Source organism: Flavobacterium sp. HBTb2-11-1 (genome assembly GCF_009826975.1).
Classification (GTDB): domain Bacteria; phylum Bacteroidota; class Bacteroidia; order Flavobacteriales; family Flavobacteriaceae; genus Flavobacterium.
In genome coordinates this window covers 57,672-115,342 of the sequence record NZ_WUMO01000008.1, presented here as the reverse complement: position 1 = coordinate 115,342, position 57,671 = coordinate 57,672, and the positions used below count along the sequence as shown (strand labels likewise).

The 57,671-nt window shown below is 34.7% G+C and carries 54 protein-coding genes (2 of these 54 cut by a window edge); 22 read left to right on the top strand and 32 right to left on the bottom strand.

The features are described 5' to 3' along the window. Positions 1–111, bottom strand: the 5' end (the start) of a protein-coding gene (locus GR162_RS17955; protein WP_160783238.1) for a hypothetical protein. 135 nt of this gene lie to the left of the window's left edge; the window shows 111 of its 246 coding nt (coding positions 1–111); the start codon lies at positions 109–111; its stop codon lies beyond the left edge, outside the window. An 87-nt stretch (positions 112–198) separates the two neighbouring features. On the opposite strand from GR162_RS17955, the gene GR162_RS17950 reads away from it, so the two are divergent. The 9 genes from GR162_RS17950 to GR162_RS17915 all read left to right on the top strand — a co-directional run bounded on the left by GR162_RS17950 (position 199) and on the right by GR162_RS17915 (position 8,631). Continuing rightward, a complete protein-coding gene (locus GR162_RS17950; RefSeq protein WP_160783237.1) occupies positions 199–741 on the top strand; it encodes a hypothetical protein in 543 nt (180 codons plus the stop codon). Next, positions 741–887, top strand: a complete 147-nt coding sequence (locus tag GR162_RS22185; RefSeq protein ID WP_202393965.1) for a hypothetical protein — start codon at positions 741–743, stop codon at positions 885–887. The genes GR162_RS17950 and GR162_RS22185 overlap by 1 nt, the downstream gene beginning before the upstream one ends. A 105-nt stretch (positions 888–992) precedes the next feature. Next, positions 993–1,226: a hypothetical protein gene (locus GR162_RS17945; RefSeq protein WP_008467808.1), complete on the top strand. Its 234-nt coding sequence runs from the start codon at positions 993–995 to the stop codon at positions 1,224–1,226. Beyond that, positions 1,216–1,596: a YchJ family protein gene (locus tag GR162_RS17940; protein ID WP_160783236.1), complete on the top strand. Its 381-nt coding sequence runs from the start codon at positions 1,216–1,218 to the stop codon at positions 1,594–1,596. Before GR162_RS17945 ends, GR162_RS17940 begins: the two co-directional genes overlap by 11 nt. Before the next feature lie 106 nt (positions 1,597–1,702). Next, positions 1,703–2,821: a VWA domain-containing protein gene (locus tag GR162_RS17935; protein ID WP_160783235.1), complete on the top strand. Its 1,119-nt coding sequence runs from the start codon at positions 1,703–1,705 to the stop codon at positions 2,819–2,821. 132 nt (positions 2,822–2,953) lie between these two features. Beyond that, positions 2,954–4,417, top strand: a complete 1,464-nt coding sequence (locus GR162_RS17930; RefSeq protein ID WP_160783234.1) for a magnesium chelatase — start codon at positions 2,954–2,956, stop codon at positions 4,415–4,417. Positions 4,418–4,518: 101 nt separating this feature from the next. Continuing rightward, the gene (locus tag GR162_RS17925; protein WP_160783233.1) at positions 4,519–5,373 is read left to right on the top strand and encodes an EamA family transporter; all 855 of its coding nucleotides are present in this window, start codon (positions 4,519–4,521) and stop codon (positions 5,371–5,373) included. Between the two features lie 450 nt (positions 5,374–5,823). Next, on the top strand, positions 5,824–7,110 hold the full coding sequence (locus tag GR162_RS17920; RefSeq protein WP_170830266.1) for a Glu/Leu/Phe/Val dehydrogenase: 1,287 nt from the start codon (positions 5,824–5,826) through the stop codon (positions 7,108–7,110). Positions 7,111–7,407: 297 nt separating this feature from the next. After that, positions 7,408–8,631 carry a sterol desaturase family protein gene (locus tag GR162_RS17915; RefSeq protein WP_160783232.1) on the top strand — a complete coding sequence of 408 codons (1,224 nt, stop codon included), beginning with the start codon at positions 7,408–7,410 and terminating at the stop codon, positions 8,629–8,631. Positions 8,632–8,756: 125 nt separating this feature from the next. On the opposite strand, the gene GR162_RS17910 is transcribed toward GR162_RS17915, so the two are convergent. Then, the gene (locus tag GR162_RS17910) at positions 8,757–10,355 is read right to left on the bottom strand and encodes a DUF6377 domain-containing protein (protein WP_066034187.1); all 1,599 of its coding nucleotides are present in this window, start codon (positions 10,353–10,355) and stop codon (positions 8,757–8,759) included. A gap of 481 nt (positions 10,356–10,836) precedes the next feature. Here GR162_RS17910 and GR162_RS17905 point away from each other — a divergent pair, with 481 nt between their 5' ends. From GR162_RS17905 to GR162_RS17880, 6 genes are all read left to right on the top strand, one after another. Beyond that, positions 10,837–11,358: a DUF5004 domain-containing protein gene (locus tag GR162_RS17905; RefSeq protein ID WP_008467791.1), complete on the top strand. Its 522-nt coding sequence runs from the start codon at positions 10,837–10,839 to the stop codon at positions 11,356–11,358. A gap of 8 nt (positions 11,359–11,366) precedes the next feature. Further along, complete coding sequence (locus GR162_RS17900; protein WP_008467788.1) at positions 11,367–12,449, top strand: hypothetical protein; 1,083 nt, start codon at positions 11,367–11,369, stop codon at positions 12,447–12,449. Between the two features lie 28 nt (positions 12,450–12,477). Continuing rightward, positions 12,478–15,477: a TonB-dependent receptor gene (locus GR162_RS17895; protein ID WP_236940339.1), complete on the top strand. Its 3,000-nt coding sequence runs from the start codon at positions 12,478–12,480 to the stop codon at positions 15,475–15,477. Between the two features lie 28 nt (positions 15,478–15,505). Then, complete coding sequence (locus GR162_RS17890) at positions 15,506–17,017, top strand: RagB/SusD family nutrient uptake outer membrane protein (RefSeq protein WP_008467783.1); 1,512 nt, start codon at positions 15,506–15,508, stop codon at positions 17,015–17,017. Positions 17,018–17,294: 277 nt separating this feature from the next. Beyond that, positions 17,295–18,539 (top strand): glycoside hydrolase family 71/99-like protein, encoded by a 1,245-nt coding sequence (locus GR162_RS17885; protein WP_160783231.1) that lies wholly within the window; start codon positions 17,295–17,297, stop codon positions 18,537–18,539. Between the two features lie 25 nt (positions 18,540–18,564). Then, positions 18,565–20,583 carry a glycoside hydrolase family 97 protein gene (locus tag GR162_RS17880; protein WP_160783230.1) on the top strand — a complete coding sequence of 673 codons (2,019 nt, stop codon included), beginning with the start codon at positions 18,565–18,567 and terminating at the stop codon, positions 20,581–20,583. Between the two features lie 372 nt (positions 20,584–20,955). On the opposite strand, the gene GR162_RS17875 is transcribed toward GR162_RS17880, so the two are convergent. Then, positions 20,956–21,867 carry a hypothetical protein gene (locus tag GR162_RS17875; protein ID WP_160783229.1) on the bottom strand — a complete coding sequence of 304 codons (912 nt, stop codon included), beginning with the start codon at positions 21,865–21,867 and terminating at the stop codon, positions 20,956–20,958. A 174-nt stretch (positions 21,868–22,041) separates the two neighbouring features. On the opposite strand from GR162_RS17875, the gene GR162_RS17870 reads away from it, so the two are divergent. The 3 genes from GR162_RS17870 to GR162_RS17860 all read left to right on the top strand — a co-directional run bounded on the left by GR162_RS17870 (position 22,042) and on the right by GR162_RS17860 (position 25,592). After that, positions 22,042–22,518: a MarR family winged helix-turn-helix transcriptional regulator gene (locus GR162_RS17870; RefSeq protein WP_160783228.1), complete on the top strand. Its 477-nt coding sequence runs from the start codon at positions 22,042–22,044 to the stop codon at positions 22,516–22,518. Between the two features lie 62 nt (positions 22,519–22,580). Further along, positions 22,581–24,002 carry an MATE family efflux transporter gene (locus tag GR162_RS17865; protein ID WP_160783227.1) on the top strand — a complete coding sequence of 474 codons (1,422 nt, stop codon included), beginning with the start codon at positions 22,581–22,583 and terminating at the stop codon, positions 24,000–24,002. Positions 24,003–24,425: 423 nt separating this feature from the next. After that, complete coding sequence (locus tag GR162_RS17860) at positions 24,426–25,592, top strand: hypothetical protein (RefSeq protein WP_160783226.1); 1,167 nt, start codon at positions 24,426–24,428, stop codon at positions 25,590–25,592. A 102-nt stretch (positions 25,593–25,694) separates the two neighbouring features. Here GR162_RS17860 and GR162_RS17855 read toward each other — a convergent pair whose 3' ends face one another. Beyond that, the gene (locus GR162_RS17855) at positions 25,695–26,129 is read right to left on the bottom strand and encodes a DUF6526 family protein (RefSeq protein ID WP_160783225.1); all 435 of its coding nucleotides are present in this window, start codon (positions 26,127–26,129) and stop codon (positions 25,695–25,697) included. Between the two features lie 299 nt (positions 26,130–26,428). Next, the gene (locus tag GR162_RS17850; protein WP_160783224.1) at positions 26,429–26,914 is read right to left on the bottom strand and encodes a DNA-deoxyinosine glycosylase; all 486 of its coding nucleotides are present in this window, start codon (positions 26,912–26,914) and stop codon (positions 26,429–26,431) included. A gap of 170 nt (positions 26,915–27,084) precedes the next feature. Here GR162_RS17850 and GR162_RS17845 point away from each other — a divergent pair, with 170 nt between their 5' ends. Continuing rightward, positions 27,085–28,110: an AraC family transcriptional regulator gene (locus tag GR162_RS17845; RefSeq protein WP_008467767.1), complete on the top strand. Its 1,026-nt coding sequence runs from the start codon at positions 27,085–27,087 to the stop codon at positions 28,108–28,110. 194 nt (positions 28,111–28,304) lie between these two features. Here GR162_RS17845 and GR162_RS17840 read toward each other — a convergent pair whose 3' ends face one another. The 10 genes from GR162_RS17840 to GR162_RS17795 form a co-directional block, all read right to left on the bottom strand. Further along, positions 28,305–29,504 carry an FAD-binding oxidoreductase gene (locus GR162_RS17840; protein WP_160783223.1) on the bottom strand — a complete coding sequence of 400 codons (1,200 nt, stop codon included), beginning with the start codon at positions 29,502–29,504 and terminating at the stop codon, positions 28,305–28,307. Continuing rightward, positions 29,501–30,016 carry a low affinity iron permease family protein gene (locus GR162_RS17835; protein WP_160783222.1) on the bottom strand — a complete coding sequence of 172 codons (516 nt, stop codon included), beginning with the start codon at positions 30,014–30,016 and terminating at the stop codon, positions 29,501–29,503. The genes GR162_RS17840 and GR162_RS17835 overlap by 4 nt, the downstream gene beginning before the upstream one ends. After that, entirely contained in the window at positions 30,016–32,838 is a 2,823-nt protein-coding gene (locus tag GR162_RS17830; protein WP_160783221.1) for an AsmA family protein, read from the bottom strand. Before GR162_RS17830 ends, GR162_RS17835 begins: the two co-directional genes overlap by 1 nt. 104 nt (positions 32,839–32,942) lie before the next feature. Beyond that, the gene (locus GR162_RS17825; RefSeq protein WP_066034196.1) at positions 32,943–33,773 is read right to left on the bottom strand and encodes an MlaD family protein; all 831 of its coding nucleotides are present in this window, start codon (positions 33,771–33,773) and stop codon (positions 32,943–32,945) included. 22 nt (positions 33,774–33,795) lie between these two features. Then, entirely contained in the window at positions 33,796–34,572 is a 777-nt protein-coding gene (locus GR162_RS17820; RefSeq protein WP_370516257.1) for an ABC transporter ATP-binding protein, read from the bottom strand. Between the two features lie 4 nt (positions 34,573–34,576). Beyond that, on the bottom strand, positions 34,577–35,335 hold the full coding sequence (locus tag GR162_RS17815; protein ID WP_008467754.1) for an ABC transporter permease: 759 nt from the start codon (positions 35,333–35,335) through the stop codon (positions 34,577–34,579). Between the two features lie 250 nt (positions 35,336–35,585). Further along, a complete protein-coding gene (gene fabF / locus GR162_RS17810; protein ID WP_160783220.1) occupies positions 35,586–36,830 on the bottom strand; it encodes a beta-ketoacyl-ACP synthase II in 1,245 nt (414 codons plus the stop codon). After that, entirely contained in the window at positions 36,830–37,387 is a 558-nt protein-coding gene (locus GR162_RS17805; protein WP_008467749.1) for a TetR/AcrR family transcriptional regulator, read from the bottom strand. The genes fabF and GR162_RS17805 overlap by 1 nt, the downstream gene beginning before the upstream one ends. Before the next feature lie 145 nt (positions 37,388–37,532). After that, positions 37,533–39,803: a glycosyltransferase gene (locus GR162_RS17800; RefSeq protein ID WP_160783219.1), complete on the bottom strand. Its 2,271-nt coding sequence runs from the start codon at positions 39,801–39,803 to the stop codon at positions 37,533–37,535. Next, entirely contained in the window at positions 39,784–40,842 is a 1,059-nt protein-coding gene (locus GR162_RS17795) for a pesticidal protein Cry7Aa (protein WP_160783218.1), read from the bottom strand. The genes GR162_RS17800 and GR162_RS17795 overlap by 20 nt, the downstream gene beginning before the upstream one ends. 270 nt (positions 40,843–41,112) lie before the next feature. Between GR162_RS17795 and GR162_RS17790 the strand changes: the two genes are divergently transcribed. After that, the gene (locus GR162_RS17790; protein WP_160783217.1) at positions 41,113–41,274 is read left to right on the top strand and encodes a DUF1328 family protein; all 162 of its coding nucleotides are present in this window, start codon (positions 41,113–41,115) and stop codon (positions 41,272–41,274) included. Between the two features lie 159 nt (positions 41,275–41,433). Here the strand turns inward: GR162_RS17790 and GR162_RS17785 are convergent, their stop codons facing one another. The 13 genes from GR162_RS17785 to GR162_RS17725 all read right to left on the bottom strand — a co-directional run bounded on the left by GR162_RS17785 (position 41,434) and on the right by GR162_RS17725 (position 54,275). After that, entirely contained in the window at positions 41,434–41,901 is a 468-nt protein-coding gene (locus GR162_RS17785) for a hypothetical protein (RefSeq protein WP_008467741.1), read from the bottom strand. 27 nt (positions 41,902–41,928) lie between these two features. Continuing rightward, positions 41,929–42,438, bottom strand: coding sequence for a DinB family protein (locus GR162_RS17780; protein WP_160783216.1), 510 nt, complete (start codon positions 42,436–42,438; stop codon positions 41,929–41,931). Between the two features lie 180 nt (positions 42,439–42,618). Further along, positions 42,619–42,828: a hypothetical protein gene (locus GR162_RS17775; protein ID WP_160783215.1), complete on the bottom strand. Its 210-nt coding sequence runs from the start codon at positions 42,826–42,828 to the stop codon at positions 42,619–42,621. Positions 42,829–42,841: 13 nt separating this feature from the next. After that, entirely contained in the window at positions 42,842–43,222 is a 381-nt protein-coding gene (locus tag GR162_RS17770) for a DoxX family protein (RefSeq protein ID WP_066034202.1), read from the bottom strand. A gap of 333 nt (positions 43,223–43,555) precedes the next feature. Next, complete coding sequence (locus tag GR162_RS17765) at positions 43,556–44,287, bottom strand: GNAT family N-acetyltransferase (RefSeq protein WP_160783214.1); 732 nt, start codon at positions 44,285–44,287, stop codon at positions 43,556–43,558. Positions 44,288–44,359: 72 nt separating this feature from the next. Further along, the gene (locus GR162_RS17760) at positions 44,360–44,965 is read right to left on the bottom strand and encodes a Crp/Fnr family transcriptional regulator (RefSeq protein ID WP_160783213.1); all 606 of its coding nucleotides are present in this window, start codon (positions 44,963–44,965) and stop codon (positions 44,360–44,362) included. Between the two features lie 377 nt (positions 44,966–45,342). After that, positions 45,343–46,761: a TolC family protein gene (locus tag GR162_RS17755; protein ID WP_160783212.1), complete on the bottom strand. Its 1,419-nt coding sequence runs from the start codon at positions 46,759–46,761 to the stop codon at positions 45,343–45,345. Positions 46,762–47,088: 327 nt separating this feature from the next. Beyond that, positions 47,089–50,253, bottom strand: a complete 3,165-nt coding sequence (locus GR162_RS17750; RefSeq protein WP_160783211.1) for an efflux RND transporter permease subunit — start codon at positions 50,251–50,253, stop codon at positions 47,089–47,091. Between the two features lie 12 nt (positions 50,254–50,265). Next, positions 50,266–51,483, bottom strand: coding sequence for an efflux RND transporter periplasmic adaptor subunit (locus GR162_RS17745; RefSeq protein WP_160783210.1), 1,218 nt, complete (start codon positions 51,481–51,483; stop codon positions 50,266–50,268). Positions 51,484–51,731: 248 nt separating this feature from the next. Next, on the bottom strand, positions 51,732–52,325 hold the full coding sequence (locus GR162_RS17740; RefSeq protein ID WP_008467721.1) for a TetR/AcrR family transcriptional regulator: 594 nt from the start codon (positions 52,323–52,325) through the stop codon (positions 51,732–51,734). Between the two features lie 313 nt (positions 52,326–52,638). Next, complete coding sequence (locus tag GR162_RS17735; protein WP_202393964.1) at positions 52,639–53,562, bottom strand: SMP-30/gluconolactonase/LRE family protein; 924 nt, start codon at positions 53,560–53,562, stop codon at positions 52,639–52,641. Between the two features lie 196 nt (positions 53,563–53,758). After that, positions 53,759–54,058, bottom strand: coding sequence for a type II toxin-antitoxin system RelE/ParE family toxin (locus GR162_RS17730; protein ID WP_160783209.1), 300 nt, complete (start codon positions 54,056–54,058; stop codon positions 53,759–53,761). Then, positions 54,048–54,275 carry a DUF2683 family protein gene (locus GR162_RS17725; RefSeq protein ID WP_160783208.1) on the bottom strand — a complete coding sequence of 76 codons (228 nt, stop codon included), beginning with the start codon at positions 54,273–54,275 and terminating at the stop codon, positions 54,048–54,050. The genes GR162_RS17730 and GR162_RS17725 overlap by 11 nt, the downstream gene beginning before the upstream one ends. A 126-nt stretch (positions 54,276–54,401) precedes the next feature. Between GR162_RS17725 and GR162_RS17720 the strand changes: the two genes are divergently transcribed. Beyond that, on the top strand, positions 54,402–54,830 hold the full coding sequence (locus tag GR162_RS17720) for a cupin domain-containing protein (protein WP_160783207.1): 429 nt from the start codon (positions 54,402–54,404) through the stop codon (positions 54,828–54,830). A gap of 165 nt (positions 54,831–54,995) precedes the next feature. On the opposite strand, the gene GR162_RS17715 is transcribed toward GR162_RS17720, so the two are convergent. The 4 genes from GR162_RS17715 to GR162_RS17700 all read right to left on the bottom strand — a co-directional run bounded on the left by GR162_RS17715 (position 54,996) and on the right by GR162_RS17700 (position 57,212). Then, positions 54,996–55,340: a cupin domain-containing protein gene (locus tag GR162_RS17715; protein WP_160783206.1), complete on the bottom strand. Its 345-nt coding sequence runs from the start codon at positions 55,338–55,340 to the stop codon at positions 54,996–54,998. A 20-nt stretch (positions 55,341–55,360) separates the two neighbouring features. Further along, entirely contained in the window at positions 55,361–55,783 is a 423-nt protein-coding gene (locus GR162_RS17710) for a DoxX family protein (RefSeq protein WP_160783205.1), read from the bottom strand. A gap of 202 nt (positions 55,784–55,985) precedes the next feature. Beyond that, a complete protein-coding gene (locus GR162_RS17705) occupies positions 55,986–56,780 on the bottom strand; it encodes an AraC family transcriptional regulator (RefSeq protein WP_160783204.1) in 795 nt (264 codons plus the stop codon). Between the two features lie 96 nt (positions 56,781–56,876). Then, a complete protein-coding gene (locus tag GR162_RS17700) occupies positions 56,877–57,212 on the bottom strand; it encodes a hypothetical protein (RefSeq protein WP_160783203.1) in 336 nt (111 codons plus the stop codon). Positions 57,213–57,571: 359 nt separating this feature from the next. Between GR162_RS17700 and GR162_RS17695 the strand changes: the two genes are divergently transcribed. Then, a protein-coding gene (locus tag GR162_RS17695) for a type 1 glutamine amidotransferase domain-containing protein (protein ID WP_160783202.1) crosses the window boundary here: on the top strand, positions 57,572–57,671 show its start. Its footprint extends 449 nt past the window's final position; only the first 100 of its 549 coding nucleotides appear in the window; the start codon lies at positions 57,572–57,574; its stop codon lies off the right edge, out of view.

Below are 57,671 nucleotides of genomic sequence, written 5' to 3'. Positions count from 1 at the left end.
TTTATAGTCTAAAAGATATTCTCCGCAGAAATAATTATTATTTTCATCTTTTTCGATAATGCCGGTAAAAACTCCTTTTTGAGGCATTTTTTGTTCTAAATCTTTAGACATGATTTTTTTGTTTTGAATTGAAGGAGCAAAGGTAAGCAATTTAGGCTTGGTTTAGGGAGTTCGACGTAATCTGAGTATATTTGCAGCATGCAGAAAAACTTTAAGCCACATCCTAATTCTTTTAAAAATACCTTTTGTACCTTTAACGAAGTACTTCCAGATGCGATTCAAGGTTTGAAAAAACAATTTGAAAGTAAGGCTGGAAGCACGTATTACTATACGGAAGAAGGCATGTACCGCGTTTCGAATCATTGGGGAAGACTGGCAAACAGTAAATGGCGCTTGATTGCGCGGGATCCAGAAACAGAATCGAAGACTAAAATAGGTTTTGCAAAATGGACTGAATTTTATCCCGATAATGCAATTGATAAATTGTATTATATTGAAGCCGATTTCGAAAAGAATCTAGCCAATTATCAGCATAAAAATAATCCCGAATATGACGGAAAAGCAGTTTTAAGAACAAGTGCTGAAACCACAAAAAGATTAAAACAGATTAGAAACCTGCAACAGCTGACCAACTGGGCAAAACATTTTGATTATGATGATATTGATGATTTGCGAAAACAGCTTATCAACGAATTGATTTTTACGGAAAAAACTTTGGAACAAATTAAAAGAGAAGTGTAATGGGACGCAATAACGAAAAAAACATCAAAAAGCACAACGATAAATTGCACAAAGCCCAGGCAAAAGCCAAACAAGCAGAAATTGCCCGAAAAGAAAAATTAAAAGAAATCGTGAAGAAATTCAACCAAAGTAAAAACGAAGAGTAAAATATTTGTTTCAGGTTTAAAGTTTTACGTTGCAAGGTAACGCAATGAACTTGAAACTTGAAACTTGAAACTTGAAACCTGAAACAAAAACAACAAAAAAACAATATGAATAGTAAATTCGAAAACCTAAAAGCAAACGTACAGGAAATCATTGATTTGATTGCTGCGAAAAACGATAGAGAAGCAAACAACAAATTATTGGAAGTAAGTGAAACATTAGACGAAATGATTGATTTTGCTGAGGAGGATGAAGAAGTGAGAGAAATTACCCGTTATCAAGTTTTGCTAAATCAGCTTCATGTTAAAATTAATGGAGAAGAACCCGTAGATGGAGAATAAAGAATGTTTCTGCGATACAGGATTGCTTTTTGAAAACTGCTGTGGATTGTATCTAAATGGCAGTCAAAAAGCGCCTTCAGCATTGTCTCTAATGCGTTCCAGATATTCGGCATATGCAACTCACAATGCCGATTATTTGATGGAAACTACTTATGTTTCGGAAAGAAAGTATTATTCAAAGACTGAAATTTTAAGATGGGCAGTTTCTAATAAATGGCAGAAATTAGAAATTCTGAGCTTTTCAGAAAACACAGTAGAATTCAAAGCTAATTTTTTAGATTCTAATAATAAACCGCAAGTGCATTATGAATTTTCTGCTTTTAAATTCGAAAATGAAGCTTGGTATTATTTGAATGGAAAGTTTGAATAATTATTATATCTAACACTGTTAGTTGAGATTTTTGGTTAGATATTTTAACTAAAAATTAATAAATGTTTCGTTTTTCATAATTCCAAAAAGATGTAATTTTAGATTTATGAAAAAAGAATTTAAAAAAGGCTTTTATTTTAAGACTTACGAAGCTCCTTTTCAGTCTCCGTTTGACAAACTTTTTACGATTTTTAAAGAGCTGATCACCCATACTTCGGGCGATTTTGATGAAGCAATCAGCTGGCTTCGGGAACTGGACAAAGAATATAAACTTACCGACGAAAATTATACTATTGACGATTTTATCGAAGACCTGAAGAAAAAAGGGTACATCAGAGATGAAGTAAAAGGTGATGGAAGTTCTGGTTTTGGCATTACAGCAAAAACGGAAAGAGCGATAAGACAGCAAGCGTTAGATCAGATTTTTGGAAACTTGAAAAAATCTGGAAACGGAAATCATAAAACAAAATATGCTGGAAGCGGCGATGAACACACAGGAGAATTCCGTGAATATAATTTTGGCGATAGCTTAGAAAGGATTTCTTTGACTGAAAGTCTTCGAAACGCTCAAGTCAATAATGGTGTAGAAAGTTTTATGCTTACCGAAAACGATTTGATCGTAGAAGATGCTCAGTACAAAGCTCAAATGAGCACGGTTTTGATGATCGATATTAGCCACAGTATGATTTTATATGGTGAAGACCGAATTACTCCTGCGAAAAAAGTTGCCATGGCGTTGGCTGAGTTAATCACAACAAGATACCCAAAAGATACGTTAGATATTTTGGTTTTTGGCAATGATGCGTGGACAATTCCAATTAAAGATTTACCGTATTTGCAAGTTGGTCCGTATCATACCAATACAGTTGCTGGTTTGCAATTGGCGATGGATATTCTTCGCAGAAAACGTAATACGAACAAGCAAATTTTTATGATTACTGACGGAAAACCAAGTTGCGTTCGTGAGCGAGATGGTTCTTATTATATGAATAGTAACGGTTTGGATGAATACATTGTCGATAAATGTTATACTCAGGCGCAACAGGCAAGAAAACTTCATATTCCGATTACTACTTTTATGATTGCGAGAGATCCGTATTTGCAACGTTTTGTGAATCAGTTTACAGAAGCCAATCAAGGAAAAGCATTTTATACCGGAATTAAAGGTTTGGGTGAAATGATTTTTGAAGATTATGAAGCAAATAGGAAGAAAAGGATTAAATAAGGGACAGAGGTTCTGAGGGACAAAGGTTCAAAGGTTTTTTGTAGAGACGCACTGCAGTGCGTCTACGCAAAGTGAAGACAAAATGCTTTGCCTTTTGAAAAAAAATAAAATAAAAAATTACATTTCAACACAATGGAAATAAATACTGTAAAGACATTAGGTCAATTAAAAGCCGCTGGATATAAAAGTACAAGCATTAAAGACGAATTGAGAAATAATCTTCGCGAGAAAATCAAATCGGGGAAACCTGTTTTTGAAGGTGTTCACGGATTCGAAAATACTGTGATTCCTGAGCTGGAGAGAGCAATTTTATCTCGTCATAATATTAATTTACTGGGACTTCGCGGACAGGCAAAAACGCGTTTGGCTCGTAAAATGGTCGAATTATTAGATGAATACATTCCGTTTGTGGAAGGTTCAGAGATTAATGACGATCCGTTACATCCTATTTCTCGTTTTGCAAAAGATTTAATTGCAGAAAAAGGAGATGAAACACCAATTGCGTGGTTGCACAGAAGTGAGCGTTTCTTCGAAAAACTGGCTACGCCAGACGTTACGGTTGCTGATTTAATCGGAGATGTTGATCCGATAAAAGCAGCCAATCTAAAACTGTCTTATGCAGACGATCGTGTAATTCACTTCGGAATGATTCCGAGAGCGAATCGCTGTATTTTTGTAATTAACGAATTGCCAGATTTGCAAGCAAGAATTCAAGTTGCGTTATTCAATATTCTGCAAGAAGGCGATATTCAGATTAGAGGATTCAAATTAAGAATGCCTTTAGATATGCAGTTTGTTTTCACCGCAAATCCAGAAGATTATACCAATAGAGGAAGTATTGTAACGCCTTTAAAAGATAGAATTGGTTCTCAGATTCTAACGCATTATCCAGAAAGCATTGAAATTGCAAGAACCATCACAGAACAAGAATCTAAATTAGATCAAAACCAAACTGATGTTGTTTACGTTCCAAGTTTGGCTAGAGATATTTTAGAGCAAATCAGTTTTGAAGCGCGTGAAAGCGAATATATCGATAATAAAAGTGGTGTAAGTGCCAGAATGAGCATTACGGCATTCGAGAATTTAATCAGTACAGCAGAGCGCCGAGCTTTGATTTCTGGAGCAGATAAAACCACTTTGCGTTTATCAGATTTTATCGGAATCATTCCAGCTATTACAGGAAAAGTAGAATTGGTTTACGAAGGAGAGCAGGAGGGAGCCAATGTTGTTGCTGAAAGTCTGATTGGGTCTGCGATTCGAGCCTTATTCCCAGAATATTTCCCTAAAATTGAAAAATTAGAAAAACCAGACGAAAAAACGCCATATTCAGATATTGTTGAATGGTTTTTCGCAGAAAGTGGTTTCGAATTATTGGATGATGCTTCAGACAAGGAATACAAAAATATTCTAGATGAAGTAACGCCGTTAGATGAATTATTAAAAAAATACCAGCCACAATTAGCAAAAGAAGATGTTTATTTTATGAAAGAATTCATTCTTTGGGGATTGGTTGAATATAAAAAACTGAGCAAAGATCGTTTTGCAAAAGGAAATCAGTTTAGAGATATTTACGGAAGTTATATCAGTAAATTTTAAAAACATAATATTAAAAATTTAATCTGGTCTAGCTGGTTTTTTTAAACCGGCTGGACTTTTTTATTTTACAATAGCTACTTTTACAATCCAAAAATAAATTTATGTTATTCCTTATATTAAGTATTCTTTGCAGTGTAATTGTTGGTGTTATTTTCAAAATTTCTAGAAAATATAATGCTAATCCGTCACAGATTATTTCGTTCAATTACATCGCCGCGATTACGCTTTGTTACTTTACATTTACGCCAGATCTAAATGCATTAGATCATAATGCACCATTAGAAATTTATACTTCTGTTGGAATTTTACTTCCAATATTATTTCTGTTTCTAGCACTTTCTATAAAATATATGGGAATTGCAAAAACAGATGCTGCACAAAGATTGTCTTTATTTATTCCGATTTTGGCGGCTTGGCTGTTATTTAATGAAGGATTTAATACTTATAAAGTTATTGGAGTTTTAGTTGGCTTTGCGGCACTTTTATTCATCTTAAAAAAGCCATCAGATAACGCAGAAAATAAATGGATTTATCCAGCAACAGTTTTACTTGGTTTTGGAATAATAGACATTCTTTTTAAGAAAATAGCTTTGTATACTGTAGTTCCTTATACAACATCTTTATTTTTTGTTTTCTTAATTGCTTTTGCCATTTCTATTGTAATCGTGCTGTATAAGCTGTTCGTAGCGAAAGAAAATTTTGTTCTAAAAAGCATTCCTTTCGGAATATTGGTTGGAATTTTCAACTTCGGGAATATATTATTCTATTTAAAAGCGCATAAAGCATTTTCAGAAAATCCATCGACAGTTTTTGCCGGAATGAATATGGGGGTAATTATTTTAGGAACTCTAATTGGCGCTTTTTTCTTCAAAGAAAAACTATCTAAAATAAATATTTTGGGACTGTTTTTAGCTCTTATAGCGGTTGTTTTTATATTTTTATCGCAATTGCAGTAATTTTTTTTAGTTTATAATCCTTTAATTTACAGCTGTTTTTGTAAGTAAATTGAAAATGTTTTAAATTAACTCTACTAATTCTATAGAATTTATAAATATAATTTTGTAGCTTTGTCTCAACAATGAAAAACTATAGTCAAAATATAAGAACGTCTTTTCCATGCTGCTTTGCGATGTGCTGCATGATGAATCACGTTTTGAAATGGCGTTAATAGAGAAAGTACTTGTTAGTTATTTTTTTTTTTAGCCTTTCATTGCACCATGAAAGGCTTTTTTTTGAATCGTTAAAAAATCAAGATATGAGAACCAACAGAAATATGAAAATTTTGATGCGCCGCTGCCTCATCAAGATTCCGTGTTACAACTAGGAGACAGTATAAAATAGACACAATCTTCAGAGAGAAGGTTGATAAACATAAAAAAATAACCCAAACCTAAAAACTATATAGTATGAGCTCAGAAATTATAAAACACAATCCGTTTCAATCTATGATTGATCGCTTTAATATCGCTGCAGATATTTTGAATTTAGATGAATCTATTAAACAAAAACTGCAGCGCCCAGAAAAACAAATTACGGTAAACTTTTCTATCACTTTAGATAACGGAAACGTTCAAAATTTTGAAGGATATCGTGTGATTCACAATACCGCTTTAGGACCTTCAAAAGGAGGAATCCGTTATGATACCGGTGTTAATTTGGATGAGGTAAAAGCACTTGCCGCCTGGATGACCTGGAAATCTGCTGTAACTGGAATTCCATTTGGTGGAGCAAAAGGCGGCATTATTTGCGATCCTAGAAACCATTCTAAAACTGAATTAGAAAAAATTACAAGAGCTTACACCAAAGCTTTAGCTGATATTTTCGGACCAGAAAAAGATGTTCCTGCACCAGACATGGGAACAGGTCCAGACGAAATGGGCTGGCTGATGGATGAGTTTTCAATACTGCATGGAAGACCAATTCATGCTGTAGTTACAGGAAAACACCTTCATTCTGGCGGATCTTTAGGTAGAGTAGAAGCAACGGGAAGAGGCGTAAGCATCATTACGATTTTGGCGCTTCAAAAATTAAAAATCAGACCGGCAAGAGCTACAGCAGCAATTCAAGGATTTGGAAATGTTGGATTACACTCTGCTTTATTTCTGCATGAAAAAGGAGTGAAAATTGTAGCAGTAAGCGATGTTTCTGAAGCATTTTATAATCCGAACGGAATTAATATTCCTGAACTGATTTTGTATTACAATCTGAATAACAAAACCATAAAAGGATATCCAAATTCAGTTGCCATAAAACATGAAGATTTATTGCTTTTGGATGTTGATGTTTTAATTCCAGCTGCTAAAGAAGATGTTATTACGCACAAAAATGCAGGCGACATTCAAGCCAGAATTATTGTTGAAGGTGCTAATGGCCCAGTTGCTTCAGATGCAGATCAGATTTTGCATGATAAAAATATATTAGTTGTTCCTGATATCTTAGCCAATGCAGGCGGTGTGACCGTTTCTTATTTCGAATGGCTTCAGAATTCGCTTTTGGAGTCTTGGAGAATCCATCAGATTAATAAACGTCTGGAGGATATATTAGAAAAAGGTTTTGAAACTGTTTTTAGAGTGGCAGTAAAACACAATGTAACGCCTCGTATTGCTGCTTACATTATTGCTTTGAAAAAAGTAGCTGAAACACAATCGGTAAAAGAAGTGGCTTTGGAAGCTCCTTTGTTTAAGCAGAATTAAATCAGGTTTACTTCGTAAAAGATCATTTTCGTTGATTACGTTTTTTGTCTGCTAAAAACGGAATTGATGGAAATGTCTTTTTCGTTTGATTATTAAAAGAAAATTATTAAACACATAGAAGTATAGTTTTTGTTAGTCTATATAAAGGCGTTTCACTAATTTAAATACACATAGCTATATGTTAAAGCTTGCTTTTTTTGTAATCTCAAGAAGAGGAAGAACAATAAAAATCTATGTTCTTATGTGTTAAAATTATATTACCCAACATAATTTTTAGAATCGAAAAGCATCACATAAATGAAAAACATCAATTTTCTAGCATTTGCTATGCCGGCCTTTTTTCTTTTTTTGTTTTTAGAATATAAGCTTGCCCAACGCAGAAAAAGGCCTGAAATTTTTAATTATGAAAGTTCCGTTTCCAATATTTCCATCGGAATTGCAGAACGTTTGATTAACCTATTTGTTGCGGCCAGCTTTTATCAGTTGTATTATTTGATTTATGACGATTATAGAATATTTGAGATTCCGAGCAATGCCTTGGTTTGGTTTGCACTAATTCTAGCTACTGATTTTGTCTGGTATTGGTATCATAGATTAGGCCATGAGGTCAATTTTTTCTGGGCGGCACATATTGTTCATCATCACAGTGAAGAATTTAATTTTACGGCTGCGGCCAGAATTACTACATTTCAAGCTATCATCAGAACGGGATTTTGGTGTGTGCTGCCTTTAATCGGTTTTCATCCAAGTATGGTAATTACCATGCTGATTGTGCATGGCGCTTACTCTTTTTTTACGCATACCCAGCTCATCGGAAAAATAAAATGGTTGGAATATGTTTTTGTAACGCCTTCTGTTCACGGAGTGCATCATGCTTCTGACGAAAAATATCTGGATAAAAACTATGGCGATATGTTCACTTTTTGGGATCGTCTTTTTGGAACTTTCCAGACTGAAGAAGAAAAACCAAAATACGGATTAACGCATCCGCTGAAAAGCTATAGTTTCTTGTGGCAGCATTTTCATTATTACTTCGAAATCTACGAATTATGGAAACGCTCCAGCGGATTTAAAGCCAGATGGAATGCCGTTTTCGGAAGTCCAGCCGATATGGATCAAGATATTCGTCCGATTCTCGAGAAACGTTTTCTGCAAGATAAAGCAGCTCCAAATCAGAGACTTCGATTTAAAAATTACCTTTATATACAGTTAGGAATCTGCACGCTTATTTTAACTGTTTTCACTTATTATTTTGATTATTTGGAATTGTATGATAAAGTTTTTGTGCTTTCACTAGTAATTATAACCTTAATCAATTGCGGAGCTCTATTAGAACAACGAAAATGGATTTATTATCTTGAATATACTAGGTTAGCGATGATTTCGACTTACTTTTTATATGAAGAAGATTTAATCGCATTTTTCTTTGTTCCGATTGCTGCTATGATTTTTGCAGAACAATTGTTTTCACTAAGTACCATTTATCAAAATACCATTTTGCAATTGGAATCAGGGGAATAACTTTTTTTAGCCACGAATTCACGAATTATTTTTTAATATCTATTCGCGTAATTGTTGCTTACAAATTTCACGTATCATTTTCAATAAAAATTCGTGAATTCGTGGCTAAAAAAAAACTTAGCAGCTTAGATTGTCTTAATCTCCATAATCTTCTGCTCAAAAGTATCTTTAAAATCAGATTTGCTTTTAATTCTGGTTTTGTACGTGTAAATGGTAGCTACAGAAAGTTCCAGAAATTCAGCCATTTGACTGCTGTCTTGGATTCCTAACCTGTATAAAGCAAAAATTCGTAATTCGGTATTCAAAAGCTCGCCTTTTTTGACAATGCATTTATGATCGTTCGGGAATAATTTATTGAAATCCGTTACGAATGTAGGGAACAGCTTCAAGAAGATTTCATCGAACTGATGGAACAGGTTTTCTCGTTCTTCTTTTACATTATAGCGTTTCAAACTCGCAATAACTTCATCTGTTTTTTTGGTGATGATTTTATGAAGCGTACTTTTCTGGATATGATCTATTTTATTGATGAAAGCCGAAGTAGCTTTGATAAAATAAGTAATATATTCTTCTTTAATTGCATTGGCTTCGCTCAAACTCACATTCATTTCCTGCAATTGCAAATACGAATCGGCCATGATTTTTCTCGCTTTGTTTTTTTCTTTTAATTGCTTGAAAATAATGCCGAGAAAAACAAAAATAATGACCGTTAAGATTGTCAAAAGAATAATAATTTTTTCCAGCTTATCATTCTTATCCTTTACATTATTTAGCTGTGCTTTTTCGATAATAGGTAAAATGGACGAAATCTCAATTTTTCGATGTCTTGCATTATAAAAAGTGGCATCATCCATTGCGATGTTGATGTATTCGTTTGCTTTATCCAAATAACCCATTTTAAAGAGTTCGTTGGCTAAATTTCGAAGCGCTACGGTTTCTTTCGTAGCATTTTTAACATCGGCAATTGCGGCGAGAGCCAGGTATTGAATGGCTTTTTTGGTATAACCTCTTTCGGAATAAATATAACCAAGGCTCGAAGTTGCGATTCCATAATAGTCTGGAGGCAGATTATAGTTGTTAATCCAATAGCTGAAAGCAAATTCGGCGCCTCTCCAGTCTTGTTGTTTTAAGCGTTTCAAACTTTCTGCCGCCCAATATTCATTGGTATTTGTTCCGATTAATTCTAAAGCTTTTTTAAGAAAATGGTTTCCTTGCTGTATATAATGAATATTAAAACGCTGATCACTGCTATAATCGGCCAAATCATAATAAGCACGCGCTTTGATGCTGTAATATTCAAATTTATTTTTGATCTCTAATTGGCTTTCATCAACCACATTTAAAGTATCAATTGCTTCTTTAAAAAGTCCAGAAGAAAGGAGGACGAAGCCTTCTTTTATTCGGCTTTTGGCTAAATGTTTTGGGTTTTTTAAAACTTTTGCTTTGATTTTTGCCTGATCTAAATAATAATACGCCGAATCATATTTAAAAGATTTGTATTCGTCAAACAATGACATATAGCAATTGTATAGTTCTTCATTATTCTGACTAAGGGTAAACTTTGATATATTTTTCTTTAAAGATTCAATTTTTCGATATTTCTGTTTCAGATAAACCTCTTTTTTCAAGAGCGCTTGATCTAATTCTTCTAAATAAGGATTTGTCTCTTTTGCAGTAAGAGAAAAAATGCCTAGGAAGAAAAACAGCATCCATATTCTTTGCATGATTTGTTTTGGTTTAGGGAAAAAGGTTGGTTGATAGATATAATTAGTTAATAGGTTTTAAAAATAAGAATAAGTTTGAGATTAAGCTAAACCTGTTTTTTTAAGTGTTGTAAAATGTTTAATAACATCGCTTTAAAGGGGATTTTCAAGGTGAAAATAAGCTGTAAATGTTAAAAACAGGTAAATTATTTGCAATTATACAATAAAAAGTGGTTATATATATACATAGTAAAAAAAATATACTTATTATTTTACATATTGTCATTTTTACCATTTAAAAATCGCTACTTTTTATCTTAACACTATCTTGATTTTTTGTTTATGTTTAAAATTTTAAGCTGTTGACTTTTAAGTGCTTAAGTGTTTTGTTGTTTGAATTTTATCTTGATTTTTCTCAGATTTTTTTTTTAGGATTTATTTAAGGTCTAGTTTCGCTGTATCCTTTTGAAGGGGATAACAAACTAACGAAAACCAAAAATTTATGAAATGTAAAAGTCTTTATTGGCTAGCTTTTATGATGTGTTTCTTTGCTATCGGATGCGATAACACAGATGACGGAAGCTACGTAGAACCGATTACTCTTTATGAAAAAGTAAATGGAAATTGGGGATTAACAAATCTGAAAATGGTTGATGAAGTTGCGAAAGCAAATAAGATCGAACCAAACGAAGAAAACTTGAGTACTTATTTTAACTACGAAGATTTTAAAATCAAATTTAACGTAGATGAAAAGAACAATCCAACAAGTTATGAAGTAACAGGAGATGTCCCTCCGTTATTTGCTCCTAAAGGATATTGGGCATTAAGCTCAGATTTTCAGCAGACCAATGGTGTTGGAACAAAAATCTATTTGTACAGCGATGCTCAAAAAACGCAGAAAACAGATGAATTGAGATTAGTTTCAGTTCCAGGTAAAACCAAAGAAATGCAGATTCAATTGACACATGCTTCTGGAGGTGTAGATTTTGTGTCTTATGTGTTTAAATTAAATGCTATTAATTAAAAAGTAACATGAAAAAGTTTATATATACAATTTTACTTGCCTTGTTGATGGCTCCTAATTTTATTCAGGCACAAGAAGCCGCTGGAGCTGTAGGGCCTATATCGTCATTTCCTGTTGTGTACAAATATGATGAACAGGTTACGTGGTATTTTGACATGTCGGCGTCGACATTTGCTGAAACAGAAGATTTATACATCTGGATTTGGTCTCCATCTGAACCAGATGCTGGACACTGGGAAAACTCTTCTGACTTTGCAAAATTAAAGTATGAAGGAAATAAAATCTGGAGTTTTACTTTAACTCCAACAGTTTATTTTTCTAAAACTCCAGAACAAATAGCTAAGAGCGATGGATTTTGGTTTCGTTTGAAAAACAAAAACGGATCTAAACAGAGCGATGTTGCCAATGTGCCATATACTGATTTTTCATCTTTTTATACAGCAAATGAGTTAATCAGATCTTATCCGTCCAAACCTTTGATTGATAAACCGGTAAGTATTTTATTCAATTCAAATTTAAAAGATGGTTTTGCAGGTGTGCCAAGTGTTCACTTTCATAGTGGTCTAAACAACTGGGCTGTTTTGCAAGAATATCAGGCTTGGATTCCAGAAGTTTCTGAAAAGACAAAATTGAAAGATCTTGGAAATGGTTTCTACAGAATGGATTTGATTCCACAGCAATACTACAATACCGAGCCAGGTTTTGTGATGGAAAACATCACTTTCCTTATGGTAGCAAAAGATTGGACCACAAATTCTGGCGATCAGATTATTTATGCCGGAGAATTTATTCCGCCGCCGCCGCCAAGTTTTGCTTTCTTTCCATCACAAATTAGCCAAAAGGATTTTCTTGGAATGTCGCGAAAAAATAACGAGGTAGGGGTAAACAAATTGATCTACACGATTACAGCTGGACCAAAAACGATTTCTGGTGAGTTTACAGGGGGAACTTCAGAAATTAAAGGTTTTGTCAATTTAGTTTCAGAACTAAATGGAGTTCCAAATTTAAGTGAAATCCACGTTTTGGTAAAAGATAATAAAGACAAAACGATTTCGGATACGACGATTCCGCTTAAAACTTTAGATAAATAATCACTATTAAATTAAAACACCAATTCTAATGAATAGTAAAAATAAAAAAAGCGTCCTGCATCAAATGTGGACTGCTAAAGGAGCGGTATTGATGATTTTTATGCTTTTTCTTTCTGCCAGCACTTTCGCGCAGACGAAAAAACAAATCTCAGGAACCGTTTATGACAATACAGGTACGGTATTGCCGGGAGCTTCTATCATTGAAGTAGGAACAAAAAACGGAACTACAACAGATTTTGATGGTAAATTCAGTCTTCAGGTAGCCGTAGGAGGTGCAATTGAAGTTTCGTTTATCGGATCAACAACACAGAAAATCCAAATTACCGGAAGTACTTCTAACGTTGAGGTTCGTCTGCAAAATGACGGCTATACTTTAGCAGAAGTTCAAGTAGTTTCTGTGGGTTATGGAAAGGTGAAAAAATCAGATTTGACAGGAGCAATTTCGACTGTTGGAGCAGATGATTTAGTAAAAGGAAACATTTCTTCTACAGAGCAGGTTTTGCAAGGAAAAGTAGCGGGATTGAATATTATTCGTCCTTCTGGAGATCCTGCGGCGGGTTCTACAATCCGTCTTCGTGGAGGAACTTCTTTAACAGCAAGCAATAGTCCGCTAATCGTTGTGGATGGAATTGCTGGTGTTGACATAAACGTGGTTCAACCTTCAGACATTAAATCGGTGGACGTTCTTAAAGATGCTTCGGCAACTGCAATCTACGGTTCTCGTGGTGCAAACGGAGTAATCATGATTACAACAAAATCTGGAACAAAAGGAGTTTCTGTTGTATACAACGGACAAACTGGGATAGGTTACGTAAATGATAACTTAGATTTATTATCTGCAAATCAATGGAGAGGATATGTTCGTCAGAATCAAATTGCAGACGCGGTTGATTATGGTGCAAATACAAACTGGCAAAAAGCAATTGAGCAGACGGCAATTTCTCAGTCTCATACTTTAAGCATCAATTCTGGAAAAGCAGATAGCGGTTTTAGAACTTCGCTTTCTTACCTAAACAACGAAGGCGTTATTAAAAAGTCAGGTTTAGAAAGATTAAGCGGCAATGTTAGCGCTTACCAATTTTTGGGAGACAACAAGGAAGTAAAATTTGATATGGGTTTATTTGCAAATATTGACAAATGGCATCCAATCGATTACAGAATTTTTGAAAGAGCATACAACTTAAATCCGACAATTCCAGTTTACGATGCCAACGGAAATTTTAGTGTGGTAACAGGAAATATTTACGAAAATCCAGTTGAGATTTTAACTAACAGAACTTTCGATAATGAGAGACACAGACTTTTAGGTTATTTTAAAACAGATGTAAAATTCTTGAATGACTTTACTGCTACAGCGAATATTTCGTTAGAACATAATGCTGTAAAAGGAGGCACTTACAAACCATCTTATGCGGTTATGGAAGGACAGACTGAAGGCGGTTTTGCACAAAGAACGTATGCAGAATATACCAATGCACAAGGTGAACTTTATGTAAACTACAGCAAAGTGATCGACAAACATAACATTAGTGCTTTAGCCGGTTATTCTTACCTTGAAAATATCTACGAAGGTTTTGGAGCGCAAAGAGGCGGATTTGTAACAGATGCTTTCAGCTATAACAATTTAGGAGCTGGTTACAATTACCGTTTGAGTGATGTTTATTCATACAAAGGAAAATCAAATTTAGTTTCTTTCTATGCTCGTGCTAACTACGGTTACGATGGCAAATATTTATTGACAGCAACGGTAAGACGTGATGGATCTAGCCGTTTTGGAGAAAACAATAAATGGGGAACTTTTCCATCTGCTTCTGCTGCGTGGAGAATTTCTAACGAAGAATTTATGGAATCTTCAAAAGGATGGTTGGATAATTTAAAACTTAGAGTAGGATACGGAGTTACAGGAAATCAGGACGGAATTGGTGAGTACAAATCACTTTCTATTTTGGGAGTTGGAAACGACAGTTACTACGATCCAGTTACAAAAACTTGGAGTTTGGCTTATTCTCCAAAACAAAACCCGAATCCTGACTTGAAATGGGAATCTACAGAACAAGTTAATATTGGTTTCGATTTTGGACTTTTCAACAGAATTACAGGATCTTTTGAATGGTATTCTAAAACAACCAAAGATTTATTATATACGTATGAAGTGCCTCAGCCACCATATTTAGTAGGAACAATGCTGGCAAACGTTGGTGAAATGTCAAACAAAGGGGTAGAGTTAACTTTGAATGCTGATATTATTCGAGGAGATAAATTCAATTGGAATGCTAATTTAACTCTTGGACACAACGTTCAGAAAATTGAAAAACTGTCAAACCCAACCTATAAAACAGATGTTATCTATAGCGGATCTCTTCATGGTTTAGCAGGTATGTCTGGACAATATTCTCAAATCATTGCTGAAGGATATCCTGTCGGAACTTTCTGGGGATTCAAAAATGCTGGTTTAGATGCTAACGGAAAAATTCAGTATTACAATGCAGCAGGACAAGTTGTTGAGGAAAGCGCTTTGGTTGATGCAGACAAAACAGATTTGGGAAACATTCAGCCAGATTTGACTTTAGGTATCGGAATGAATTTTACTTACGGAAATTTTGATCTTGGATTTTCTGGATACGGAATGTTTGGCCAGAAAGCTTTAAATGCTACCAACATGATGTTAAACGACCCGAACAGACTGCCTGCTTTTAATGTGCCAGATTCTTTCTTAAGTAGCGGTATTACTTCTGCCCCTAAGTATTCTGATTACTGGATTGAAGATGCTTCTTTCTTTAGACTTCAGACTTTGACTTTTGGTTATACTTTGCCATTGAAATACAAGAAATCTAAATTTAGAATGTATGTAATGGGAGAAAACTTATTTGTAATTACAGGTTACAAAGGTGTAGATCCAGAAATTGGCTTAAATGCTCAAGATGGTACAGATCAAACCGGATTGGCAGCTCCTGGTATTGATAAATACAACAATTATCCTCGACCAACTACAATTTCTGTTGGACTAAATTTTACGCTGAATAACTAAGCGAATTGATAACCATAAAATATTAAAAATGAAAATCAAAATAACAGCAGCCCTACTTTTAAGCATGCTTTTTACGGTATCATGTACTGATTTGGACGAACAGTTGTATAATCAGGTAGAAGACGGAAATTTTGGAAACACAACCAAAGAAATTGATGCGCTGGTAGGTGGAGCTTATTCTTCGTTAAGAGGATTCTCCGATGCAATCTCAAATAATTTTCCAACTTGCGAATATGTTTTCTTTTTGAATGAAGTAGTTTCAGATGAAGCTACAATTCCGACAAGAGGTACAAACTGGTACGATGGAGGACAATATCAAGATGCTCAAAAACATACTTGGAAATCCGATAACAGAATGATTCTTTCGGCTTGGCGATACAATTATACCGGAATCGCTAAAATCAACGCTATTATTTATCAGATCAATAAATCATCTTTGTCAGATAAAGCAAAAGCGCCAATCTTTGCCGAATTAAAAGCGCTTAGAGCCTATTACTACTACAATCTTTTAGATTTGTTCGGAAATGTGCCAATTGTAACCAATTTTGAGGATACAGACCTTCCGTCTAATTCAACAAGGAAACAAGTGTATGATTTTGTCGAAAAAGAGTTAACAGATGCTATTCCGTATTTAAATCCAAATGTGGTGTATTCTAAATTCACTAGAAACGTAGCATATGCTGTTTTAGCTAGACTATATTTAAATTCAGAAGCATTTATAGGTCAGCCGCGTTGGCAGGATTGTTTAGATATGTGCCAGAAAATTACAGGTTACAGCTTAACACCAGATTTCTTCGCCAATTTCGTGACAGAAAACCAAACTTCTCCTGAAATTATTTTTGCAATCCCTTACGATTCAAAAGCAGGAACAGTTGGAAATTACATGAACTCAATGTCTTGCCACTACAACCAAAAATTGGCTATTTCTGCAATACCAAACAATTATCCTTGGAGTGCAAACGGAATGTGCGCGCAGCCGGGCGTTTACTCAGCTTTTGCAGACACAGACAAAAGAAAAAAATGTATGCTAGAAGGCGATCAAATCAATCTTGCAACAGGTTCTGTGATTATGATGGACAACGGAGAACCGTTAACCTATACAGAGAATCTGACAAGTTTAGAAGATGCAAAAGAGAATGAAGGGGTTCGTTTGGCAAAATATGAAATGAAAGCAGGAGAACAATGGGAGCGTGATCATGATTTTGTATTAATCCGTTATGCAGAAATCTTGATGATGCAGGCAGAATGTTACGTTCGTTTAGGTTCGCCAGATTTAGCTAGACCATTTGTACAGCAAGTGGCGTCTCGTGCAGGCGAAGAATTGCCTGCAACAATTGACCTTGCGTTCATAGATCAAGAGTTGTTGAAAGAATTTACATTTGAAGGGAGAAGAAGAACAGATAATATCCGTTTCGGAACGTTCTTCCAACCGTGGTGGTCAAAAGGTACAACGGAGAAATATAGAGCAATTTTCCCAATCCCAAGTACCGTTTTAACTACTAACAAAAACTTAAAACAAAATCCTGGGTATCCAAATTAGGTTACTAGAATGTCAGTCTTCCATGTTGGTTAGTCGTGGAAGGCTGACATGTTTTTAAATGTTGCATTAAATAGATCGACAGTGCTTAAAATATGTTTAACACATAGAAACATAGGTTTTTATGTGTAAAAAAGGAAAAGGAAAGAAACTAGTTTCTCACACATAGTCCCGATAGCTATCGGGATGTATTTATGTAAGTGAAAAGCCTTTTTCTAAGTTTCAAAAAGCTATGTTTCTATGTGTTTAAATTATTAAGTAAATAAAATAGTATCTCAATATGAAAAGATATATCACATCGTTGGTTTTCGGTTTGATGAGCATTGTGATGGCTGCCGGCTGCAGCAGCGATGACAAAGGGCCAGACAAACCAGTAGAACCAGAAAAAACAGTACCTGTTGCGATTGAGAAAACCAACAGCACCAAGATTTATATGCACTATATGCCGTGGTTTGAAACCAACGAAAGTAGTGCCGATAAAAAATGGGGATATCATTGGACAATGGCAAACAAAAATCCGAACAATATAGGAGCAAATGGCCGAAGAGAAATTGCATCGTATTATTATCCGCTGATTGGACCTTATCACTCAGGCGATAAAAATGTGATTGAGAATCATTTGCTGTTGATGAAATATTCAGGAATTGATGGAGTTTTGATCGACTGGTATGGCACTTACGATGTAAATGATTATAGAATGGTTAAAGAAAATACAGATCAGCTTATTGAAATGCTTGACAAAGTAGGTTTGGAATATGCCATTGTATACGAAGATCGATTTTTGACGAATGTTGTCAATGCAGGAAAGGCAATTTCAGTAACTGGTGCAGCAAAAACAGATCTGGCTTATGTAGAAAAGAATTATTTTTCTGATGCTAATTATATTAAGATCAATGGCAAACCGCTTTTAATGAATTTTGGACCAATTGTTCTAAAGACCCCAGCTGAATGGACAAATGTCTTTAATACTTTAACAGCAAAACCAACTTTCTTGACACTTTGGGATCACTCTTCAATGGCAGGAGAAAATGCTTCTGGTGAATATGCTTGGGTATACAAAGACAACAGTTACCTCACAAATTTCTATACCAATACCAAACCAAAATTGAGCGTAGCAATGGGAAGTGCTTATCCAGGTTTTAAAGACTTTTATGCTGAAGGCGGAGGTGGCGCAGCGATAGGTTGGACGATTGATCATAACAATGGAGCAACGCTTGATGAAACTCTTGCTTTAGCAAAAAATGCCAATGTAAATTACCTGCAGCTGATTACGTGGAATGATTTCGGAGAAGGAACCATGATGGAGCCAACAGTGGAGTTTGGCTATTCTTTTATCGAAAAAATAAAAACTTTCTCTGGAGTAAAAAATACAGAAAGCGTATTTCCAGATATCAGCAAATTGTATGATTTACGCGTACAGAAAAAAGGAAATGTCGAAATCCAGAAAAAACTCGACCAAGCGTTTAATTATTTTGTTTCGATGCAGCCAGCAAAAGCAAAACAAGTAATAAACGAAATAAAATAGAGCTGTAATTAATACAATTTAAATAATGAAAAACAGAAAATATAGATACTGTCTTGTGGCATTCGCATCAATGCTGATTATGGCCTGCAGTACTAAAAAAACGTATAAAATCAGTTCTCCTGAAAAAATATCTGAATTAACCTTTGAATTGACACCTTCTGGACAACCGCAATACAGTTTTTCTTCTAATGGAAAATCGGTTATTGAGCCTTCTCTCATGGGATTTGAATTTCAAGGTTTAGCAAAAATGACTGATGGTTTTGAAGTCGTTTCGACAGAAGAAAAATCGGCAGATGAAACTTGGGAACAGCCTTGGGGCGAATTCAAAAAAGTAAGAGATCATCATAACGAACTGATTGTTCACTTAAAAGAAGCAAAAGGTGAGGAGCGTCTAGTTGATATCATTTTCAGGGTTTTTGATGATGGTGTCGGATTTCGTTATGAATTTCCAAAACAGCCTCATTTAGGAAAAGTAAAAATCTCTAATGAAGTAACGCAATTTACATTTAAAGACAACAATGACGTTTGGTGGATTCCAGTTCACCGCGAAAACAGTTATTACGAAAGCGAATACCGTAAAACGTTAATGAGTAAAACAGATACGATCAATACGCCAGCAACTTTTGAAACTAAAGACAAATTATATGTAGCCATTCATGAAGCCAACCTAACAGATTTTGCCTCAATGACGCTTTTGAAAACTACAGACAAACAATACAAAAGTGATTTAGTGCCGTGGGCTGATGGTGTAAAAGTATACGCAGAAACACCTTTTAAAACGCCTTGGAGAACTATTGTTGTGGGTAAAACTCCTGGTGAGGTAGCAACTTCAACCATTATGCTAAACCTGAACGAACCTTCAAAAATTGAAGATTTATCTTGGATCACTCCATCTAAATATATTGGAATTTGGTGGGGAATGCATTTGGAAAAATACACTTGGGGGCAAGGCCCTAAACACGGTGCCACGACCAAAAACACAAAAGAGTACATCGATTTTGCTGCGAAAAACGGTTTTGACGGAGTTTTGGTTGAAGGATGGAATGAAGGTTGGGATGGCGACTGGACCGCTGACGGCAATACATTTAGTTTTGTAAAAGCTTATCCGGATTTTAATTTGGAAGAAATTACAAAATATGCTGCCATGAAAAATGTTCGTTTAATCGGACATCATGAAACAGCTGGAGCAACCAAAAATTATGAAAACCAGTTGGAAGACGCGTTCAAATTGTATCAGAAAATGGGCGTGAATTCTGTTAAAACGGGTTATGTAAACAAATATTTGGACAAAAAAGAATGGCATGATAGCCAATATGGCGCTCGTCATTATAGAAAAGTAATCGAAACGGCGGCTAAATATCACATTATGATTGATAACCACGAACCGATGAAAGGAACGGGTTTACAGCGTACATATCCGAACTTCATGTCGCAAGAAGGCGGAAGAGGACAGGAATATAACGCATGGTCTGTAGACGGAGGAAATACGCCTGAGCATTTAACAACTCTGCCTTTTACAAGAATGCTTTCTGGACCATTTGATTATACACCAGGGAACTTCAATTTTGATTATAAAACGCCATCTGGAGCAAAAGTGCAAACCACTTTAGCAAATCAATTGGCATTGTATGTGATTATTTTCAGTCCGTTGCAAATGGCATCTGATTTACCTGAAAATTATGAAGGCAAACCAGAATTTCAATTCATAAAAGATGTGCCTTGCACTTGGTCTGACACGAAAGTTTTAGATTCTAAAATTGGAGAATACGCTACAATTGCCCGCAAAGATTGGGATGAAAAGAATTGGTATTTAGGCTCGATCACTAATAGAAATGCAAGAGATTTAAAAGTTGCCTTATCTTTTTTAGATAAGGACAAAGAATACGAAGCAGAAATCTACGCAGACGGACCTGGAGCAAATTATAAAACAAACCCATATCCTGTAGCAATCTCTAAACAAAAAGTAAACAGCAAAACTGTTTTAAACATCAAATTGGCAGCTGGCGGCGGAACAGCAGTAAAATTTTCTCCAATCGAAAAATAGTCTTTTAAGATTCTAAGTTTCTAAGAATCTAAGTTTATAAAGTTTTATTTTGAGTTAAGTTAAGTTAAGTTAAGTTAAGTTAAGTAAGTTTAAGTTTGGTAACAAACCCGATAGCTATAAAGTTATTGGGTTTGTTTTTGTATATCTATTTAACCGCAAAGAGCGCAAAGAATTACGCAAAGTTTTATTATTAAGCTTTTGCGAACTTGCTGTTTAAATTGCTCGCAAAGACGCAGAGTCGCAAAGTTTTTTTATATACTTTGCGACTCTGCGTCTTTGCGAGATAAAAAAAATTGCGTGCTTTGCGTAATTCTTTGCGCTCTTTGCGGTAGAAAAAACTTAGAACCTTAGTATCTCAGGATCTTAGAACCTCTATTTAGTTACCTTAACATGTTTTCCAAAAGTGTAAACAGCTGTTAGCGTTGGTCCGTTATAGCCCCATTTTAAGAAGCCGTTTAATCGATCTTGAACAGTATCAATTCTAAAATTCAGACCGGTATAACCCGCAGTAAGGCTGAAGTTTTTAACCACATTATATAATACCGATAAATTGTAGCTTATAATTCGTCCATCGGTTTCATCAATTTTTACGGCAAGATAATTTACGTTGGCATATAAACCCCAACGTTTTCCGAGAACAAATTCTCCCCATATTCCAACATCTGGCAGTGGGGCAGTAAAGTCAAAGCTATCATGATATTCTACACTTTGTGTATTCGCTTCTAATCGTAAGCCCAGATCTGCAAAAAGAACATGCGCCCCAATTAATAGACCGGCTTGGTATTTCGGTTTAGATAAAATAGCATAACCATAGGCAATTCTGGCAATCTGTACATTAAAAGTACCTTGAACCCTACCATCTACAGGATACGTATGATCTCCAAAATTAATATCTCTTTGCAGTGTTTTGGTTGCAGTTCGGTCCAGCACAAAATACTCAAAACCTAATCGTGATCTTTTAGAAATGCGCCAATCAAAAGTTCCCAAAAAAGACGCACTTGATTTAGTAAATCCTAAATCATTTTCCAGGTCAATTTCAGTTCCTATATTTCCGTTATTTCCTTCAACTTTAACCACAGTATTATTTACAGGAAAAAAACCACCGGCAGAAACTTTAAATTTTCTATTGTGCCAGGGCAGATCATCAACGCTATTATCTTGAAAATCGTCAGTTTCAGTTTTAAAAGTTGTTAAGTCTTCGTTTTTAGTGGCTTCAGCAATTGTCTGAGCATTTAGCGGAATCCAAAGGAGCATCATTACCAAAAAAATAAATAATTGTTTCATCAGATTAGTTTTTAAGTTTTTATTAGGTAATATTTAACAATTAAAGTTAGTAAAAATAATCGTTCATTTTTGTTTTTAAAGCCGAATTATTTTTATGAAGCAATTGTGTATCAATAAAATAAGGATTTTTATTAAAAATAGTTGACATGTCACTCTTTTTTGTAATTTTGCATCATGGAAAAAAAACATACCGATAAGGACAATTTTTCAAACTTTTGGAAAGAAGAAATATCAGACAGTTTCTTCTTTCAGATTCACCGTATCAAACGAGCAATTTTCAGACGAACAAATGCGTTAATGAATGAAGCAGGAATCACTTTACAGCTGGAACAATTGCCATTGTTAATGATTCTGCATCATAATAGTCTTTCGCAAAGAGAGCTGTCAGATAAAACAATGCGCGACAAATCTTCTATTTTAAGAAGTATTTCAGCATTAGAAAAAAAGAATTTGGTTGAAGTAGTAAAAGATAAAAAAGATAAGCGAAAAAATATTGTAAGTCTTACAAATGAGGGAATCGCATTGGCAAAAAACATTCGTTCTCTGATGAAAAGAGCAGAAGAGGAAGTAATGTCTGTTTTTTCTCCAAAAGAAAGAATCGAAGCGCTGAATGCTGTGAGATCGTATGCAGATAAGCTTGAAACGCTTTGATTTTTTTTGACTTTTAAAAGTTGACATATCAACTTATTTAGGGATAATTAGTATTTGGATAAATGAAAAAAAACGAATTGTTAGAAGGGCCAATCCTTTCTTCATTATTAAAATTAGCAGTCCCAATTATGATTGCTAATTTATTACAAGCCGCATATCAGTTGGTAGATGCTTTTTGGGTAGGGCGTTTGGGCGGAGATGCCGTTGCTGCGGTTTCTATAAGTACGCCTGTAATATTTTTAACCATCGCTTTAGGAACAGGACTGGCTATTGCGGGTTCTATCTTAATTGCACAGTATTTCGGTGCAGGAAACCAAAAAATGGTCAATCACGTTGCGGCGCAGACTTTGTCGATGGTAATTATAGTTTCTGTTTTCTTGTCGATTGTCGGGTATATTTTGAGTCCATATTTTTTATATCTGCTAAAGGTAGAACCTACAGTTTATGTCGATGCGTTAGGATTTATGCGTGTCGCGTTTGTCGGTTTGGTTTTTAGTTTCGGATTTATGATTTTCCAATCGATCATGCGTGGTGTTGGGCGCGTGACTTTGCCTGTTTATATAGTTTTAGGAACTGTTATTCTGAATTTTGCACTCGATCCGTTGTTTATTTACGGATGGAATTTTATTCCTGCTTTGGGTGTAAAAGGTGCTGCCTTAGCAACTTTATCGACACAGCTTCTGGCAATTATAATCGGATTTGCGATTTTATTTAGAGGAAATCACGGAATTCATCTTCGCATTGCCGATTTTAAACCTGATTGTAAACATATTAAAAGAGCTTTTGAAATTGGTTTTCCGTCTTCAATCGAGCAGTCTATGCGTGCTTTGGGAATGATGGCTATTACGTTTCTGATTGTTCGTTTCGGTACATTGACAGTGGCTTCTTATGGAGCAGGTTCCAATTTGATTCAGCTGATTTTAATTCCAGCTTTAGGTTTGTCTATGGCGATTGCCACTCTTGTAGGACAAAATATTGGAGCAGGGAATGTTACTCGTGCCGCCGAAATATCAAAGTTAGGAGCATATTTAGGTTTCGGATTATTGACTGGTCTAGGAATTATTGCTTTTATTTTTGCTCCGTATTTAATTGCCTTTTTTGTTCCAAACGATCAAGCAGTTATTGAAGGTGGAACAGAATTGCTAAGAATTACGTGTCTTTCTTGGGGATTTCTTGGTTTGCAGCTTTGTCTAACAGGCGTCTTTCGTGCTGTTGGAAATACCAAATTACCAATGATTCTAACTTTAGTTTCACAATGGGTAATTCAATTTCCGTTGGCTTATATTTTGTCTCATAATACTTCTTTGGGCAAAATTGGAATCTGGTGGGCTTTTCCGATTGCTTCTGTTATAACGGCTTTAATTACAGTAGCCATATATGCAAAAGGCGATTGGAAGAAGGAAAGATTGACCGGTAAAACCAATAAATTGATTGATAAGGTGGAAAGCGAAATTGTGAAGGAGGGATTTGATATTTCTAAATAAGGGGCTAAGATTCTGAGATTCTGAGATTCTGAGATGCTAGGGTTCTGAGGTTCTGAATTTTTTTGTAGAGCACTGCAGTGCATCTAACGAAAAATTGGCAGATTGGGGATATCCTAATTTTAGACGCACTGCAGTGCGTCTCTTCGGAAATTCTTTGTCGGTTAGTTTTATTGAATGGCTAAATGTTTTGGAAACTTGTTTTGAAAACGTGATGCGTGAGGGATGGGAATAAGCTGCCGAAGCAGCATGGACAGCCCGACAGCATTATAAAAAAAGGGCGAATATGCGGTTTGCTATGGTTTGCCCTTTTTTTATAATGGTGGCACGCCCAGATTATTATATTTTTATGAAAGAAAAAATAAATTTTAAGTATATTAGAAGCTTAGTATCTTAGCATCTCAGAACCTTAGCACCCTTAAAAAAATGACAAAAAATCTAAAGCGTTATTTCGTAAAATCTGTTATTGTATTAGCCTTAATTCATCTAGCTTACTTTTTATACGGTTATTTTACTTTTGAAGGGCTCAAGAATATTAATATCTATACCGAATTCTACCGATTTAAATTTTATGATGACGTTTCGATTTCTCATTTTTTTGTAAGCGGATTGTTTTTGCTTATTTTCTTGATTTTTCTGATTCGAAATCATTCGAGAGAAAATTATAAAGGTGGTAATCTTTTTAAAGTTGCCATTTGTCTGCTGCTGATTTCATTTTTGACTTTTTCATTTTTTATCAGTTACAGTTTCGGAATGAACGCTAAACTGAAAACAGAATTGTCTGAAAATGATTTTAATAATGACAAAAAACTTTTGAATGTTTTAAATCCGTTTTTGTATGGATATACTTCTTACAGTTCTGAGAAATTATTCAATTACGAGAACATTTTATATCCAAAACCATATCCTGTGATTAAGCAGGAAGATACCATTGTAACGGGCGAATATCCAATTACTGAAACCAGTTATTATAGTATCGATACCATAAAAGCGCTGACAAGCACTTTTGATAAAACAACCCATAAAGCAGATAGTATTTTTGATATTCTTGGTTTTGACAAAGAAGAGTTGTACAAAAGAGTTATCTCAAAAACAGTTATTGGCGATAGTACAGAAATTGTTTTTAAAGGCATTCAGGTTCATCCGGAACATGATAATGATATTTGTATTTTCTTGGAAAACAAATCTTTATTTAGTCCTGTTCATGGAGATTCTATTGGCAAACAAACTTACCAGGCTGCTGTAGATCGTTATAAATTACTGTATAATTCTAAGAAAGATTCGCTTACCTATACTTTTCAGAGATTAGACACGATTTTGAGAAAATACAACATAGAAACGAGTTTAGTTCCTAAGCAATTAACTCAAGATGTATATCATTACAGAGATAACCAAGATGAGCCGCTTAACGGAATTCGAAATACTTTTGATAGAAAAGCTTTAGCAGAAAAATTTAAGACGCTAAATAAGTTGTTTTACGAGCCTAATTACTTGCATCCGAATATTATGGCAATTTATTTTGCTGTAATCGTTTCGGTTTGGATGGCACTCTTTCTGTTTTATCTTATTTTTAATAGAAAGAAAAATCAGTAACAATATCAAAATTCAATGACAATGTCAAAAATCAATAATTAATTTAAAAAATTAAAAATTAAAATTGATATTGTATTTTGTCATTGTATTTGCCCTTGCTATTTAAACTCTGTGATAATCTGCTTTCCAGTGTACGATGGCTTTTTTGATTGCATCACCGGTTAGGTTGTTTTTTAAAACATCTTCTACAAGTGGAATCAATTCGTTGTCTGGCGCAAAACGTAAGGCAAATATCTGATCGTCTGTAAGTTTATATTCAAATTCTTCGAATCTTTTTCCAGTAAGGGTAAAATAGCGGTAACGCATTTCTAAACGTACAATTCTGTTTTGCAGCGTTAGCGCATAGTGCTGGCGAAGCATATAAGCCAATACAAACAGAAATACAAACGCTGCACTGATAAACGCCCATATTAAATGGTCTTCTGTTGTAATACTCAAATAAATGCTGGCAATTAAAAATAATATTAAAACAGGATAATATATAAAATGGTGTGGGGTGTAAAACCGTATATGATTATAATAAGTCTGAATTTTCATGTTTTTATCTTTAAATGGTAGCTTATAAAAACAAAACTACTCTATATTTCTATAGAGTAGCTTTTTCCCAAAAATAAACTAACATAACCAATGTTCTCTTTATAGACTAAACTTTTTACAGTTTGCTTTGTAAATTTTAATAAGAATAAAGCCTTTTCTTTTCGTGAATCAAATCTTCAATATGGCTTATTTTTCTTTGATGTAAAATTAGATTGAGAGCGGCTGTATTTTGTTATATTTTAAACGGAAAAAGTTACATGATTCCAATATTTGCATTGTAATTATATAAAATTATTGTCTTATAATAAGGTTTTAACGATGCTCCATTCGTTGAATTTATCTTGGAAAGCCTTACTAGCATTGGCAGGACTTGTTGATGGAAGTGTAAAAGTTTTATATTCTTTTGTTAAATGAACATATTTTTTAAAAAATGCTGCGGCTTTTTGCCCATTAAAAAGAATGGCTTCTATTTGTGTATGAGTTTCTAAGAAATTTTCAAAATCATTTGCAATTTCATTTTTTATGGCGCTGTCCAAACTTCCAACACGCTCGCAAAATTGTAAGACATCCCAAAGAGCGATATTATTTTTAATTAATAAGCTTTTTCGTATTTCGTAATCCTTCGAAAATTCTTCTCCAAGAATCTGAAACATAAATTTCCAAAAGTTATTCTGGTTATGGCCATAATATTGATTGAGTTCTAAAGATTTAGTTCCAGGCATCGTGCCTAAAATCAGAATTTTAGAAGTGGGAGAACTAATAGGAGCAAACGAAAAACTTTTCATACTTGTAAGTTGAATAAATATTGATTTACGTTAAAATAAACATTTATAAGGAATTATAAAACAAAACCAAAAAATTATATAACATTTTTGGCGGGTCTTTAAACGAACTTTGACTTTCAGATTTCTAGAAATAATCTGTTAGCAAATTATAATTTTAAATCCGGCGAACCATGAAAATTGTTACTATAAATACAGAAAAAACTCAAAATATATTTGATGAGCTTCAGACTAGTTTTGGCGGAAAGGTGGCTTTTGACTCAGACGAATACACATTAGAAGTTGAAAATAGTTTTGCTGAAGGTTCAATAATTGGCGCTTCTTTTAACGATAATATCTCTTACGTTCAATTTGACATGACATTTTCAACAGATATTAGACTAGATATTCTAAACGTAAAATCGTCGCCAATTTATTTTGCTTATTGTTCTAAAGGTAATTTATCGCATAGTTTTGGACTAAATGGTGAGGAGCGAAAACTCAAAACATTTCAGACGGCAATTGTTTCATCAAAACAAAATAAGGATAACGTTTTGTTTTTCGAGAAAGGAAAAAAAACAAAACTGACTTTAATTATTGTTGGAACTCAGATTGACGCTGCAAATCAGGCTCATTCTTTAAATCAGCAGGTAAAAGATACTTTTTTTGAAAATAACCAAACATCAGATTTCTTCTATATAGGATCTTATAATTTACAGATTGCCGAAAAAATCGAACAGCTTAATTCGATCACACAAACTGGAGTTGTTAGAAATTTATTGAAAGAAGGAATTATGAGAATCATTCTTGCGATGGAAATTCAACAACACTCTGATGACTTGCATGCTTTTGCAAACGAGTCAAACGGATTGACATTGAGAGAACTAGAAGAAATAAAAGAACTTTCTGAATTTATAAAATCAAATCCAGAAGAAGCTTTTTCAATTAAATCTTTGAGCAAAAAATCTGGACTTTCTCCAAATAAACTTCAAGAAGGTTTTAAAATGATCCATAATCGCACGGTCAACGATTACATTACGCACATGCGAGTGCTTAAAGCAGAAATTCTTATCAGAACTTCTGATCTAAATATTTCAGAAATAGTGTATTGCATTGGTTTTACCAGCAGAAGCTATTTCTCCAAAATTTTCAAACAAAAATTCAACTGCAGTCCAAAAGAATATAAGTTTAATTTGAATTCTTTGGCTATTACGGCCTAATGGGCGAAGTTGCTAAGGTTCTGAGACGCTAAGATTCTAAGCTTTTTTGCCATCTCAAAAAAATAAAGTCGCTAGCTCTAAAGCAATATATAAAATAAAACCCTCAGATTTTGAGAACTCAAAATCTGAGGGTTTTATCATATACTTAAAATAAAAAACTTAACACCTTGGCGTCTCAGAAGCTTAGCATGTTTCTAACGTCCAAATCGATAATAATCCAAATCTGTATTTTTTTTGTTGTAAAGTGAATCCAGGATAGAATTTGTTCCCAATATGCTGAAGGTGATTCCGTTTCCGCCGAAACCTAGAATATAATGTTCGTTTTTTCTCGGATTTGGCTTTCCGAAATAAGGAAGACCATCTTTAGTTTCTCCGAAAGTTCCTGCCCAGGAATAATCAATTTTAAAATCTAAATCTGGGAATCTTTTAAAAAATTGTTTTAAAAGATATTGTTCTTTTTTAGGCAGCAATTTATCGCGCTTTTTGGTGTCTTTAAAATCTTCGTCTCCGCCACCCATTATAATGCGGTTATCTTCTGTAGTTCTTATGTAATGATAAGGCGAAGCGGTATCCCAAAATATAGTATGTCTGAAATTTTCTGGAAGATCAGACTGACTCTCAGAGGCAATAACATAAGTGCTTTTTAAATCGACCACTTTTTCCTTCAGAGTTTCTGTGCTCTCATAACCTGTGCAATGTATTATGTGATCAGCCGTAATAACATGTTTTGAGTCTGTAGTGGCAATAATTTTACCTTTTTGATGCTGTATGGAAGCAATATTAGTGCGGTCAAAAATCTGCATGCCTTTTTCATGACAATGAAACAGAAGATCACTGGCAAGTTTAAACGGATCCATAACAGCTGCAGTTTTAGATTCAATTCCTGCAATGGCATTCAGCCCCATTTTTTGCAATTCTGATCTGCCCAGCCAGCTGATTTCAAAACCATGTTGCTTTCGGGCTTTAAACTCATTTTTTAAATAAGGCACATCTTTTTTTAAAGTAGTGAAATAAACGCTTTTCTTGAATTCGAAACCACAATCGCAACCTACTTCATCAATGATATTTCGAAGGTCAAAAATTGCTTTTTTTCCATTCTGATAACTGTCTACGGCGCATCTTGTGCCACGAAGTTTAATGAGTTGATGTAGTGGAACATCAATTTCATATTGAAGAAGTGCTGTACTTCCAGAAGTGCTTCCGCCACAGACATCGCGACGGTCTACAAGAACAATTTTTTTTCCTTCGTTAAGTAATTTATAAGCTGTTAAAGCGCCTGTAATGCCACCGCCAATTATTAAAATGTCGGTGGTAATATCGGAATCAATTGAAGGGTAACTTTGTTTTATGGCATTTTTTAACGGCCAATAGGTTTCAGTAGAGCTCAATTTCATTTTTTGGTTATTTTTTTAGAGGTATTTTGGGTAGTTTTTTTGATGTTATCTGGTTTTATATTTTTTTCTTTTTTACGATTATGAAGTTCATTTGCTTCGGCAATTGAATGCGAAGTTCTTATAGTTCGGTCCTTCTTTGCCAATTGGCTCAAATGATGATAATATTTTTGGATAATGATCATCTCTTCTTCAGTCATACTTTCAATGTCGACTAAACTATTGCTGGATAATTCATTTGATGCTACGAGTTCGTTTAGTTTTAACTGAATGGCAAGCGAATCCTTGTTTTGGGCTTTTTGAATTAAGAAAACCATCAAAAAGGTAATAATGGTTGTGCCTGTATTGATGACCAATTGCCAAGTTTCAGAATAATCGAAAATAGGTCCCGAAGCCGCCCAGCCCACAACAAGGGCCAACGCACCAATAAAAGCTGGAGTGCTTCCAGCAGCTTTAGACACTTTTGTAGCAAACTTTTCGAATGCACTGTTTTTATGTTGAGATTTAGAATTCATTATTTCTTTGTTCTGGGGTTGCTCACTTTTTCTTCTCGAATAACTTTATTGTTTTTTTCATCATAAACAGCAGGGTTAATTTCTTGGCCTGTTTTACTGAATATTTTAATTTTTGGAGCTTCATGCGTTCCAGTAATTACGATCGGAAATCCGATGATTCCAAAAAGCGGAAGACCTAAACGCATTCTCAGATCCAAAAGTCCGTCAAAGCTTGTAGTTCCTTTAATGGTTGGCCTAAAACTGGCTACACTAAAAGTAAAAGGCTCTATACTAATAAGATTTTTATCGATTGTCGATTTAATTTCAATTCCTTTCATATCAGGATTATTCAAACCGTTTTGCCCTGTTTTAGAACTAATTCCATCAAAAAGTTTCAATCCTTTAATTTTCACATCACGTAAATTAATCGTTCCTCCACCTTGCATTGATTCATAAATAGGACCCATATTTCCGTTCAAATCTCCTTTTACCTTATAGTCGACAGAAATTATTCCGTGTGCTTTTTCAGCTGCTGTGACCATATCATGAAACATCGGAATTTCTTTGTAAGCTCTCTGTACATCAAAGTCTTTTGCCGTAAAATGAGCATCAAAATGTGCAGAGGTTGGAGACTCATCTTTATAAAAAGCATTAATCCCTAAAACACAGTCAATGATATTAAAGGTAATATTTTCTAAGTAAAATCCTTCTTTTTTTACACCTATTTTTCCATTTAGTTTGTTAAAAACCAATTTATTATATTCAATTTTATCTGCATTTGCATTTAAACTGACATTTAGGTTTTTCGGAATAATGACCACACCGCTCATTTTCGGATGATCTTCTTTGGCATATTCCACTTTAATGTCTCGATCATTATTTTCGCCTTCTTTGAGCGCCATAAATTCATCCACGTTAATCAATTTTGATTTCAGATTGAAATTACCGCTTAAAGTTCCTTTTGATTCTAAGAAGTAATTAATGGTGTTCAACAGATAGCCATTGATATCAAAATCTGATTTTCCATAAGCAGCATTGAATTTTTCAAACCACATTTTTTCGTTCTGAAAACGGAAATTTCCCTGTTTGATATAGAACGCTTTTGGAAACAATTCGGATGTTGCTTTTATATTTTTTAGAAGTAAAGTTCCTTTATTATCTAGTTTGTCATACTGTCCCGTTGTGGCATAACTTTGTTTTCCTTTTAAAGAAAGATCAGCTTTGGCATACCCAGTTAAATCCAAACCTTTTTGTGAGAATACCTGATAGATTCTGCCCACGTTCAACTCGCCTTTAATCTTGGCATTATAAGCCAGATCATTAAAATCGGATAATGTTGCATTGACATACACCGGGTTTCCTTCAAAAACAAAAGAGAAAGGCGCCACAGCAACAATCAAATCTTGATAGGTTCCCACTTTATTTAGCACATTGGCTATAAAAGTGATATTGGTAATTGGATTTGGATAATACTTTGTTTTAAGCCATCCGTTTCGCAAAGAAATACCGCCGATCGTTTTTGGAAATAATTTTTTAGAAGTACTGAAAAGTCCGCGTGCTTGAATATCGGTTTTTAAAATACCTTTTAGATCAATATTTTCCAGACCTAAAGCAGCATCTACAACAGCAAGGTCTAATGCGCCCTTCAAACTCGCATTAATCGACATTTCGCTTAAACCTTTGCTGTGCAGATAAGCATTAAAATAGTCTTTTTCGCCAACTTTAAATTTAAATGTTCTCAAATTAACCAGCAATTGTTCGGTATCCAAAGAAGGAAGCATGGCATTTAAGTCCATTTGAAAATCAGTTAAAGGAACGGGCGCGTTTTGATAATTTACAGCACCGTTATTGATTTTTAAATTGAAAGCCAAGTTTGGTTTTTGCTTTTTTGGAACATTATAATCTCCTTTAAAAGTCAGCAGTAAATCGCTTCTTCCTGAAATTTCTGTTCTTTCAAGCCACGTCAAATATTCGGGAGGCATTACAGAAAATAAATCTTTTACGGTTGTATTCTCAGAAGCTGCTTTTATATTGATTTTGTATCCGTCTCTTAAAATGGTAAATAAACCTGTAAATTTTAGAGGCAGTTTATTGATATGAAGTTCATTTTTTTGAAGAATAAAGGTAAGAGCGTGCGTATTGATGCGGGTAATCAAATCGGCGCTCACTTTTTTTCTTCTCAAATAGCCTGTTCGATCATAAAAGAAATCGAGATTGTCAATTTTGGCATCGGTTGCGAGGTCAAAAATATCTTCACTCAAATTTCCTTTTCCAATATAATTAAAACCTTTTGCATCAATCAAAATCTTAGCGGAACGATCATTATATTTTACATGGCAGTTTTGTAAATCAATCCGTTCTAGTCGAATTGCAGTTCCTTCTTCTGGAGCATTTGGATCTTCTTTTTTATCTCTGTCTTCAGGAGCTACATAAATGTTATAATTGGCCTGACCTTTTTCGTTGACCATTACATTAATCAAAGCATCAGAAACATACAGTTTGTTGATTTTAACTTCGTTATCAAAAAGCAATCTCTTAATGTCAATTCCAAAAGCAACCTGATCTGCTTTTAGCAATGTATCATTGCTGAAAGGCTTAGAACCCGTTAATGACAAATCATCAAGAGCAACAGTTAGTGAAGGGAAATGTGTAAAAAATGACAGCTTAGATTTAGTAAATTCCAATTTGGTATCCAGGCGTTCGTTGGCGATTTTCTTTACTTCTGTGGCAATTTTTCCAGGAAAAAGCAGCGGAATAATAAACAGCAAAAACAGAATCACCGCAATCGTAATTCCAGTAATTTTTAAGACTTTTAAGGCGGTATGTTTTATTGAACTAGGCATATACTTTTTGATTGTGAATTATAAATTGTGAATTATGAATTGTGAAACATACGCTCAGGAAAGCATAAAATGAGAATTGGAATTTTGGAACTTAAAATTTGGAATTATTTTTTGGCATCTTCCTGTTTTTGCTGTTCTTCTTTCTCTTTCTGTTCCTTTTCCTTGGCAGCTTTTTCCTGTTCCTCTTGCTTCTCTTGTCTTGCTTCTTGTTTCTCTTTTTTCGCTTCCTCTTGTTTTTCTTTTCTTTCCTCAGCCTTCTCCTTTTTTTCCTTCTCTTTTTTCTTGAAGTAACCTCTAAAAAGGAAATTACTTTTTGCAGCTTCCATATTTTCGCTGAAACCTTTTGTTCCAGTTTCTAGATTAGAAAGCGTATTCGAAACGCTGTTGGCCATTTTATCGTCTTTCACCAATCTTGCTAAAGCACCGTTCCCATTGTTCATGCTGTGGCTGAAAATGGCAAGTTCCTCAGAAATGATACCGACATTATCTACACTTTTCTTCACGCTTTTCATCAGATCCTGCATTTCAATTCCGTCAACAGAAGCAATCTGTCCGTTGTCTTCGATAACTTTTTTAGATTTGGCGCCGGGTGAAATGGTCAGCACTTTGTCGCCCATTAGACCATCTGAACCAATACTGGCTGTGGCATCGGTTTTAATAAATTTTCGAACTTCTTCTTTCATTACTAAAACCACTACGACTGTTGAGTCATTTTTTAGCTGAATTTGTTCTACGGTTCCCACATTAATTCCAGAGAAACGAACATTGTTTCCGACTTCTAAACCGCTTACCGTTTTAAATTGAGAAGTGATATGAAAGGTAGATCCGAAAAGGTTTTGCTGCTTTCCGATAAAGTATACGGCCATTATAAAAAGCAGTAAACCTATCGTTACAAACATTCCCAATTTCCAAGTATATCCAGATTGCTTTTCCATGATTTCTATTATTTATTTTGCTTTATTCAAAAAATGAGCGTACCCATTCGTCTTCGTCTTTTTCTAATTCTTCGTATGTTCCTTCGGCGTGAATCACCCCCTCTTTTAAAACCACAATTCGGTCGGCGGTCATTTTTGCGCAGGCCATATCGTGGGTGATAATAATCGAAGAGGTTTTTTGTTTGTGTTTAATGTCCAGAATCAATTCACTTATTTCTCTTGATGTTATAGTGTCCAAACCCGTTGTGGGTTCGTCATACAAAATGATTTCTGGTTTTAAGATTAAAGTGCGAGCCAAGCCAATTCTTTTTCTCATACCACCCGAAAGTTCAGACGGCATTTTATCTACGGCATCTGCCAGTCCCACATTTTCTAGCGCTTCCATTACTTCGTTTTCAACTTCTTCAGGGCTTAAATCGCGTTTGTGTTTGGTCAATGTAAAAGCTAGATTTTCTCTAACTGACATCGAATCGTAAAGTGCTCCGCTTTGGAACAAAAATCCGATTCGGACTCTAATTTCATTCAGCTCGCTTTTTGAGATATTAAGAACGTTTTGATCAAAAACTTTAATTTCGCCTTTGTCTGGTTCAATCAATCCCACAATACATTTTATGGTAACCGATTTTCCAGAGCCTGAACGTCCTAAAACCACTAAATCTTCGCCTTTATTCAAAGTGAGATTTACGCCTTTTAAAACGGCATTATCTTTACCAAAAGTTTTATGCAGATCTTTAATCTCGATAATCGGAGTCTGATCTTTTTCTTTTGTTTTAGGTTCTTTATGTAATTTTTCCTTCATCATTTTAAAAGAATAAATCGGTTATTTGTACAGCGACCATATCGATAATAAAAATGCTCAACGATGCTGTCACCACAGCAGAATTGGCAGCTTGTCCCACGCTTTCTGTTCCGTTAGAAGCATTAAAACCTTTGTAACAGCCAATAATTCCGATAAAAAATCCAAAGAAGAAAGTTTTGAGAGTGGCTGGAAGCAGATCTAAGTATTCTAAAGACTGTACAATCTGGGTTAAAAAGCGGTAAAAGTTGACATCGCCATGAATGTTAATGCCTACATAACCGCCAATAATTCCAATGGCATCTGCAAAAAACACCAAAATAGGAACCATCAAAGTACAGGCTAAAACTCTGGTCACTACCAAATAGTTGTACGGATTTACCGCTGACACTTCCATGGCGTCAATCTGTTCTGTAACTTTCATCGATCCTAGTTCGGCACCGATTCCAGAGGAAATTTTTCCTGCACAAATCAAAGCAGTGATTACTGGAGCAATTTCTCTTATTAGAGAAAGCGCCACCATTCCAGGAAGCCAAGATTCGGCACCAAATTTCACCAATGTTGGGCGTGATTGAAGCGTAAGCACCAGCCCCATAATAAAGCCTGTGATAGCAACGAGTGGGAGAGATCTATAGCCAATGACATAACATTGTCTGAGAAACTCTTTGGTCTCATAAGGCGGAATCAAAACTTCCTTAAAGAACCTTTTGGCGAATATAGTTGTCTCTCCAATTTCGGCGAATGTATTTTTAATATTGAGAATCAAAATAGTTTTGTTTTTAGTGTGAATTATGTAATTTGAAAATCAATTATTTAACAGTTTTTTTCAACTCATTAAATTCTATACGAAAGTTAGCCCTATACTTGTTAAAATATATTACACAACTTTTTTGAAGCCTTATATAATTTTCATAAACACGCAATAATTCAAATAAATCGACGTTTTGAGACCAAACAAAAAAATCCCTTTCATTACGAAAGGGATCTAAATTGATTTATACTTTTTTAGCTAAATATTATTCTGTAAATTTTTTAAATATAGAACTGGCTACATGACCACCAAATCCAAAAGTATTACTCATTGCATAATTCACTTCTCTCGATTGTGCTTTTCCAAGAGTTAGATTAAATTTGTCTGCAAAATCTCCTTCTACGTTTTGAGTGTTTATAGTTGGTGGTACAATATTTTCTTGAACAGATTTTATGCAGGCAATTGCTTCAATTGCTCCTGCACCGCCAAGTAAATGCCCAGTCATTGATTTTGTGGCACTTATATTCGCGTTTGGATTTATTCCAAATACTTTTTCAACAGCTTTAAGTTCACTTAAATCGCCAGTTGGAGTAGAAGTTGCATGGGCGTTAATGTAATCAATTTGATTTGGTGTAATTCCAGCTTCCTCTAAAGCAAGTTCCATTCCTAAAACGGCACCTTCACCTTCAGGATGAGTTCCTGTTAAATGGTAGGCATCGGCAGCTAATCCGCCACCAACAATTTCGGCTAGGATTACTGCATTTCGTTTTATAGCATGTTCATAGCTTTCTAAGATAACAACTCCGGCCCCTTCGCCCAAAACAAATCCATCTCTTGTGATATCAAAAGGGCGTGAAGCTTTGGTGTAATCTTCATTTAATGTAGACAATGCTTTTGAAGCATTGAAACCTCCAATTGAAGATTCTGAAACCGAAGCCTCAGAACCGCCGCTAATAATCATATCGGCTTTGCCCCAGCGAATGTAATTAAATGCATCTATGATGGCAGTATTACTCGCAGAACAAGCCGCAGCTGTAGTGTAATTTACTCCTCGAAGACCATATTTAATAGAAATAACTCCCGAAGCTATATTAACAATTCTTTTTGGAATAAAAAAAGGACTAAATCGCGGAGATCCATTTCCTAGTTTATATTCTCCAAATTGTTCTTCAAAAGTTGATATACCTCCGTCACCGCAGCCCCATATTACACCAATTCTGTTTTTATTTAAGTTTTCAAAATTGATATTGGCATTTTTTATGGCTTCGTCTGTAGCATGCAGAGCATACTGTGTAAAAAGATCGTATTTCCTAATCTCATTTTTTTCGAAAATATGCTGTGCATCAAAGTTTTTAACTTCACATGCAAATTTAGTTTTGAAATGTGTTGTATCAAATCTTGTAATTGGAGCGGCACCGCTTACTCCATTTATTAATGAATTCCAATATTCCTGAACACTATTTCCAATCGGAGTTACTGCCCCTAATCCTGTTATGACGACTCTTTTCATTATTTCTTAGGTCTTAATTCTGTTAATATTGTTTCTTTTACCAATTCAAAATCATCGTCGCTTGTTAGTCTTGATAGCTGGACGATCGCGACCATATTGGTAATTATCATTATGGCTTTTGTTCTTGGTAACATCTCATAGGCAAATTGGTTAAGTTCTTTTCCTTCGATTAAAATTTCAGTTAGCCAATTGATTACAATTTGGGCAAATTTCTGAAGTTCTGTTTTTATGGAATTGTCCAGTGTATTTAAGTCTGTAGCTAATGATCCTACTATACAGACCTTGTTTTCCTTTTTAATTTGTGTCTGAACCTCTAAGAAAGCTTGAAGTTTTACTAATGGAGACTCATTGGCAACTTTTTTCTTTAAAGCTTCACATCTTGCAATATGTTCCTTAATGGTCGCTACGCCAAGATCTGATTTTGTTGGGAAATGATAATGAATAGAAGCCGTTTTTATGCCTATATCATTAGATATATCTTTAAAGCTAAACGCATTGTAGCCTTTATCTCGAATAAATTGATCTGCTTTATCTATAATATTTTCTTTTGTAGTCATAGCGATAATTTTTACGACAAAGATACTACCTATTAGTAGATAGGCAAATTTATTTCAGTATATTTTATAAACAAAAAATCCCTTTCATTAAGAAAGGGATTTTCAGGGTTTAAATGAAGTATTTGGTTAGCTTCAATTTCTTTTGTTATAAATTTATAGCAATGCCGCTTCTTGATTTCATTAAAGGGATGACACGTGATTGTGACATGGCCAGTTTTTCCATTAATAATCTTGCGGTTAAATAGCACACTGTAGATTCTGCACCTTGATTTAGGTTGACATTATGTTTCTCAAGCCCGTCGTAACCACCACCGCTTACGGGATTATACATAATCTGGTTCAAATGGTTTTTTCCTAAAAACCAGTTAAATGCGACTCTCATTTTCTTTTTGTATTCTGGAGTTTTAAAGGCGTTATAAAATGCATTTAAAGTCTGAATCGTGTAGGTGACATCAATTGGCTGTTCGCCGTACTGATGCGGTTCCGAACCTTTGTGATGCCAGCTTTGGTTTGAAATAGCTTTGAAAGTTCCTTTTATAAAGGTTTTTGAAATCAAGAAATCTAAAGAGTCCAATGCTACTTTTTTGTAAACTGGTTTATTGGTAATTAAATAAGCGTAAAGCATTGATTCTGGCAAAATGCTGTTTCCATACGTCAGATAATTTTCAAACCATTGCCAATCTTCTGTGGCAGTGTCTTCGTAATTCGCCAGCAATTTTGCATTTAGCTTATTGATGATGGCGGCAACATACAAATTCGGAATGGTTGAATGGTATAAATACAGTCCTTTGGTAGCAAAACCAATTGAACGAGGCGACTGGATATTTTCAGCCCATTTTAAGGTATTCAATAAACATTTGGTTGCCTTTTTGGTTATGGCTTCTGGGAGAATATCCGACATAGAAACAACAGTTCCTAGAGCCCAAATGGCTCTTGCATTTGAATCTTCAAGATTTACTTCGGCATTTTGCTCAATATGTTCGCGGTTTTCCTTATCGACATAATTGATAAAATCTCCTTTTGGTTTCTGACAGCGCTGAATGAAATCTAAATAAATTAAGATATAAGCGAGATCATCTTTGTCTTGAGTCAGTTTATAATGCATGCAAAACGCTATTAAAGCTCTTGCATTGTCATCTAAAGTATATCCAGAATCTAAATCCGGTATAGAAATTTTACTGAACTGAATAATTCCTAATTCTGTAGTCAGTTTTTTGATATGTTTCAACTGAATAGGAGGGTAACTGTATTTGATTTCTGAAGGATTTTTGATCAGGTTTTTATAAGTATTCATTTGCGTGATGGCAACATTTTCCCACGATGAAGCTCTCATTTTGGTAAATGAATTGATTCCCATTTCGTGTCTTAAATTTTCATCCTCAATCAATTTAATTGCTGCTGACGCAAATTGATCGGCATCTCCAATATCACATAAAATTCCGGAATCTTCAGTTAAAACTTCTTTAGTATGCGGAATTTTAGAGGCCACAATCGGGCACGCACAGCTCATCGCGTAAGCAAAGGTGCCGCTCACTGCCTGATTCGGGTCTTTTGAGGTAAACATGTAAATATCTGTCGCTTTCAAATATTCTAAAAGCTGATCGGTATCTAAATATTGATTGATAAAACGAACATTGTTCTGAAGATTTAATTCGTTAACTAAACCTTCCAATTTATCACGATACGTGTCAATTCCGTCTTTAATTAAGTTAGGGTGTGTTTTGCCAATAATTAGATACAAAGCATTTGGCGCTTTTTCTATAATTTTTGGCAAAGCCTGTAAACCTGTCTCTATATTTTTACCTTCGCCCAAAAGTCCGAAAGTAGCTAAAACCAGCCTATCTTGAATTCCTAACTTTTCTTTTGCCTGTTCTGGAGTTTCGTATATAACGATATGGGTTCCATGAGGTACGCAAGTAATTATTTCTTCATTGATGTCGTAGTCGTTGATTAGTATTTCTTTAGATTTATTAGTCATTACAAAAACCGAATTGCTATAGCTCAAAAGCAGTCTTACGAATGTTCTCAATTCGTCGTTCGGATTCGGAATCACACTATGGAAAGTATAGGTAACAGGTGCTTTAATAACATTTAAAAAATCTAAAAGATGGTCTCCGTAATTTCCTGAAAACAAACCAAACTCATGCTGAATATGCACTAATTTCACAGTTTCATCCTGATTAATTTCCTCAGCGACTTTGGCATATTCTTCTCGATTTTTGGTGTTTAAGGTAAATGCTTGTGTTGGTTGGTCTTTAGGTTTATCAACAAGTTCACATATTTCGCATTTGATAGATTTACCGTAAACATCTGTGATTCCTTTGATGGTATCTTGAGTATAGGTTGCTATGCCGCATTGCGTAGGCGGAAAAGTAGATAAAAAAACGATTTTTGATTTATTTGATATTGTTTTCATGAGAGTTCATTTTTAATTCGGTTAATAACTCGTTAAGGTTCAGAGATGCCACCGCAATCTTATCATCGGCGGCGCCATAATAAATATATAGTTGGTCATCAAAAATGGCAGTTCCTGTCGGGAAAACCACATAATTGACATAACCATGTCTTTCGTAATATTCTGAAGGAGTGATAATGGGTTTGGGCAGTCTTGCAATAACTTTTGATGGATCTTCTAAATCCAGTAAAACGGCTGCGGCGTGATAAACCAAACCTTTCTCTCTTCTTTCAGCAGCATGATAAATTAAAAGCCAGCCGTCTGCTGTTTCTATCGGCGGGGCTCCAGGACCAATATGACTTGTTTCGTAATCATATTTTGGTTCCATTATAATATGATCGGGAAGATTTTTTAAATAGTTTTTCCAAAAATCTTCCGTCAGTTCTGATTTCTTTTCAAACGAAAAAATCTGAATGGATGGAAATAGGCGATGCAAGGCAACAAATTTCCCATTGAATTTCTTCGGAAAAAGAACCACATTTTTATCCCATACAAACAGATTCTCTTTAATAGTTTCCGTAAGCGGATAATTTCTTTCTGTATTAAAAGCTAAAATCTTTGCAATGCTCGGATTCTGTAAATGCTTTCTAATAAGATTTGTAAATTCGTTAAGAATAAATTTTGGCGTTATAATTCCCTTCTTCTTAAAAATTTTTAAATCTTTTGAAACTGCCAAAGCGCCACAAGCGTTGATTCCATCATAAGTAACGTAAGTCATGTAAAACCTGTCGTCTATTTTAGTGATTCTCGGATCTTCTACACCATGAATCTCATAAATGTAATCGGGCACAAAAACCGGCTGAGTGCTCCTTTCAACCAATGTGGTCGGACCTTCAAAACGGCAATATCCAATGGTTGAAAAATTTCCTTTTTTGGCAGCTCTGTAAAACATGTGTACAGTATTTCCGTCTTGATAAATAGCAGGATTTAAAACGCCTAATTCTTCAAAAGTCCGATCTGTTTTTTCTAAAATGACGCCATGCTTCCTAGCTTCTTCCATTACCTTATAAATTTTATCTAAAATTACTTTGAGATAGAAGCGGCAATTAATCCAATCGATCAAAAAATTAACTCAAAAGCGTAAACATGGTAATTCTGTAAGGCGTGGAAATAATAGTGAAAGTCGCGTAGGTTCTAGTATTGCTTCAGTTTTTATTGAGATAATAATAAAGCGTATTGAGTTAACAAGATTTGTAGGAATAAAAGAACTTTGAGATAAACAAAAAAGGCTTTTAAAATAGTCATATTAAGAACTTAAAAATCAAATATTATGTTACGTTGGACAGTTATATTTATCATTTTGGCTATTATAGCCGGAATTTTTGGGTTTGGCGGAATTGCCGCTGGAGCCGCAGGTATTGCAAAAGTTTTATTCTTCATCTTTTTAGTGCTATTTATCATATCATTAATTACAGGAAGAAAAAACGTTTAATTTCTAAGGTTCAAAGGTTCATAGTCGCAAAGGTTCAAGGGTTTTAATCTTTGTAACTTTGTGCCTTTGTCCCTTTTTTATTTCGAACAATATTTTAACAGTTATGTCTCGCGCCAAAGCCTTTAAACCTTTGCAGCTATGAGCCTTTGAACCTTAATCTTAGTACCATTTTGCATAATATTTCCGAGTTATAAATGCTATCGGAATCCCTACACAAAAAATCACAATAAGTATAGAAAGCAATAGCGGAAAATCTAGTTTTTTTTCTGGTAAAACTGGAAATACGATGGGGAGAACCACAAGATTCATTACAACCCAAATAAAGAAGCCATAAGAAACTCCCGAGAGTAAAGTGTTTATTTTAAAAAATGGGATATAAGGGAAAATCTTAAAATAAAACCAAGCAAAAATAAAAGCAATTAAGAAATGAAGTCCCAAACCCACAAAAGTCATTTCTGTTCCTGCTGTATAAGCCTCTTTTTTAAAAATTCCGCTTGCAATAGATTGTAAAATTTTTTCGGCTGTTGTTTTATGGAGTATCCCTGCATAAATCAAAATAGCGGCAGTAATATCTAATGTCCCTGCAACTAAACCAGATGAAACAATGGTTCTAACTTTTGATCTCATAAAAATTGTTTTGAGTTAAATACTGATCTATTGTTTTTTAATATGTTCGTAAATCGATTTTAGCTGCTGTGTATGCCTCTGCGTGTGCACAATGGCAAAATGAAGCCATTCGTAAATCGTGAAATGTTCAAATCCAGGTACTTTAGCATCCAGGCACGTCAGCGTTAAATCGTAAATTTCTGCAGCTTCAAACAAATCATTTTGTATTTTTTTTACAGAAGCCAGCAGAGTGCCCTTTTCATAATCAATAGCAGGAGGTTTTATGTTTTCGGGTGATTGGTATTTAGTGGTATAATCTAAAAAGATGAAGTCGAGTCCTTTTACATTTTCGTCAGGTTCTCTGTGGGTTTTTTCGGTTTTTCCAGCAAATAGCATGGTAAGACCTGAGCAGGCTAGAATAGTATGCCGTACAGTTTGTCCAGCTGTCCAGCTTCCTTCAAACGGAACAATATTGATTTCTTCTTTCGAAAAAGAAGAAAGTAAGTCACCTAAATTACTATAGGTTTCCAATATGGTATTTTGAATCGCGCTTTTCATTTTTTTTTAATTTTAGAAATTAAAAATTCGACAGTTGCTGTATACCGATTGGTTAAATAAAACCTCAGTACAGGATCTGGCGAAATTAAATTTATAGAATTAGGGGAAATGATACTCCTTCAAATATACAATAAAAAATATTAAAATACTATAAGTCAAGTATTTGAGGAGTGTTAATTTTTAAGGGAGCACTTCGCAGAAGTAACCATGCGAATTTACAATATCGATAATTTTTGTATTCGAAATGGCGGGTGCATGAATGCGGAGGATTTTGTCGCAATCTTCTAAATCGAAGTTGATCGAGCCGTTGGGATAGTGCTCAAGAAGCTTCTCAATGATGATATTGCATTGAGATTCTTCTTGAACATTTGTTTTAAAAACTTCAATCATAAAGTTTTGATTTTTAGAGCGCTATATTTTTATAACGCTGTATTCTGTGATATGTTACATAAGAAATAATTAAAACTGCAAAAACAATTAAAGGAAAGAATCCTTGAAAACCGATTCCGTCAACCGCAAAATGGCTTATGGAAGCAAAAATGAAATCAAAAGCAAATCCTGCATAAGCCCATTCTTTGATTCGTCCAGGCACTTGCGGAATAATCAAGGCTAAAACGCCAAGGATTTTAAACACAACTAATGCATTTCCGAAATATTCCGGATAACCAAGATGTTTGATTCCTTCTTTGGCTAATTCGGTTTGCGAAGTCAATGCCGGCATAACGCCTTCAAATAAAAAGATTAAAATAGTAGTAGTCCAGAAAATGATTTTGGTTGTCTTCATGGGGTATTTGTTTTTAAAAGATTATTAGTTAATGTATTACAAATGTACTATTCTTATCTTTTTACAAAATACCTATTTATGACTATTTTGGGGGCATTTGGGACAAGATTGATTTTTGAGAGGTACAAAGATGCTAAGTGACAAAGGTCCAGAGTTTTTTACTATGTTTAGATTTACTCGTGTTTGTTATGTCATCCTGACGAAGGAAGGATCGCACAAGTGACTCGACAAAGATTGGCAGGAATTACTTTGCGGAATTTCTAGTGTGATCCTTCCTTCGTCAGGATGACATAAAATGAGGAAGTTTGGAATTTAGATTTTAAAATTTGGAATTTAACTCAGTTGATAATTCGTAATCGTAAACAAATCCTCAAAACCTAATCTCGTATAAATGCCTTTTCCTAACGCAGAAGCTTGTAGTTGCGCATATTCGCAATTGGCATCAATGGCTTCATTAATGGCAAATTTCATGATTTCTTCTGCATAGCCTCTTTTGCGCATTTCTGGGATAACACCGACACCGTGAATTCCCATTATCTTGCCGGTTTGAAAAAGAGTAAGCGTTCCTATTGGTTTTTCTTCAAAATGAACTAAATAAAACTTTGCATTTTCGTAATTAGCAACCAAAGTTTCTTTGCTGATTACATAATTGAAAGACAGTGGATAAATGTCAGACCAAGTTTTGGCATCTTCTTCATTTAAAACTCTTTTGAAAGCAAGATTATTTTGAAGCGTAAACTTTTGATCTAGTTTCAGAGCCATAGCCGCAAGTTGATTACGAATTGAAAAACCATTTTTTTCAAAAAATTCATTCGAATTGCTTCCAAAAATATCCCAATAGGGAACAACTAATCCCGGGTTCTTTTCAATAGTTTCCTGTATCTGCAAAAGATCATCTTCAGTAATATCTTCTCGGAACCATAATCTATTTGGCCAGCCAGAGTTTTTGATTTGAGAAAATTCTAAAAAATCGTTTTGATGATAAGAAAGGAGAGACGCCGCAGCAGTTTTCCAAAGAGTGGTCAAATTATCAATATTGTCTTTAATGAGATTTATAGAATTCATTGTTAATGCCGAGTTTTTATTATAGAACAAAGATAAATTCAGTTTTTCAGAAAAGCCTTTACATATGTTGATTCACGAATCTTTTTCCAGACTTTTTCTGATTCGGCTTAACTGCGTTGGCGTAATGCCTAAATGCGAAGCGATATGCAATAGCGGAACCCGATCGGCGATTGTTGGATGCGATTCGAGAAGTGTAAGATATCTTTCTGTCGCATTCTGCATCACTAGCGCCACTTCTCTTTGTTCTTTTTCGATAATCCAGTTTTTCTCTAAATAGGCAATATAAAAGGTCTTAAGATCGTCATTTTCGCTAATCAACTGGATATATTTTTTGTAATTAAGAGTGATTAAAATACAATCTTCTAAAGCTTCGATCGTAAAGTCGGAAGGAGTTTGCAGCATTGATGAAACTTTAGAGCATGCCAGTTTGTTTTCAAGAAAAAGGTTTTTGTTATAGAAATTCCCCTGTTCGTCTGTAATAAAAGTTCGCAAAATTCCTTTTGCAATAAAATAAAGATTTTTGCAGATTTCCCCATTTTCTAATACTATTTCCCCCTTTTTGACGGTCTGGAAATGTGTTAAGTTTTCAATCAACTTCCATGACTTTTCAGAAATAGGAGCGTAACTTTCGAAATATAATTTTAGATTGTTGAGGTATTTCTGTTGGTCAGATGTCATTTTATTTTTGCTTTTGCGAAAGACTAAAATTAGATAAGTTTTTTGTTTGATGCAAGCTGGTTTAATAGCTCTCGCAAAGTCGCAGAGGCGCAAAGTTTTTTTAGTATTTCTTTCACGCAGATTCTGCTGATTTAAGCAGATTTATTTTTAAAATAAATAAAAGATCTACATAAATCTGCTATAATCTTTTTAAATCTGCATGAAAAACAAAACTTTGCGACTTCGCGTCTTTGCGAGAAACTCAAAAAGACTTTCGCGTCCTTTGCGCAAACCTTCGCGCCCTTTGCGGTTAAAAAACTAAAAAACGCCATGAAACCTAAGTCCCACAGCGTTTTCATCTCAAAAAATAAATAATTAACGGGTAATGTAACGAGGTATTATTTCCAGCCTCCGCCTAAAGCGCGGTATAAATCTGTATTGGCTGTAAGCTGTTGTCTTTTAATATCAGCAAGTTCCAATTCGCTTTGCAAAAGATTCGCTTGAGCTGTTAAAACTTCAAGATATTCTGCCAAACCATTTTTGAACAAAAGATTTGCATTTTTAATAGCCTGCTGTAATGTTTTTACTTTTTCTTTCAAGAAAGTTTCTTGCTGCTGTAATTTTTCTACTTTAACCAAAGCATCAGAAACTTCGCTTACCGCAACCAAAACCGATTGTCTAAAAGCTAAAACGGCTTTTTCTCTTTCTGCTAAAGCAATATTATATTGCGTTTTAAGTCTTTTGTTATTCAAAAGCGGTTGTGTTAAACCTCCTGCAACAGTTCCGAATAAAGAAGCCGGAATGTTGAACCAATTGCTGGTTTCAAAAGAGTTTACGCCGCCTTGAGCCGTAATTCTGAGAGCTGGGTATAAATCCGCTTTCGTGATACCGACATTTGCGTTGGCGACTTTAAGAGCCAATTCGGCACTTTTTACATCAGGTCTTCTGCTTACTACGGCAGAAGGAATTCCGATTGCTGTATTATGTTTCACTTCAAGTGCGCTTAAACGAACCGTTCTTTCTTTAGAATTCGGAAAAGAACCTGTTAAAACACTCAAAGCATTTTCCTGAATAGCAATATTTTGTTCCAATAGTGGAATCAATTGTGCTGAGTTTAATTTCTGTGCTTCCGATTGTTGAATCGCTAAATTGGTTACCTGACCAGCATCGTATTTTAATTTGATAATATTTGTTGTACTATCATTTAAACGTAAATTTTGTCTGGCAATATCCAATTGTGCGTCTAACATCAAAAGATTATAATATCCTCTAGAAACATTGGCCACAATATTGGTTTGCAATGCTTTTTTTACTTCTTCAGATTGAAGATATCCTGCGTAAGCCCCTTTCTTTTGGTTTCTGATCTTTCCCCAAATATCAGCTTCCCAAGAAAGAGAAGCTCCAGCAGAATAGTCGTCAATATGTTTAGCACCAATGGCTTGATTTAAGTTTAATCCTGTAAAACTATTGTCTGACGGATTACTTGTGCTTGCGTTTACAAATAAGTTAACCTGAGGCACATTTCCCCATTTTGACTGTGTAAAACGGTATTGTGCAATTTCGATGTTCTTTTCAGCAATCTGAAGGTCGTTGTTTCTCGCAACGGCGCTGTCAATTAATTTGATAATATCTTTTTCTGTAAAGAAATTTTTCCACTCCACATCGGCAATACTGGTTGTATCACTCGAAACCGATGCATTCCTGAAATTCTCAGGAAATGCATCTTTTGGAGTTTCAATATCCTTAGAGACTTTACAGGATATTAAAGTCGTGATCAGAATGGCGAAGGTCACGATTTTGGTTATATGATTTTTCATTAGTCTTTTTATTAAATTTCTACCCGTTGGGTTTATTCTTTTAAACACATAGAGACATAGTTTTTGAGGGCTCTAGAAAGGCGTTTCACTTGTTTTAAATGCACATAGTTTTGCTATGTGTTGAAACTAGTTTCTTCTAATCTCTCTTTTAGACATACAATTCTATGTCTCTATGTGTTAAAATATATTTTTTTAAATCTCACTAGCAGATTAAATTTCTGTACAAGTATCTTTTCTAGTTTCAAGATCTCTTGAGATTCTGTACGATATATATCCGATGCCAAATATGATGGCAACAAGTATGGTTGTGATATAGTTTTCCATTTATTATTTTTCTTCGTTATGAATTACAGCGATTGGTTTTCCGCTCACTTTTTCTTGTAAATGCTGGAAGATGATGAATAAGACAGGGATGATGAACAAACCTAGAATTACTCCTGAAAGCATCCCTCCAGCTGCCCCGATACTGATGGAGTGGTTACCTTGTGCTGATGGACCTTTGGCACTCATCATTGGTATTAATCCTACCACAAAAGCAAGAGACGTCATGATAATTGGTCGCAAACGTAATTTTGCCGCCATAATTGAAGCTGCTACTAATCCTTGTCCTGATCTTCTTCGCTGTGCTGCAAATTCCACAATCAAAATGGCATTTTTAGCGAGAAGCCCGATCAGCATGACAAGTGCAACTTGTACGTAAATGTTGTTTTGAATTCCTGTTAAACCAATAGCAGCGAATACTCCAAAAATACCTGCAGGAATTGACAAGATTACTGCCAAAGGCAAAATGTAACTTTCGTACTGTGCAGCAAGTAAGAAATAAACGAATATCAAACACAGTAAGAATATAGTTGCCGATTGTCCTCCTGACGAAATCTCCTCACGCGTTTGGCCCGAGAATTCAAACCCGTAACCTGCAGGCAATTGTTGTGCTGCTACTTCTTCAATAGCTTTAATGGCATCTCCTGAACTAAATCCTGGTTTCGGAATCGCATTAATTGAAATTGAGTTAAACAAATTATATCTAGAAGCGGTTTCAGAACCATAAATACGAGTCAGTTTTACTAAAGTATTTATCGGCACCATTTCGCCTGTTTTGTTTTTTACAAAAACTCTGTCAATCGAAGTCGGATCGGCTCTGTCTTCAATATCTGCCTGAACCACTACACGGTAATATTTACCAAATCGGTTAAAGTCAGATGCTTGTGCGCTACCAAAGTACGCTTGCATCGTTTGTAAAATGTCTTTTACATTAACACCCAATTGATTTGCTTTTTCGTCGTTAACTTCCAATTGCAATTGTGGATAATCGGCTTTGAAAGAGGTAAAGGCAACGGCAATCTCAGGACGTTTCATTAATTCTCCGATAAAATTCTGAGAAACTTCACTGAATTTATCCAGTTTTCCTCCTGTTTTATCTTGCAGAACTAAATCCAATGCTTCAACGTTACTAAATCCTGGAACGGTTGGGAAACTGAATACGAAGAAACTTCCTCCAGAAATAGATCCCAGTTTACCGCGAACCTGATTCATGATTTCGTCAATATTTTTTATTTCTCCACGTTCTTCGTTTGGTTTAAGCAATACGAAAACTACTGCAGAAGATGGGCTCGTAGAGTTAGTCAGCAAGTTGAAACCTGAAATTGCGGTTACAAATCGAGAAGCGTCTAATGCTTTTAAAGTATTCTCAGCTTCTGTCATTACTTTTTGAGTTCCGTCTAATGATGTTCCAGATGGCGTATTTACAGCAATCGCAATAAATCCTTGATCTTCTGTTGGAATAAACCCAGAAGGAGTTGTTTTTACCATCACTACTGTTGCCAAAGTAATTAAAGCTAATCCGCCTAAACTCAACCATTTTCTTCTGATTAAGAATTTAATTCCGCCAACGTAACGATTGGTAAGTGATTCAAAACTGCTGTTGAAAGCACTGAAGAATTTTTCTTTAAATCCTTTTTTCTGATAAGGTTCATTGTGATCGTGTGCTCCGTGATTATCTTTTAAGAATAATGCAGCAAGCGCTGGACTCAATGTTAAGGCATTTACAGCCGAAATTACAATTGCAATTGCCATCGTAAAGGCAAACTGACGATAGAAAACTCCCGTTGAGCCTTCCATAAAACCAACCGGCAGGAATACAGCAGCCATTACCAGCGTAATCGAGATAATAGCACCCGTTATTTCGTGCATTGCTTCATGGGTGGCGATTTTTGGAGACAAACGTTTGTGCTCCATTTTCGCATGCACCGCTTCGACTACCACAATGGCATCATCGACCACAATACCAATCGCCAGAATTAATGCGAAAAGTGTTAAAAGGTTGATCGAAAATCCGAATAACTGCATGAAGAAGAACGTTCCTAAAATTGCTACAGGTACAGCAATGGCCGGGATTAATGTTGATCTAAAATCTTGCAGGAAGATAAATACCACAATGAATACTAAAATGAAAGCTTCAATTAAGGTATGTTCAACCTGTTCGATAGATTGGTCTAAAGATACTTTTGTACTATAGAAAATATTGTGTTTAATGCCTTTTGGAAAATCTTTAGAAGCTTTTTCCATCATTTTGTTAATGGCAATCTGAATATCATTTGAGTTAGATCCAGCTAACTGGATAACCCCAATTACAATTCCTTTTTTACCATTTAAACGAGTTAAACTGTTGTACGAGTAAGCTCCAAGTTCAACTCTCGCTACATCTTTTAAGCGAAGTACTGAGCCATCTGCATTAGAACGTATAGCAATATTTTCATAATCTTCTGGTTTGGTTAATTTTCCTTTGTATTTAATAACGTATTCAAAAACCTCTTTGCTTCGCTCTCCAAATTTACCTGGAGCCGCTTCCAAACTTTTGTCCTGAATAGCGCCCATAACTTCGCTTGGCGTTACTTTATAAGCTGACATCTGTGTTGGATTCAGCCAAACACGCATAGAGTAATCTTTTACACCACCAAAAATACTGGCAGAACCTACACCTGGAATACGTTTTAATTCCGGAATGATATTAATTTGTGCATAGTTGGCAACAAAGGTTTGATCGTATTTTGCTTCATCGTCAGTATACATACCAATAGCCATGATGAAACTGTTTTGCTGTTTAGCGGTAATAATACCTTGCTGAACAACCTCGGCTGGCAATTGGCTAGTTGCTTGTGCCACACGGTTTTGCACGTTTACCGCAGCTTGATCGGCATCTGTACCCAGTTTAAAGAAAACCGTAATAGCCAAAGTACCGTCGTTACTGGCAGTAGAACTCATATAAGTCATGTTTTCTACACCATTTATAGACTCTTCTAGAGAAGGAGCCACAGAACGTAAAACCGTTTCTGCGTTGGCTCCTGGATATACCGCCGTTACCAGAACCGATGGAGGCGCAATATCAGGAAACTGTTGTAAAGGCAGTTTAGTTAAACCCAGTACCCCCAGAATTACCAATAAAATGGAAATTACGGTTGCCAGTACGGGTCTTTGTATAAATATTTTGAACATTGTGTTTTAGAATTATTTTTGATTAGTTACTTGGGCAACTTTAGTTGATTTTTCAGGCTGAATCGCTTGCCCGTCATGAAGTTTGTCAATACCGCTTAACACGATTTGGTCGCCGGTTTTTACACCTTCTTTAATTAAATAATTAGTGCCGCTTTTACCTACAACAGTTATAGGCATTTTAGTTACCTTGTTGTCTTTGCCTACAGTAAAAACAAATACTTTGTCCTGCATTTCTACTGTAGCCGATTGTGGAACTAAAATCGCATCATCGTGATTTAATCCTAAACGGATTCTTCCTGTGTTTCCAGAACGTAACACGCCGCCTTTGTTAGGGAAAGTTGCTCTAATAGTGATTGCACCAGTAGTTTTATCAAACTGACCGTCAACCATATCGATTTTTCCAGTTTGAGGGTAAGCATTGTTATCAGCTAAAATCAAAGTAACTGGAGGTAATTTTTTGATTTTATCGCCTAATGAACTTCCTGCATATTGCTCTTTAAAGTTGATGAAATCAGTTTCACCTAGCGAGAAATAAGCAAATACTTCGTGAACGTCTGATAAAGTAGTTAAAGGTTCAACATCTGTTGCAGAAACTAAACTTCCTTGTTTTTTAGGCAATCTTCCAATGTATCCACTAACTGGAGCTGTTACGTTGGTATATCCTAAATTAATTTTAGCAGAACCTACCATTGCTTTTGCTTGTTCGATATTGGCAGCAGCAATTTTTTGAGAAGCTTTAGCTGTTTTTAATTGATAATCAGAAACTACTTTGTTCTGAACTAACGGAGTCAATTTGTCAACTTCTAAATTAGCGTTTATTAAAGCCGCTTCTGCTGCGTGGAGACTTGCCAAAGCATTGTTTAACTGCTCACGATACGGACGTTCATTAATCTTAAATAAAGTTTGTCCTTTGTTTACATATGCGCCTTCGTCTACATAAATTCTGTCAAGGTTTCCGCTCACTTGTGGGCGAATTTCAACATCAACAGTTCCTTGTATTGAAGCAGGATATTCAGAGTCAGTAGTTGTGTTGGCACTTGTGATAGCCAATACTGGTAAAACCGGTGGGGGTGGAGCAGTAGGCGCCTGATTTTTGTCGGCACAGCTGCTTAAAACTAAGGCCAGGATAAAACTGGTTATAATTACATTTTTCATTTTCATTGTGGTTTTAATTGGTTGAACATTTTCTCGGATAAAATTCTTTGGTATTCTGGCATTCTCGGGATTCATATTTAATTGAATTAAATTATCTAACGTTGTTAAGTAAATGTGCGCAAATTTCCATACAGTAAGCCTTTCCAATTCTATTTTAAATCAGTATTAAATTATCTAACGTTGTTAAGTAAAAGTCTAAAAAAAGAGCTTTTATTACCTTTATTAAATTTTCTAACAGTGTTAAGCGAAAGTTATAAAAAAAAGGATTCTATGTTATCCCGTTTAAATCATTTTACACTGTTAAGTAAAATTGAAAATTTTTTTTATTGTATAGATTTGATGATACCAGTAATAGCATCCTTCAAAATCTGAGCATTTATGGTTTCTAAAATATCACTTTTGTTAATGATGTTGATGGCGATTAAACCATGAATAACAGAAAAGAAAGTAAAATATTTTTGTTTTATGATATCTTCACTAGGATTGCTGTCCTTCATAATTTCAGCAATGACACCAGTAAACAATTTGTAAGGTGCTTCCTGAGCCGAACATCGCTGTGCGCAGCAAGTCATTTGAACACCAAACATAAGTTGATACATTTCAGTATTAGTAAAAGCAAAATCCCAATAAGTCATCCACATGGCTTCTAACTGATCTTCTGGTTTTTCAAACTTGTCTTTTGCAGTCTGCAACTCTTTAGCCAGTTTAATAAAACCTTTGCCTGTCAGTTCTTCTAATATTGCTTCTTTATTCGAGAAATATTCATAAATAATAGGAGCAGTATATTCGATTCTGTCGGCAATTTTACGCATACTCAAACCATTCCAGCCTTCATCTTTTACGATATCATAAGCAGCGCCAAGAATATTATTTCTTGTCTCTTCTTTTTGTCTTAAAATTCGATCTTTGCTAGCCATTGTATTCAAGTATTAAATCGTTTAACACTGTTAGGCAAATGTATGGCGGATTTTCGAATTTCAAAATATTTTTATCATAATATTTTCTTATTGTGTCATAGAGAACTATAAAATACTTGTAAAATAAGGTGTTTTGAAAGGTCTTGTGTTTTTGTAAATTTCATTTTAAACCAAAATTAAACCTAATTAAGATGATTTTGAAGTTTTTTTATTCTTAAAAAAAGTCTAATTTCTCACTGAAGAATTAAATTCCAATCAAATTTTAGAAAAAGTGTTTAAAATAAACAAAAGAAATAATAGTGCTGATTATCGATTATTTCATTCCTCGAACGTTCATTTCTACCGTATAAACACTTTTCCCAGCAGTAATAAATAATGTTTTAAATTTTTTCCCTCCAAAACAAACATTAGCTGTCCAAGATTCAGGAACATCAATATGGGCTATTTTTTCTCCTTTTGGATTGAATACGGAAACTCCGTTTCCAGTTAAGTAAATATTTCCGAACTCATCTATCGTCATTCCATCTGATCCTGATTCGGTAAACAGCGTTTTTTTGCCTAAAGAACCGTTGCTTTCGATTATATAAGAATACGTTTTATTAGCACCTATGTCGGCTACGTATAAGGTTTTTCCATCCGAAGTTCCAATAATGCCATTTGGTTTTACAAGGTCATTGGCAACGTTGATAATTTTGGATTTATTCGGAGATAAATAGTAAACGCATTCTTTCTCTATTTCTTTGGAGTTATGTGTCCAATAATCCCTTTGGTAAAAAGGGTCTGTAAAATAGATCCCGTCTTTTGGGTCAACCCAAAGATCATTAGGACCATTCAGCCTTTTTCCTTCGAAGTTATTTAGTATTACAGTATAATTTTTGCTTTGATCTATTTTCCATAGTTCATTTTTTTCATCGGCGCAAGCCAAAAGATTGCCTGTGTGATCAAAATACAAACCGTTTGCTCTTCCTGCATTTTCCATAAAAACAGAAAGTTTGCCATTAACTGACCATTTCATGATCCTATTATTAGGCTGATCCGTAAAATAGATATTTCCTTTTTTATCTGTAGCAGGTCCCTCTGTAAAACTGAATTGATCTGATAGTTTGGTGAGAACTGCGCCTTTTGCTATTATGGAATTGCTTTTTTCCTTTGATGTCTGAGCGTATATAAAATTTGTAAAAGTTATTGTAATAAGAAATAAAAAGTGTGATTTTATTTTAAGCTGGAGCGGGTTCATTATAAAAAGGTTTAAAAACTTGCTTTTGAAGCGGTTTTAAAAGTAGTTTTTATTTCTGATATTAAATGCAATGAAATTAGAATTTTATTTTAATTTCAATTTCTCAAAAGCATTTTTCGTAACATTACAACAAAAAGAAATTACAAAATTTTGTCAGCCTGAGTAAACTCGAAGCCTTAATGATGATCGATAATTCTTATTTTACAGGATATTTTTGTGGATTTTGTGAAGTATGAAAAACAGCATTTAGAAATACAGTTTTTGATAATTCATCAACAATGAAAAATGCCACATAAGGAAATTTTTTAAATGGAAGATAACGATAATTAGTATCGTGAAATTGATAAAAAGGATTTATCTGTAACGCTTTGTAAATCTTTTTATAATCATTAAGAAAATCCAAGGCAACTTTTTTGCTGACTTTTAAAATATAATATTCTAGGGCTTCTTCAATATTTTTTAATGCAATTGGAGAAACTATAATCTTATAATTCATACTTCTTTTTTAAATCTGTATAAACAGAGTCAGCATCAGTGTAAAGGTTTTTATCTGAAATAACTTGATCATTTAATATATTCTGTTGTTCTTCAGATAACTCATATGGTTTTACATTTGCTATCTCAAATTTGATCTTTAGTGCTTTCATAAAAGCTTTTACAGCTTCTATTTGAGAAGCGTCTTCTGTATATGCTGTGATGTTAATTGCTTGCATGATATTGATTTACTAAAGTTAATGAACAAAGTTAAGACAAAAGTCTAATTTACATGTTAATCTCTATAATTTATTTCTTTTTTCGGAAGTCAAATTGCATTTTTTCGTAACATTACAACAAAAAAAATGAAAACGCTAACTATCCTAAAAACCACAACCGCTGTTTTATTTTTCCAAAAGACCTTCTGTCAGGAAACCAAAAAAGAGACTCCGCAATACACGATCGAAAACTGTGTCAATCATTTTGATATAAAAAATGCCACCAAAACCAAAGTAGGTTATCAATACTGGTTTGCCAATAAAGATTTCACTCAAGAAAACACTCTAAAAATGAGTATTGTCGAACCTGGCAAATCAACGCACGCGCCTCATCATCATCCCGAAGAAGAGTTTTTCTATATTTTAGAAGGGACAGCCGAATTTTTCCTTGACGGAAAAACCGTTACAGCTGGTCCGAATACCAGTTTCTATTGTCCGCCAAATGCTGAACACGGCATTAGCAACGCAGGTAAAACAGATTTAAAGTATTTGGTTATTAAAAAGGATTTGAGATAATGATTAAAAGTTTTAAAGATTTTTAATTAATTGAATAGCCTCCTGCTTTAGCTGGAGGTAAATCATTAAGAAAAAAATGGCTTTAGCCCAAAAACGCATTTTGGCTAAAGCCCCAATAAATTGTCATAATAAAACCTCCAGCTAAAGCAGGAGGCTACGTTTTTTTTATTTCAAAATAACCACTTCTTCAGGAACAATAAACAAAAGCGTACATCCATTTTTAGAAAAAACTGAATGAGTGCTATCAGGCGGCATATACAAATAATCGCCTGCTTTTAGTTCGTCTTTTGCAGAGCGTACTTCGCCTTCAAGAACAAAGATTTCTTCTCCGCCTGGATGAAGGTGATTTGGGTACGAAGCGCCAGCTTCAAATTTTAATAAAAAGGTTTTGGGTCTGTTGGCGGTTTCGTCAAAGCGTAGGACTTTATAAAAAATACCGTCTGTATTTACGCCTTCTTCAACAAGAGGTTTCCAGTTTAATTCGTTTGTTTTTGCAATTTGTTTTTCCATTATAGTTGATTTTAAATTGTTTAATTTTTTGAAAGAAATTCATCTAAACTCCAGTTGTATTTTTCGAATGTTGCCAAAAGAAAAGCACTCATCGAAAACACAAATACAGAATAATCCAGTAGCTCTTTTACGCCAAAAGAATACGTCATGGCGAGCGCAAACAAAAAGGTTAAAATAGATGCGCCAATAGATGCAAATTTGGTTTTGTAGCCAAAGAAAAGGAGCAGAGCCAAAAGTGATTCTGCAATTGTAGCAGTAATTGCAATTGCCGGAATACAGCTTTTTGGAGCAAAAGAATTTACTTTTTCGGCGTAAGCCAGAAAATTTTCCCAACCTGAAGATTGACTTCCCCAAAATCCCAACCGACTAAAAACGGCAGATAAAAATCCAATTGCCATTGCGATTCGTAAAAGCAAAATGGCATAATCCTGATATCTTTTCATAAACTATTTTATTAGTAATTAATCAGATACAAAGATCAGGCAGTGGTGCTTTTTAAAGAATAGAGAATCTTGGAAAAAGCATGTAATTGTGCTTGAAGGCAAAAAGCCTTTTGACTAATATGACATAAAATGAGAAAAAACTTTGCGACTCCGCGGTTTTGCGAGCAATTTTCGCAACGAAAGGAAAAAGCTTGGAAAACGGCTACAATTGAACAACTTTCTCCTTATAAGATTTTGGAGAAATGTTAGTATGTTTTTTGAAAAAGTTCGAAAAATAAAAAGGATCATTAAAGCCTAAAGCATAAGCGGTTTCTTTTACCGATAATTTCTCATAAGTAAATAAACGTTTTGCTTCAGAAATTAGCAATCCGAAGATGATATTTTGTGCGGTTTTGTTGCAATGCAGTTTAGAGAGCTCGTTCAGCTTGGCTTCGGTTGTGCCGATTAAATTAGCGATTTCATTTACCGAAAGATTTTTGTCAAAATTACCGCGAATAGCTTCCAGAAAATGAAGAAACAAAGCATCTGGTTTGTAGATTTCTTCCCCAAGTTTTATTTTAGAACGATTGATTTCGATTAAAATCAATTGAATTCTAGAATGAACAGAGATGAGGTATTGATACGGTTTTTGGGCAATTTCCTGCTGAATAAGCTGTAAAGCATCGACAACCAATTTGTCGTCATCTACTTGTATCACTTCATTCATTGCAAAATGGCAGAACAAACCGTTATGAAAAATGAGTTCGATGTCGTTGTCATTTTTGCAGAAGAAATCATAAGTGAATTCAAGAACAAATCCGGTTGCGTTGTTGCTGTTTTTTATAAAATGAATCTGACCTGACGTTATCGTTAAGACCGAATTTCTTGGGATTAGATATTCGTTTTCGTCTACTGAAAGCGTTATTTCGCCCGATGTGCAAAAAAGCAGTACATATTTTAGTACACGTCTTGGATGCTTTAGATCTTCTGCCTGTTCAAACGTTTTTATGTCAATCATTTGTTTTGGTTTTTAAACGCAATCGCGATAGCTATCGGGAGTTAAGATTCTGTAAAGTTATGCATTTAAAGAAATTGTTTTTTGCGCTTCATCATTTTAATCTGCATGTTTTGCAAAATAGAGAGAAGCCATTTCTACAATTGCTTCTTTTGTCGTAAAACTGTATTGAACTCCATGATTGAGTGTGTAAGAATCTCCAAGCTCGGGATAATGCTCTTTTCCATCTATTTGAAAAGGATCTAGAACCGAAAGCCAGAGATTGCGATGCCGATCTTTAAAATAAAACTGATTCCGATCTGAAACAACTAAGATTGTTCCGTTGTCATTATCAAGAATCGAAGTATGATTGCTGCCCTCGTAATCGCCCAAAATAGTAATATTGGTATTGTATTTTTTGGACATTAATTCCGCAATTTTTTTTGTAAGTGGCATAAGAAGTGGTATTTGGTTTGTCTCGAGGTCAGTAAATTTAAAACGGCATATTTTATTGATATTACCCCTAAAAGTTTTTTTTGTATTAAAATAAGGTTTTTTTTTATGTCGTTAGAGTTTTTAAGTCTGAAAAAAAAATCCGTAGAAATAAAATCTTAATTGATTCATAAATGCTTATAAAATAGTAAACCAAATTGACCTACATTTTACATAATTTCATTTTATTTTTTAATAAAAATTTGATTGCCAATTAATTAACTTTTATTAAAGAAAGCTTTAACACGGTCTATTTTCTCTGGCTTTCTCAAATAACTAATTTTAGGTAAATCAAAATTAATAACGTTTAAATATTTGAAATTATGAAAAAGAATATCGCCATATTAGCCACAAACGGTTTCGAAGAATCTGAATTAGCATCGCCTAAAGCCTATCTGGAAGAGCAAGGTTGGAATGCAGATA

What these genes read in the sequence shown, in the direction of transcription:
- GR162_RS17905 (WP_008467791.1), top strand. Translation starts at nt 10,837, where the DNA reads ATGAAATGTAAAAGTCTTTATTGGCTAGCTTTTATGATGTGTTTCTTT.
- GR162_RS17735 (WP_202393964.1), bottom strand. Translation starts at nt 53,562, where the DNA reads ATGAACCCGCTCCAGCTTAAAATAAAATCACACTTTTTATTTCTTATT.
- GR162_RS17915 (WP_160783232.1), top strand. Translation starts at nt 7,408, where the DNA reads ATGAAAAACATCAATTTTCTAGCATTTGCTATGCCGGCCTTTTTTCTT.
- GR162_RS17800 (WP_160783219.1), bottom strand. Translation starts at nt 39,803, where the DNA reads ATGAAAACAATATCAAATAAATCAAAAATCGTTTTTTTATCTACTTTT.
- GR162_RS17835 (WP_160783222.1), bottom strand. Translation starts at nt 30,016, where the DNA reads ATGAATTCTAAATCTCAACATAAAAACAGTGCATTCGAAAAGTTTGCT.
- GR162_RS17755 (WP_160783212.1), bottom strand. Translation starts at nt 46,761, where the DNA reads ATGAAAAATCATATAACCAAAATCGTGACCTTCGCCATTCTGATCACG.
- GR162_RS17910 (WP_066034187.1), bottom strand. Translation starts at nt 10,355, where the DNA reads ATGCAAAGAATATGGATGCTGTTTTTCTTCCTAGGCATTTTTTCTCTT.
- GR162_RS17860 (WP_160783226.1), top strand. Translation starts at nt 24,426, where the DNA reads ATGACAAAAAATCTAAAGCGTTATTTCGTAAAATCTGTTATTGTATTA.
- GR162_RS17765 (WP_160783214.1), bottom strand. Translation starts at nt 44,287, where the DNA reads ATGAATTCTATAAATCTCATTAAAGACAATATTGATAATTTGACCACT.
- GR162_RS17795 (WP_160783218.1), bottom strand. Translation starts at nt 40,842, where the DNA reads ATGGAAGAAGCTAGGAAGCATGGCGTCATTTTAGAAAAAACAGATCGG.
- GR162_RS22185 (WP_202393965.1), top strand. Translation starts at nt 741, where the DNA reads ATGGGACGCAATAACGAAAAAAACATCAAAAAGCACAACGATAAATTG.
- GR162_RS17920 (WP_170830266.1), top strand. Translation starts at nt 5,824, where the DNA reads ATGAGCTCAGAAATTATAAAACACAATCCGTTTCAATCTATGATTGAT.
- GR162_RS17880 (WP_160783230.1), top strand. Translation starts at nt 18,565, where the DNA reads ATGAAAAACAGAAAATATAGATACTGTCTTGTGGCATTCGCATCAATG.
- GR162_RS17950 (WP_160783237.1), top strand. Translation starts at nt 199, where the DNA reads ATGCAGAAAAACTTTAAGCCACATCCTAATTCTTTTAAAAATACCTTT.
- GR162_RS17710 (WP_160783205.1), bottom strand. Translation starts at nt 55,783, where the DNA reads ATGAAAAGATATCAGGATTATGCCATTTTGCTTTTACGAATCGCAATG.
- GR162_RS17845 (WP_008467767.1), top strand. Translation starts at nt 27,085, where the DNA reads ATGAAAATTGTTACTATAAATACAGAAAAAACTCAAAATATATTTGAT.
- GR162_RS17745 (WP_160783210.1), bottom strand. Translation starts at nt 51,483, where the DNA reads ATGAATCCCGAGAATGCCAGAATACCAAAGAATTTTATCCGAGAAAAT.
- GR162_RS17760 (WP_160783213.1), bottom strand. Translation starts at nt 44,965, where the DNA reads ATGACATCTGACCAACAGAAATACCTCAACAATCTAAAATTATATTTC.
- GR162_RS17790 (WP_160783217.1), top strand. Translation starts at nt 41,113, where the DNA reads ATGTTACGTTGGACAGTTATATTTATCATTTTGGCTATTATAGCCGGA.
- GR162_RS17720 (WP_160783207.1), top strand. Translation starts at nt 54,402, where the DNA reads ATGAAAACGCTAACTATCCTAAAAACCACAACCGCTGTTTTATTTTTC.
- GR162_RS17780 (WP_160783216.1), bottom strand. Translation starts at nt 42,438, where the DNA reads ATGAAAAGCGCGATTCAAAATACCATATTGGAAACCTATAGTAATTTA.
- GR162_RS17725 (WP_160783208.1), bottom strand. Translation starts at nt 54,275, where the DNA reads ATGCAAGCAATTAACATCACAGCATATACAGAAGACGCTTCTCAAATA.
- GR162_RS17855 (WP_160783225.1), bottom strand. Translation starts at nt 26,129, where the DNA reads ATGAAAATTCAGACTTATTATAATCATATACGGTTTTACACCCCACAC.
- GR162_RS17825 (WP_066034196.1), bottom strand. Translation starts at nt 33,773, where the DNA reads ATGGAAAAGCAATCTGGATATACTTGGAAATTGGGAATGTTTGTAACG.
- GR162_RS17900 (WP_008467788.1), top strand. Translation starts at nt 11,367, where the DNA reads ATGAAAAAGTTTATATATACAATTTTACTTGCCTTGTTGATGGCTCCT.
- GR162_RS17930 (WP_160783234.1), top strand. Translation starts at nt 2,954, where the DNA reads ATGGAAATAAATACTGTAAAGACATTAGGTCAATTAAAAGCCGCTGGA.
- GR162_RS17940 (WP_160783236.1), top strand. Translation starts at nt 1,216, where the DNA reads ATGGAGAATAAAGAATGTTTCTGCGATACAGGATTGCTTTTTGAAAAC.
- GR162_RS17875 (WP_160783229.1), bottom strand. Translation starts at nt 21,867, where the DNA reads ATGAAACAATTATTTATTTTTTTGGTAATGATGCTCCTTTGGATTCCG.
- GR162_RS17820 (WP_370516257.1), bottom strand. Translation starts at nt 34,572, where the DNA reads ATGAAGGAAAAATTACATAAAGAACCTAAAACAAAAGAAAAAGATCAG.
- GR162_RS17785 (WP_008467741.1), bottom strand. Translation starts at nt 41,901, where the DNA reads ATGAGATCAAAAGTTAGAACCATTGTTTCATCTGGTTTAGTTGCAGGG.
- GR162_RS17740 (WP_008467721.1), bottom strand. Translation starts at nt 52,325, where the DNA reads ATGGCTAGCAAAGATCGAATTTTAAGACAAAAAGAAGAGACAAGAAAT.
- fabF (WP_160783220.1), bottom strand. Translation starts at nt 36,830, where the DNA reads ATGAAAAGAGTCGTCATAACAGGATTAGGGGCAGTAACTCCGATTGGA.
- GR162_RS17700 (WP_160783203.1), bottom strand. Translation starts at nt 57,212, where the DNA reads ATGCCACTTACAAAAAAAATTGCGGAATTAATGTCCAAAAAATACAAT.
- GR162_RS17945 (WP_008467808.1), top strand. Translation starts at nt 993, where the DNA reads ATGAATAGTAAATTCGAAAACCTAAAAGCAAACGTACAGGAAATCATT.
- GR162_RS17895 (WP_236940339.1), top strand. Translation starts at nt 12,478, where the DNA reads ATGAATAGTAAAAATAAAAAAAGCGTCCTGCATCAAATGTGGACTGCT.
- GR162_RS17705 (WP_160783204.1), bottom strand. Translation starts at nt 56,780, where the DNA reads ATGATTGACATAAAAACGTTTGAACAGGCAGAAGATCTAAAGCATCCA.
- GR162_RS17775 (WP_160783215.1), bottom strand. Translation starts at nt 42,828, where the DNA reads ATGATTGAAGTTTTTAAAACAAATGTTCAAGAAGAATCTCAATGCAAT.
- GR162_RS17890 (WP_008467783.1), top strand. Translation starts at nt 15,506, where the DNA reads ATGAAAATCAAAATAACAGCAGCCCTACTTTTAAGCATGCTTTTTACG.
- GR162_RS17715 (WP_160783206.1), bottom strand. Translation starts at nt 55,340, where the DNA reads ATGGAAAAACAAATTGCAAAAACAAACGAATTAAACTGGAAACCTCTT.
- GR162_RS17865 (WP_160783227.1), top strand. Translation starts at nt 22,581, where the DNA reads ATGAAAAAAAACGAATTGTTAGAAGGGCCAATCCTTTCTTCATTATTA.
- GR162_RS17840 (WP_160783223.1), bottom strand. Translation starts at nt 29,504, where the DNA reads ATGAAATTGAGCTCTACTGAAACCTATTGGCCGTTAAAAAATGCCATA.
- GR162_RS17850 (WP_160783224.1), bottom strand. Translation starts at nt 26,914, where the DNA reads ATGAAAAGTTTTTCGTTTGCTCCTATTAGTTCTCCCACTTCTAAAATT.
- GR162_RS17730 (WP_160783209.1), bottom strand. Translation starts at nt 54,058, where the DNA reads ATGAATTATAAGATTATAGTTTCTCCAATTGCATTAAAAAATATTGAA.
- GR162_RS17770 (WP_066034202.1), bottom strand. Translation starts at nt 43,222, where the DNA reads ATGAAGACAACCAAAATCATTTTCTGGACTACTACTATTTTAATCTTT.
- GR162_RS17870 (WP_160783228.1), top strand. Translation starts at nt 22,042, where the DNA reads ATGGAAAAAAAACATACCGATAAGGACAATTTTTCAAACTTTTGGAAA.
- GR162_RS17750 (WP_160783211.1), bottom strand. Translation starts at nt 50,253, where the DNA reads ATGTTCAAAATATTTATACAAAGACCCGTACTGGCAACCGTAATTTCC.
- GR162_RS17805 (WP_008467749.1), bottom strand. Translation starts at nt 37,387, where the DNA reads ATGACTACAAAAGAAAATATTATAGATAAAGCAGATCAATTTATTCGA.
- GR162_RS17935 (WP_160783235.1), top strand. Translation starts at nt 1,703, where the DNA reads ATGAAAAAAGAATTTAAAAAAGGCTTTTATTTTAAGACTTACGAAGCT.
- GR162_RS17885 (WP_160783231.1), top strand. Translation starts at nt 17,295, where the DNA reads ATGAAAAGATATATCACATCGTTGGTTTTCGGTTTGATGAGCATTGTG.
- GR162_RS17830 (WP_160783221.1), bottom strand. Translation starts at nt 32,838, where the DNA reads ATGCCTAGTTCAATAAAACATACCGCCTTAAAAGTCTTAAAAATTACT.
- GR162_RS17925 (WP_160783233.1), top strand. Translation starts at nt 4,519, where the DNA reads ATGTTATTCCTTATATTAAGTATTCTTTGCAGTGTAATTGTTGGTGTT.